The sequence below is a fragment of the Vibrio minamisatsumaniensis genome (assembly GCF_050337445.1).
In the GTDB taxonomy this organism is placed as follows: Bacteria; Pseudomonadota; Gammaproteobacteria; order Enterobacterales; family Vibrionaceae; genus Vibrio; species Vibrio artabrorum.
Map to the genome: position 1 here is coordinate 1 of NZ_JAKJSY010000031.1, position 48,585 is coordinate 48,585.

Consider the following 48,585-nt stretch of genomic DNA (forward strand, 5'->3'; position numbering starts at 1 on the left):
ATTGGATACATATCTAAGAAATGCTGTCATTGTAAACAACAACTGAGCTTCCCCTGAACTTGCGTTAGTAAATGAGTAATTTGAAGCTTTCTCATTCTTAGATAGATTAAGTGAAACGGAACTTATAATTCCTACACGTCTAAGTATTTCTAGGTTTTCAAATACACCTACAATACCTTCTGTCTTATTCGATACTTTTATTTCAATGTAATACTCATTTCTTTCTGATACTTGCATCAATGGGATGAAATTATTCATGATAGAACGGGCTTGTTCTAAAGAAAAGTCTCTGATTTTTTCAACTTGCATCCTAGATGTGTTTTGGGAGTAAAAATGAATATAGTTAATTAAATCACTTTCTTTGGCTTCTAATAAATTAAATTTATTAGGTTTTTTCAGGTTGAAAGTAATGCGAAATCGATTGGAAAGCCCTAAGAACTCCATTATTTTTTTTATTTTTGGAGAGTCGTTGTTTTCAATGCATACAAGCAAGTTATCAAGTGTCTTTCTCATTAGTGAGCTTGTCCAAGAAGCGTTGCTTGTTTCTCGTATCCCACAATATTGGTAGTGTTCATCTGAAAACTTATCATTGTCTGAAAATGGTAGTTTGTCGTTGAATGATGTTGATATTGCAACTATTTTTTCAAATGATCTTTCATTAATTAAATTGACACAGCTTGATTCTTTAGTGTTTTTCTTTTCTTTATCATACTTGTTTCTAATAGTTGAAATTATTTCGTTAAGTAGCCTTGTTTTACCTGTGCCATTTTCACCTATTACAACGGTTTTATAGTTTGATTTTTTATCTTTGAATTCTGACTTACCCAATTCAACATTCGGAAAGTTGTCACTTGAGAATGAACTTATATGGAACATTAGCGCCTCTGTTTAAGCTGATTTTTAATTTAGTTATGTTCAACATCTTCAGGGACTTCGCCAGTCTCAATCATGCTTTCAAGTTGGGTTTTGTTGAGAATCATGACTCCTTGTGCCATTGCTTTTTCTAGTTTCTTAGGGCCTGCGTTGTAGCCGTAACATAGAATATCTAAATGCTTGGTCACTTCACCTCGAACTGACATGTCGTGTTCTTTGGCTAATGTTATTAGTTCGTCTTTATCTACTTTTTTGAACCCTGTAAAACAGATATCTAATGTTTCAGGACTAGAATAGCGGGTTGAATTTTTTGACCGCTTAGTCTCAAATTCAAAACCAGATTCGGTGAGCTTTGCTTCAGCCTCTTTAAAGTAAGCCTCTGCCTCTTGCATTGAATTGTGTACTTCAAGGATATGATCAGCTCTTAAAGTTCGAGGTGAGCCATTACGTAAGCACCAACCTTGAATATGAGTAGGTTCGTCATGTTTATCTGCAGTAACTTGGGGGTGTTGCAAGTTTTGAATACTTAGTCTGTTTCTTTGGGACAGATAAGTACAAATGAATTGATTTCCCATATAACACCTAGACAATTAGTAATAATTATTTTTTTTCCATCACCAAAGCAACTCTACCCACAACCCTTACTTCATCTTCTTCGACTGTTAGAGTCGAGCCGTTAAAGCTGATTGCTAGTTTCTTACCTGGTAAACGCTGAATGTCGTTTAGAGACAGTAGGCCGTCCATATCCACTAAGTAAGTGCCGCTAACTGCTTGGCGAGATTCTTTATTAACTAGATACGTATTCTGACCATCTTTAATAGCCATCACATTTACGACGCCAAGTTCATTTAAGAGGGCTTTATCAAAAGACAACACGCCTCTGTTCTTGAGCTTTCCATCTTCGACAGCAAAACAATCTATATCAAAAATCAAAGTCTCATTTTCGAACTTGTTACGATGTGAGTTCACTTTTGAGTTTGTGAAAGGCTCACCTTCATCTAGTAATAACCAATTAAGAGATACGCCTAGCTTCAAATGAGCTCTTATCGCAATCTCATGAGGTGTGAGATCTCGCTGGCGCCACGTTGCTAGCGTTGATTTTGGGATGCCAAAGATCGCAGCAAGCTCTTGTTGTTGCTCGGTTTCTGTGACTTTCATCAGTTTTTTAAGAAAATCCTTACCACTTACATAGTCAGGAGATTCGATTTTTAGTTGATCAGATTTCATTATCGATCCATAATCGCTTTGTCGATTCGGGTGAGCGGCAACTCAATAGCCCGAAGTAATACATTCAATAACATAACAGGATATCACTATGCTCTCATATCAAGTAGTCCTAAATACGCCTTTCATGACGTATGACCAATACTCTCAGTTCTCTGGAATGCCTAAGCGTACCATCATGGATTGGGTCGCCGATGGTCGCTTACCTATTAAAACTAAAGCAAAAGGTAAAGAAACCCCTCTCATCAATATGATCGCCTTAGTCGAAATGGCGACCCGTGAAACGATGGAAAAGTTAGGGTAGGTCGCTATGCGTTTATCTTCCCTGATGCCAACCAAAGAGTATTGTCCGTTGTGGCTCAATATTCTTGGTTGGGGTTTCGTTTTCATCCCGTTTGTCTTCAATTGAGTATTGGTTATGAACGAAATTGACTCAATGTGCGAATTCCGTGGCTCTAAACAAAAAGCATTTAACGAAGCGTGCTGTGCATTTGCGAACTCGGAGAACATGACCAAGTTAGCGAAAGCCGTGGGCATGAATGCGACCATGCTGCGTAACAAGCTCAATCCAGAGCAACCACACATCCTTACCAATGTAGAACTTGTGATGATCACCAAGGCGAGTGGCAACTTCACCATTCTTAATAGCCTTTTGCTTGGCCTCGGTGTGGTGACCGCACAGATCCCCAATGATGCGAGTGAAGAAACCTTCATCAAACGCGCATTAGAAAACGCGATGCACTCTGGTGACTTGTCTCGTATGGCTTTAGAACATGCAGGAAATGATCGCCTTAGTCGCACTAACAAACACGTCATTATCCAAAAGGCACAAGCGGGTATTAGCAACCTTGTGCTTCTTATCAACGATATAGAAAGCCGCACAAAAGGCGTTTCCCCATTCTTAGCTATGAGTGTGGATTTGGTCGCCAATGGTTCGGCTATTCCCGGCTTAAGTTAGAGGAAAATAGTATGTCAGTTGCAACAGTCGAACATTCAAACCTAGATGTACCACCGCTAGAAAACCCATGCCCTGATTTGCCTTGTTGGTCTTTGAACCGTGAGCAAAAAGAACGTGGCCTTTCAGCATTACAGCGCACGCGAAGAGAACTTGGCGAGCGACAACTAAAACCACTTCGTTCAAGACGCGAAGAGTTACAAGCTCAGTTTTCCAAGAGTGATTGCCGTGCTGAACAAATGCGCCTTTCACGTGAAATCAATCGAATTGATGCCAACGCGCAGGATGTACTTTCGCGCTGGTCATAACCGAATTACACCCAAGCCAACTTAGCCACTAGGCATTTTGCCTACACCTTTTATCCCTCTTTGATTTTAAGAGGGAGGGTTTTTTATATCCAAAATTTGAGGAATTGATTATGAGTAGTATTGAAGAACATCTATTTAGTCAGTCTTTTAACCAAATTGCAGAGCGTTTTAATTCAAGCAATCAAGAGCAGCAACACCAAGTTCTTATCCAGCTCGATGCTATCGCGAAGAAGCAAGAACCTATCGCTACCCACCGCCCTCAAGAAGAAGTCTTAGCCGATATCAAAGAAGCAATGGAAAGCGATCGAGCTCGTGTGTTCTTTGGCTGTTCATTCCCAAGCTGGTACCGCAACGGTTCGATTGAACAAGTTTCACAGCTTCACCATTGGGCGAACTTAGATATGAGTAACCGCCACCTATTTCTTGAAATGCTTGGCCTCCGTGACTTAGGTCACTTTGACGATGAAGCGTTATATCAATTCGAGCAGTTCTGTTTATCGGCAGTGGGGGCGTGAGCATGAAATTACATGAAGTAAAAACCCAATCAGAGTTTTTTAACGAAGTTCGTTTAGGCCGTAAAACGGCTGAAATTCGAGTCAATGATCGTAACTATCAAGTCAACGATGTGTTGATACAGCACGAAATTGATAACGAAGGAAATAAAACGGGAGCGTCCCTGGTTCATGAAATTACGCATGTACTGCAGGGCGGTAAGTTTGGTTTAAGCAAAGAGGTGTGCGTTCTTTCTCTTTCAAACTCATCTCACTTAAACAGTGTGATTTTGATGGGGCATTTACGAGATCGTTTAGTGGAAGCTGCCGACTGCATGGAAGCGGGCATTGATGTGGTTCGAGAGGCTGGGCTCACAACCGCAGACCTAAAAAGGCAGATTCAAGACTCACGTTATTTTGCTACAGAGGCAACGACTCTACTTAAAAAGTTAGGTGAGGAGGCAGCATGAGCACTATCTCTGTTTATCAAAAAGACTTGAACCACGCGTTGCGTTCAGAAGGGTTTACCACTCGCAAGATTGAACAGTTCATGCGTGTTTTCAATATCACAGAAACTAGCCAAGGCGATGTGCTGAGCTTGGATTCTACGCGAGCACTACTTGTGAATGTGAACGGTACTGAACAAGGACTCTGCTTGGAAGATTTCATTACCGCTTGGTGGGCGTTTTGGATTGTGGTTTACAACACGGCTTCTGACCGAGATATCGCAAATCAAGCTTTAGGTGCCGTTCGTGCGCTGTTCTTTGTGTCGGCTTGTAATAAATCCACGTCTCAAACTACTCAAATGCAAATGTGGTGGCGTGATATGGCCGATGAGCACGGTTACCCAACTGTGGAGGCTTGCTGATGTTGAGTTATGTAGCAGTTGCCCTGAATAGCGGTGGTGGCGTTGTTCGCCATGACGAAACCAATGAAGTGAAGAACGTGTTGCTGGGTGAGTTTGACTCACTAGAGCCTGCGATTGATACGGCTTGCGCGCTGTTCAACTGCCAGCATGTTTTGAACGGGGTGATTATCAAAGGTAATCACACAGGTGGCCACATGATCATGGATACACAGGAGCTAACTGCGTTATGAGTGAAGCACAGAAAGTTGCGGCTGAAGCGCCTGATTACATTGAAACTCTATTAGTTGAAATGCTCGAAGGTGATCACTCAGATAATGAAGTGCTGTTAGGTACTTTGCTATCTGGTGATGACTCTATCCAGGTTCAATTGAAAATCACACGCAACCCCACAGATTTTTTGGATGAATGTTAGTGACATACTATCAACCAGTTAAACCATTAAATCGCTTTTGGTTATGCCCTTTACCTGCCATAGATGAAGGGCTTATTTGTGTTCCTGCAGGTTACGAACCCGCTAATATAGAACCTCAAAATCTTTCAGTTGTTGAGCGTAAGTTATATGAAGTAAACCCAGCAGATAGAGAATGGCTATCTGAACACTTTGCTGATCTCCCTCATTACCTAACTAAATATTTCGCAAATCGTTATATTTCTATTTTTGAGAAACAAGGCCGCCCAGCCGCGAATACTTTCATTCGTGAAAAAATGGTACCCGCGCATAGGCGTGTTCTATTGGTACTTAAACAATACAAAAAACTTCCTACTACTTCTAAGGTTGCTTTGCTGAGTGAAGCGAATGATGACACTAAGCAAAGCAACTACAAGAACCAAACTCAACAGCAACAGTACTTTGATTTTGAACGAATAGAACAAAACCGCAAACCAGTAAGAAATCGCACTTTGGCCGAGTTGGAAATTGAAGAAATCAAAGATATGGCGTTTAAAGTTGCCATGATAGTTGACGGGTTTATTCGTATTGAGAGTGATAAATACCACGCTGAAACTGCATTAGGAACAGAAATGGCGGTCGTGTTCTCTTATGAACAAGCCGCTGTATTCGTCTGTAATACCTTTGGTATTAAGCCACCTCGCAAATATAAAGAACAATCGGAGCTTTCTGCCCTGCAAGATATTTCGCGCATGATAAGCGAAAAGTGGTGGTATAACCGTTTGATTCGATGCCGAAAAATTATGCGTGAGCACCTAGCCATTGCTATGGGGCAAGTCTCGAAACACGCTTCGCCTTATGCTTCATGGGACTGTATCCGAGAATACAAAGAACAACGCCAAAAGAACTGGGAATTTATCGAAAACTCATCTTTGTTCGATGAAGAAACAGGCGAAGAAGCCAGCTTAAAAGACATGGTATTAAAAAGCGTCTCGAACCCTGCTATTCGCCGCCATGAGTTAATGGTGCGTTGCCGTGGTTGTGAAGACATTGGCAACGAGTTAGGTCTACAAGGCTTGTTTTTAACCCTGACCACACCAGCCAAATACCACAACAGTTATAAGAAAGGCGGTTTCATTGGTCACTGGAATGGCGCAAGCCCACGTGATGCCCAAGCTTACTTAAACAATGTATGGGCAAAGATTCGTGCCAAATTAGGTCGCAAAGAAATTCGTTGGTTTGGTGTTCGTGTGGCTGAACCACATCACGATGGCACACCACACTGGCATTTACTTATCTGGGCAAAGCCTGAACAGGTAGATGCGATTGAAGAAATTTTTACAGATTACGCAATCCAAGAAGACAAACACGAACTCATTAACAAAGAGGGACTGCTGGACCCATCTGCCCGTTGTGATATTCAAGCCATTGACCCAGAACTGGGCTCGGCTACGGGTTACATCGCCAAATACATTTCTAAAAACATTGATGGTTATGCCATGGATGATGATTTGGCTGATGAGACAGTCAGCATCAATCCAAAGACAGGTAAAGAAGAAGGCAAATCTACTAAAGACATGGCGAAAAACGTGAGTGCATGGAAAAGCCGTTGGAACATTCGCCAATTCCAATTCTTTGGTGGTGCTCCGGTTACGACTTACCGAGAACTGCGCCGCTTTGCCAGCCAGAACAAAAAAGCCTTTATGGAATACCTCTTCATGCAAGAGCGTGTCGACCTACTTACTATTTATTCAATGTTACAACGTGAACTCGTTGGCCCTATTAAGCCAAGCAAGCTAATCACTAATGAAGAACTTCTAAAAGTAATTGGTGATAGTTACCAAGCACGAATCAAGAGTGATGATTCAAGCATCGTTGATACGTTAATCGCCGCCGATAATGGCAATTGGCAAGGTTACATCATGGGGCAAGGTGGTCCATTTGTTAAACGTGACGACTTGCTGATCAGAAATACCTATCAAGAATTACCGTTTGCGTCACCCCACGGTGAAATCGTTAGCAAGATTGAAGGCTTTGATGCCGCAGGCATGCTCGTCAAAACTCGCACTAAGAACTGGCAGATAATGCCAACGTCTACGTTAGACGCCCAACGTGAATCGGGGGCTCTTGCTCTTTCTGGAGCCTCTGGCTCCTCTCGGAGTTCTGTCAATAACTGTACGCTACCGCAGAAAGTACAGGTCAGCGATCAGCTTAAGCGACTATTAGAACCTTACTCAGTAGGTGGCGGGTTACCGCCAAACATTGATGGTTCAGCTCTAATCGCGCTGCAACAAGGTAGTTCAATTCGAATAGATGATGAAACGAGTATAAGAATCCGCCCTGCGGAGCATCTACCATGCGGCACGGTTCGCCCTGCCCAGCTGGTTGAAGAGTACCAACCCCAGCCAGATTTAAGCTGGCTAGGTGAATTGGAGGTAAAACCGCCTGGACCACTAACCGGAGAAGATGACGACTATGAATATGAACAGCCCAATTTGTCGTTCTTTCCTGAAACCGACGAGTGGCCGTTGATATAAGGTTCAAATTGGTTATCAGAATGAGGGATGAATCTCGCTTCATAAAAACACTGTATGAATATTTATAAAAGTACTGTATATTTATACAGTCTTTTGGTTTGGAGTAGAGCTATGTCATTAAAACAACAGGACATATTTTTACAAGCGATGGAGTTCATTATAGATGCTGTAGCACTCAGCACTGAAGGTGAAAGCAGAGCTGATGTAGGTATTTATTTGATGGGTTTATTGGTTGCAGACCAAAGAGAAGAGTTGAAGCCTGAAAAATTAGCCGCAATGAAGCAGCTAATTGAGATGGCTGATGGTGGAGATAGCCCTGAGTTTAAACTTTAGAGGATTGATAGCTGCTGTTTGAGTTCTTGGCGCTGATCAGGTGCTAAGGCTTTAACCATTTCAAAAGCTAACTGAGAAGTCGTTTTAGCCGAAGGGCTAAGAGTATGGCTGAAGGTTAGGTTCATCACGAAAGAATGGCCGCATTCGGGGTCACTACAACTACAATATAAGTCGCTATAACCCGCTGAAATACGGTTTGATTTTTGTATGCGGGCTTTCTCGCCACACTCGGGGCAAACTACTCTCATATGACACCATAAACCTATCGAAATGATAAGCTTATGGTACTAAATTTCGGTGTGTTTTTATACAGTCAGTAATCATTTTTACAAACTAAACTCCCCAACCTAAAGCTTAGATTTGTCAATATTACATATGCATTAATTAGAGTATTCTCCTATGCTTTATGGGTCATTGCTAGGAGTGAAAATTATGAGGTATCTATTCATTTTAGGTTTGTTCATAAGTACTAACTTATGGGCACAATGTTTCAATTTTCAGGGGCAGCAAGTAGGGGAGTTTTACAATTACAATATAAATGATGTGGCAATTGCGACTAACAATAATATGGGAATGCCGATCATATTGTATAACCCTAACGTCTTGCAATCGATGCCAGGTCCAACTAGAACGTTCTTCAGATATCATGAATGTGCGCACCATGCTCTAGGACATACAATCAGTGGTCCTAGTATGCAAAATGAACAAAATGCTGATTGCTGGGCAATTAGAACGATGTATCAACATGGGCTCTTAAATCCCCATGTTTTATCTACTATTCAAAATAGTATTGCGCAGTTTGGTAAGGCTGATTGGACACATTTACCTGGTCCCCGAAGAGCCATCAATCTTCAAGCTTGTTTAAATTAGATTCTTTAAACGAAAAAACCGCCAAATGAGGCGGTTTTTTGTATTTATGCGCTTAGGCTAGCGGCCCGTCTGTGGCCAAGTGACTAATCCCCAGTCCGCCAATTGTTTCAGCTACTGAAGCTAGTAATGTTCTTGCTAGTTTTACTACTTTATCCATAATCCTATCCCCCTTACCAAGAGTACGGCTTGGTTCCGATGTCATTAGCAACATGTTTTTGATGAAAAAAACAATCATTAACAAAAGGATGATGGATGGGTCAAAAGTCACTTGTGCAGCTTTCGACACTGCGCCGCTGCCCGCTAGCCTAAGCACACAACATGCATATAGTAACTGTTAGTTGTTTGCTCGGTCAATATACTCACCGAAAGCACGCCTAACCCACGGAAAACGCACTCCTCCTACCCGCCTGCGACGTTTTTTATCTCATTTTTTCGCAATTTTATTTCAGTGAAATTCTGCCGCCGTAATGGGAGTCCAACAGGACGCTAGCCCTTTAGGAATAACGGGGCTCGCATTAAGTTAGTCGTGCTTAAAATGATTTACAGGGCGCCTAATAAAATTGCGAAGAGTGCAAAAAATTGCAAGGAATTGAAATTCTGATGATCAGTGTTGATCTGATTGGTTTTGTTAAGTGGTTGAAAATATAGTGTTTTTTATTTTAGGTCAGTTTTTTAATGATCGTTTGTGTTTTGTGATGATCATTTTCGATGTTGTTCAGCCCTTATGGAACAAGGGCTGAACGCAAATGACAGATAAAAACAAAATTGCAAAAAATGTCACGCTACTTAGGCCGCAACATTGTTCAAATTGAAGGTTAAATGGAGATGCTTAGGTACTTCTGGGTCGCGATTCACGGCGTCCATGAACATTTCACAAGCGGGTATCACTTCATTTTTGCAGTAAACGTAATCAAATTTAATAGGGTCACCACGCGTACCACCGTTTGGAATGATAGCAGCAAGTTCAACAGGGAAGCGATGGCCGGTGATCACCTCTTGGGCGGTGACGTTCTTAATTTTCTCGTACTCATCTTTGGTCGCAATGTCGCCAACGGGTATGAGTTGAATCCCTTTTTCATTGCCGTTTGGAATATTGATGAACATAGAACGAAAGTTACCCACACCACGGCTTGAAGCCATCTTTTGCTTTAGGTCGTCTTCATCTTCTTTACTCAAGTTCGGGTCGGTAGCGTAGAAGATAAAGCCCATGTGCAAACCGTTCTTATAGTAGCGGCGGCGGAACGTGGTTGAGTCTTGACTAAGTAACGCTGATTGAACACAACCAAGGTAATCTGGTCCACCGTAAACTTGCTGGACAGGGTCATATTGTTTGATGAATATGATGTCTTCTTTCTTGTAACTCTTCTGTGTGTCGCCACGCTCTAAGAAAGCAAAATTACCATTCTTACGTTTGCGTAAATACATAGTAGGAATAGGCCATAGCCCAATGACTTTGCCAAAGTAATTACGCAGCTTAAGCAGGGCAGTGTCACCAAATTCTAAGAAGTCATGCACAGCTGATTGCATTTGTTGCTTCTGCATTCCGCCTTGGGTGTAACGACCAGAGATCATATTGCGGCGAGCCATTAAGATTGAACCGTGATAAGCGTTGGCTCTAGTGAGTTTGTTTAACCCTGCTCTATCCAAAGGTGGTTCCCAGTAGTCACCGTCTTCGTTGTAGTAGAGCTCGTTGTAATCGTAGTTGGTGAAATCACGATCCATGATTTCCGGCTCACCAAAGCTAAACATCAAGCTTTCATCATTAGCGGATTCTTTCGTGATTATTTCTGTTGTTTGTTCAGTCATTGATTTACATCTGCCATGTTGATTTTCGTTTTTCAGAGTGATCGAGCGGTTCATTAATGCAGGCATGAGAAATAGCCCAAAATGCATCGGCATGTCCGGTTAACTCGCTGCGCTCTGCTTTGAAGGTCATGTTGTTACCGCTATTGGTGGTCGCTCGCTTGATGGCCATGAATGCCATGGCGATATCTTTGTGCTCAGCATCAAACTGAATGCGGTTGGCTTCGACCACATCTATCATCTTCATCACCAATCGGTTCTTACTCTCATTGCTGTATTGAATAGCCACGGTTTCACGTGGGTGTTTCTTGTTAATCAAGTCATAGACACCTGCGCCAATGCCTGTTGTATCAATGCCCAAATAGCTCACGTTATAACGTTCAAATACCTTTGATACTTGCTGCGCCTGATACTGAAAGTTCAACCCTCGCCAGTAGTGTTTTTCAAGAACTCTGAATTTTTCAACGGCAACAATCGGCGGTGCTACGACAACTAAACAAGCATTGTCTCGAGTTCGGCTTGGGTCGTACCCCAGCCAAACTTCACGGCGATCGAAGGGGTCTTTGTCATTGGGTTTGAAGTCTTGCCAGCGGCTAATGTCTACCATGGCTTTTTCAAGGGCTGAGAACTTGAAGACGGAGCTGGCGCCATCAACGAAAATGCACATAAACAGGTTATCGAAATCGTCTTTGCTGTATTCGTCACGCAGTTCATCAATATCAAAAAGCTCACAACCACCTGCAGCTGCATCTTCAATCGTGACTACGTAACGCCACTGCTTATCCGGGCAAAGTCGACCGCCGTTTCGATATTCGTCAAAGGTAGGAAACTCAATATTGGCGCGAGTATCACGGCCCCTACGCCATTGGTCACCGGTCCAAAATGTATAAGCCTGGTGCGTTTTAGCTGAAGGGGTCGAGAAGTAGGTTTTACGCCAGTTCTTATGGGTCGCCATTGCCGAAGCGAGCTTGTTGAGTTCATCGAATTTCGGGATCCAGAAATACTCATCCACATAAACGTGGCCATGATAACTTTGCGCGGTTTTTGAGTTGGTCGATAGGAAACGCAGTTCTGCACCGTTAGAGAGAATGATAGGGTTGCCCGTCAATTCAACACCTAAGAACTCTTCACCAATCGCAATAATGTAGCTTCTGAATACTTCAGCTTGAGCGCGAGACGCGGATAAGAATATCTGGTTATCGCCGGTCAAAATCGCATCTTCTAATGCTTCACCACTGAAGTAATAGGTGGCGCCAATCTGACGGGACTTAAGAATATTACGAGTACGTTGGTGCAGGTTGTTACGCATCGTGTGCTGATATTCAAAGAGTGATTCATGCCAGGTCGCGAAGTTCTCTTTGGTCAGCTCTGCAATGTTGTTCTTCTTTTTACTCTTCTTTTGCTGCTTGTCGTCAGACTTATTAGAACGCGATCTTTTACCGTTAGTTTTAGCTACAGGTTCAGTTTCGTTAGATGAGTGTTTCTCTCCAACTGGCTGAACTTGAGCATGGAATTTTTTAAGTTGTACGTGGTGCTTGATGAGCCTATCAAGCATATCGAGCTGGCCTTTGGTCGGGTTTTCCAGCTCAAGCAGGGTTTCAATTCTACGCGCTATCGATTCATCAATCGTTTGCTCGCGCAACATATCACGCCATCCAAATTTGTCAGCCCAGTGATAAATGATTCTGGTGCTGTTCAAACCTAGTTCGGAAGCGATTTCATTGGGCGTCCAAGCCTTTAAATAAAGGGAACGGGCCGCGTGTCGTGTTTCAGGAGAATATGCCATGAACCAATCATACGCTGAGGTAACAGCCTAAATTGCATAGCAAAATTCGGATGGGTTCGGATACGTCCTGTATCCGAATTGCTCGGAATTGAAGTGGCTGAAACAGGTAAATCAAAGGCGTATTGTGAAGACCTGAAGCACCTAACTGACAAATTAATACTAGGTAAAAAACTCAAATGGCAAAAACCAGTGATTGGAAAATTGTAGCAACAGAAGGGCCGACGGTTGATGGTCGTAAGATCACCCGAGAATGGCTTATGCAGATTGCAGAAAATTATGCCTTGAGTGAATACACCGCTTTGATTTGGCCTGAACACAAACGCTTTGCTGGTTACGGAAGTAACTGGGGCAAAGTGCTTGCGGTTAAAGCTGAAGAAGTGGATGGGAAAATGCGCTTGTTTGCCAAGCTTGAACCTAATCAATATCTACTTGAAGCAAATAAGCTTGGGCAGAAGCTGTTTACCTCCATAGAACCAAATCCAGACTATAAAGGGCAAGGAAAGTGCTACCTCATGGGATTAGCCGTGACCGATTCCCCTGCGTCGTCTGGTGTTTCATTACTTCAGTTTTCGCGACAAGAAGGTCAAACCACAGAGCTGAGTTGCAGCCAACTGGAAGAAATCAGCCTTGATGAGTGTTACTCAAAAACAGACCGATTCTTTGCCTTGTGTAATGCCTTTTTCAATTCTGGTGATGAACAACCAGAGCCACAACCTGATCCTGAACCAGAGGAAGAAGAAGTGACGGAAGAACAACTCAAAGCTGCACTGAAAGAGCAGTTCGGAATTATGAAAGGTGAGCTAAAGGATGAACTCAAGCAAGAGTTTAACCTGCAGACGCAAACACCTAACGAACCCGAAGCCACACCTGAAGGTGAAGTTCAAACGTTCTCTTTAGAACAATTTTCTAGTGAATTAGAGAAGCAGCTTGCTCCTGTTGCCGAGCAAGTACAAAACCTTGAAACCCAGTTCGCAGAGCTAAAGCAAGAAAAGCCGGGCCAAAAGCCAGGTGAAGAAGGCAATGGCGGCGAATCAACTGTGGAGGTCGTATAAATGCTCAATGCCGTATCGACTCAATTTTTAGATGAATATTGCCAGGCCGTAGCAAAAGCGGGCGGTGTTGTAGATGCGTCTAAGCAATTCAACATCACGCCTGTGATGGAAACGAAGCTTCGCCAAGCCATTGTTGAATCTGACTCTTTCTTAAACCGTATTTCGAATATCTCGGTTGACCAAATTAAAGGTCAAGTGATCGATGTGGGTGACAGTGGTTTACTGACAGGTCGAGTTAAAGACGGTCGATTCATGGGCTCTCTTGACCAAAGCGGCAATACCTACGAGCTAACCGAAACGGACTCAGGCGCTCATATCAACTGGATTACGATGACTATTTGGGCGAACTCGGGTGGCAAAGGTCAGTGGATGAAGCTGATGAATAACGCTATCACGCGTAATTTTGCCTTAGATAAGCTGCGTATTGGTTTCCACGGTACTTCGATTGCGGGTGAGAGTACTGATCCCAAAGCTAACCCTATGGGGCAAGACGTAAATAAGGGGTGGTTACAGCTAGCGAAAGAAAAGGCCCCAGCTCAAGTCCTTCCTGCTGCCAAGCTTGATTCAACAGGTGTAACTGTAGGAGCGTATAAAAACCTCGATTCGCTAGTGAATGATTTAATCAATACAACTATTCATGAGGTTCACCAAGGTGACCCTGATTTAGTCGTACTGATTGGCCGCAACTTAGTGGCTGCAGAGCAGCATCGCTTATTGGAATCAGCGGAAGTACCGACTGAGCATAAAGCAGCTCAAAGCTTAGCGAAGACCGTTGCAGGTAAAACGGTGTATACACCGCCATTTTTCCCACCAAATATGATTTGGGTAACGAACTTAACCAACCTGCAGATCCTGACTCAAAAGGGTACGCAGTGGCGTAAGTCTCGCAATGAAGAAGATCGTAAGCGCTTCGAAACGTCATATCTTCGCCAAGAAGGTTATGCCGTGGGCAACTACAACAAGTTTGCAGCTATCGAAGACGTAACTGTTGTTGAACCAGTACCAGCGTAAGGGTGAATCATGGCAAGTCCATTAGCTAAGTTACGCCAAGAAGCATTGGCAAAACAGCAAAAGAAATCGGCACCTGAGACACAGTTTGTCGCTAACCCAAACAGTTTACACCTGCTTTTAGCTGAACTCGAAAGTGATTTGAAGGTGCTTAAAACCTTCAATCGAACGGATGAAAAGGTCAACCACAAACGTGAAGTCTTGGTCCCTAAATACCGTGAAGCGATTGAAGCTTACCTCGCTGGTGACGAGCAGTTCGATAACCCGCTATTCACTCAAATGGTAATTTGGCTCTTCGATATCGAGGATCTAGAAACAGCGATTGAGTGGTGTGACATTGCTATCGAACGTGGGTTAGATACTCCTGAGCGATTCAAGCGAGACTTTGCCACATTCTGCGCTGATGAAGTGTTGGCTTGGTCAGAGCGTATGGCGGGTAAAGGCCAATCAATTGAACCGTATTTCTCCTTGGTGTTTGAGAAAGTTACCAACGAGTGGAGCATCAACGAAAAGCCCACGGCGAAATGGTTGAAGTTCGCAGGTTTGTATCTACTTCGTAACGATGAAGGTAAGCCTCATGCGGCTTCTGTCGGTGATATTGAAACGCTTCAGAAAGCTCGTACACACCTTGAAGATGCGCATGAGCAATACAGTGCCATTGGTGTTGGAACCATGATCGATAACATAGACCAACGTATTCGAGCATTAGAGAGTGGCGACAACCTCTAATTAACAACTCCTAAGCCGTCGCGCCTCGGCTGACGAGGAAGAACAAGTGATTTATTACCCTGTTTATTCCGTCGACTCAGTGGCTAGAGGCGCATCTATTTAAAAGGGATTAAGCATGTTTACGGGTTCTTCAGATACGCATTATCAAGATACTGAAATCACTAATGATGGTTTCTGGCCCAACTTAAACGTCGGTGATTTTGAAAAGCGTAGGGGAATACCAGCAGCGCAAGATCCTGATCGCATCACGATTGCTTTAGTGAATGCAATGGCAGAAGTGAACAGAGCTCTCGCAAAATTAAAGACACAGTATCTAGAGCAAGGTTATGGGAGTGCAGGTGATGTACCAGTAATCCCCATTGTAAATGGGAGAAACCGCTTAGTGATTCAATATGAATCTGCGGTTAATTCGAGGGCTAAAGCTGATCTACTTCCAGATATTGCAACGGTTCATACCAAAGATAAAGGTGACCACCTCGCTGATAGATCAACAGACACACGTGACGACCTAATGGCAGAAAGCCAACGAGTGATTAGAAATATGGTTGGTGTTTCTCGTTCATCGGTTGCTTTGTTGTGAAAGGAACGGCGATGAGTACTCAGTATCAAGCAGGTTACAAGCTGCGTGACCTTAATACATTTTTAATCAGCGTTGTGGGCGACAAGATAGCCAAGCGCATGGAATGTGAAATGGGCAAGGTGGAATTGAAACTGGAAACCAAGCACATGGGCCATGGTTTTGACCTGCTTTATCAGCGTTATGTTGCCGATTTCTACTTCGATAAGTTCCCTTTCAAAGAATACGACCCTGCAGTGTTGTTTGCGAATGTTGGGGCTTGGTTGATGGATAACGATTCCGACCGTTTTCGCATTGAAGACCTAGACGACCCAGACGTAGATGTAGTGCTGGAAGATGATAACAACGCTGAAGTGCTGATTTCTGTGATTTTTGAAGAGCCGGTCAAAGTGACAGCAGACCCAAACGGGCCAATCCATTGGAATGGCCAACGCTGGAAGATTGAAGAGTACGAGATTTGGCATGCGGAAAGGCTATCAAATGTAGTTATCAAAAATGCTTGAGATACGGGCCGATAAACGCAGTTATCTGCGAGTAAAAGAGCAATTCGAGCTGTTAAAGCTTGATAAAAAAGCCAGAGCAAGAGTGTTGAAAGAGCTTGGTAAATACATCACCAAGACGACCAAAAAGAACATTCGAGCACAGCGTGACCCAGACGGTAAACCGTGGCCAAAGCGGAAAAAAGGTAGGCGCAAGATGCTTAGAGGCTTCACCAAGAAGTTAAAGCATTTTCAAAAAGACAATAACCGAGTTTTGGTTGTTGGGTGGCCCTCAAGAAGAGGCACCGTAGCGCTGGCTCATCACACCGGTGAAGCAGAGAAAAGCGGTTTGCAGCAGAGGTTCAAGCAAGCCAAGAAAGCGAAAGAACCTAAGAAAACCGACCCGGCAACGAGAGAGCAAGCCAAAGAGCTCCGTGATTTAGATTATAGGCTACCGACACAAGGACGGCAGAAACGAGGCAGAAAGCCCACGTTAAAGTTTATTACTCAAAACATGACGGTAGCAGAAGTCGCCAAATTGATTAGCGACTTGGAAAACAAACAGCCTGCTCGTAAGTGGGCAGTCGATAGAAAAGAACGCCGATTGATCGGAATAAGCCCTAAACGGGCAGCAATGATTATTAAGCGCGAACTTAAACGAAACAGGAGCAACTAAATATGGCATGGCCTACCGTCACTATTAACATTCTGAACATGATGCGCGGCCCGATTCCGGGCGTTGAATTTCACTTTCTGTTTGTTGTGTACGGCACAGTCTCAGGAACAGAGCGCAACCTAATTATGGTGGACAACACCACCGATTTTGAAAAAAGCACATTCGATAACATAGACGATGTGCACATGCTCACGCTAAAAGCGGCTCAGTTGAACGGGAAACAGAACTGGACTGCAGGTGTGATCGTCTTAGGTCAAGCAGACAGTTGGCAAGACGCTGTTTTAAAAGCCAATGAAACATCAAGCTTTGAAGCCGTTGTGCTTGATAAGCCTGATACAGGCACATCGACTCTTGAAGCTGCCGTCGCTTTACGTACCAAACTGAAAAATACGCTCGGGCGTGAAGTATTCATGATCTGCTCTTTGCCAGGTATCAATGATGATGAGACTAATGGGGAAACATGGGCAGGATGGCTGGCAGCGACAGTCGCAATACCAAAGACCATTTCAAATGAATACATCACCGTTGTCCCTCAAGTTCACAAAGCCAACTCAACAGTCGGCATTTACGCTGGCCGATTAGCAAATCAAGAAGTATCGATTGCTGATTCCCCTGCTCGAGTAAAAACTGGCAGCGTATTGGGCAGCACGGAATTAAAAACAGATAAAGACGGCAAGCCGTTGGAGCTGGCAACCCTTAAAGCACTGGAAGCTGATCGAATTTCGGTTCCAATGTGGTATCCAGATTATCCGGGGCAGTATTGGACAACGGGCCGCACATTAGATGCCCCGGGCGGTGACTTTCAAGATATTCGTCATATCCGTGTTGCGATGAAAGCGGCGCGTAAAGTTCGTGTGCGTGGTATTGCTCGAATCGCTGATCGTGAGTTCAATTCAACGCCGGGCAGTGAAGCAAACGCAAAACTCTATTTTACCCAAGATCTGCGCGAAATGGCGGTAGTAACGAAAATCGGTGATTACGAGTTCCCCGGTGAAATCAAACCGCCAAAAGATGAAGACATCACCATCACTTGGATTAACAGTGAAGAAGTGGAAATTCTGCTCGCTGTTACGCCTTATGAATGCCCAGTAAAAATTACCATGGGCATCATGCTCAACAAACGACTAGGAGAGTAATCAATGCATGCTCGTTATTCAGGTCGAAGCTTCGACATAAATGTGCTGGGTGTTCTGGTTCATGTGGAATCGGCAACAGCAACCATCAATGATGAATCAGCCGTTGATAAATCGCGTGGGGTACCAACGGGCTTTACTCATGGTGCAGTTGGCTGTGATGTGGAATATGAGTTTGACTTGAACAACTTCCGCAAACTGCAACAAAAAGCACGTGAAGCTGGTAGCTGGCGTGGAATCAAACCTCACGATTGCATGTTCTATGCAAATACAGGTGACGATGAAGACAAAGTTGAGTTGTTCGGTGTCAAGCTTCAAATCTCTGATCTACTCAGTGTCGACCCAAACAGCAGTGATAAGACTAAACGCAAACTGAAAGGGTTTGTGACAAGCCCGCTCTTTGTCCGTATTAACGGTATTTCATACCTGAGTTCAGACGACACACGCGGCCTAGTTTAAGCCTAACCAGAGAGGTAACGAATGCCGGATTTTATCGACCATGCCAGTAGTAATGAAGCCAAATTCACCGAAATGGCGATTGCTAGCCAACTTAAACGGTCAGTGCTGGCAGCAAAACAAGAAAGCGCGAAAGAGTGCTACGAGTGTGGCGATGAAATCCCAGAAGCGCGTCGAGTTGCTATAGCGGGGTGTCGTTACTGTGCATCTTGCCAAGCCGAGCGGGAGTGACGGAATGAAAGACTGGTACGACAAAATAACCAGCGGAATTGCTTATATCGTGTCATTGACAGGTATGACTATTAGCAAACTGACATTTGAACAGTGGTACTTCATATTATCACTTGTCATTGGTATTGCGGCTCTAGGGCTGAATTACTGGCACAAACGCGCGATGCAGCGTATTGCAAGCGAAAAAGGGGTGGCACTAAGTGAAACTGACTAAACGAATTATTTGCTCTGTCGCTGCTGTGATCGGTTTGGTGACAGGTGGTGTGACACTGAACAGTTCAGAACTCCCAACTGGCACCGTGACGATTTCAGGTGTGCAAGTTGGCGAGCTAAGAACTAGCCCTATTGGTTTGGAAATTATCGGTGATGCTGAGGGGTGCAGACAAGACCCGTACACATGCCCAGCAGGGCTCGTAACTAATGGCATTGGTAACACTCACGGCATAAATGACCAAGTGGTGTCGTTGGAGCAAATTGCTACCGACTGGGTGAAGAACTTGCAGCAGGCTGAACAATGTATCAGTCGTGCAGAGGCAGATTCTGGCAAGCAGATGTCACAAGGTCAGTTCGATGCATTCACTTCTTTTAGCTTTAACACTGGCTGTACTCGATTTATGCGAAATCGTGATGGTAGTGAAACGCAGATTTATCGCTTTATTAAGCAGGGTGACTTTACGAAAGCCTGTCATGAGTTGCCACGGTGGGTTTATGGCGGTGGTGTGACGTTGAAAGGTTTAATTGACCGCAGGAATAAAGAATATGATCGCTGCCTTTCCATTCAAAAGCATCAAATGGATTAAGTGGCTAGTTATTGCTGCAGTGGGGGTTGCCATGGTGTCGATGTGGTTAATGTTGAAAGCGAGTAAGTCAGAGCAGGCCGCTTTGAGGGCTCGTTTAGATAATGCGTTATCAATCAATCAAGTTAGCCAAGCAACCATTGAAACACTCACTCAAGAAAACAGTGATGCAAATCAGTTACTGGTTGATAGAGCAAAGCTGCACAGCACGATAGAGGAACAGCTCAATGAAGACATTGAAATGCTTCGAGGTGAATTGGCCGATGATGAGTGTTATCAAAAGCCTTGGCCTAGTGATGTTGTTAACCGGTTGCGCGAACCGTACTGAGTTGGTTGCAACTCAAGTTGTTGTCAAGTTCCCCCCTGCTGGGCTGATTGTCCCGTGTCATAAACCCGACATCAAAGGCACTAGCCCGTTAATAACCGCGAGTGAAGATGTACCCAAATTAAAAGCGGCCCTGAGTAAATGCGCACAGCAAGCCGAAGATTATTTGCAATGGCGTGCCAAGCACGAAGCTAAGCACACAAAAGACGAAGAGAGAATAAAATGACTAAACCTGTTTTCACATCAAAACCTGTAGTTGTGGCCATCGGTGGTACTGATTTCGAATTCACACCAACGGTGCAAGATGCGAACAACCATACCAATGACATGATGCCAAATAACAAAGTGGCTCCTGCGTACACGTATTTGACTCGCACTGTTAAACAAGAACAGAAAGATGCGCTGATCGAGTTACTTGATAGCGTGCCCGGTCTAACCATTGAGCTGTTTGCAACGGTGAGTAATGCCTCTAAAGGTGGCATTGAAATCTCACTAAAAAAATAACTGACAGGGCAAAGCGGATTGAAGATAACCCACTTGAACAAGCCTTTGCCCTGCGTCGTCATTTTCTACCCAATGAACCCGACGACGAACAAAGTTTAAGCCGCGCTATCTGGCTCGATAAAAACCAGTTTGAACGCAGCGAGCGAGCAGTAATGAGCGCAATTAGTCGATTGTTTAGTAATTAGTTGAAATCAAGAGCGGGTAGCATTACGCAATGAGTATGGAAAAGCTATTAATGCATGTGGCACTGGTTGACCAAGTCACCAAGCCACTGCAAGGCATTACCAAACAAGTGCAATCTTCCATGGATGCAGGCAAGCAAGGCATGCAGAACATGGCGACAGGTGGTGCAGGTTTGGTGGCGACTGGCTTTGCTATTCAAAACGCGTTGATGCCTGCCATTGAAATGGACAGAAAACTAGGCGAAGTGAAATCTCTGGGTGTTACTGATGATGCGTTAAAACAGTTGCAAGCAACGGCTCTAGATTTTGCTGCTGAGTACGGGAAATCAGCAACTGAGTTTGTTGATGCTTCCTATGATATTCAATCCGCTATTGCGGGGCTAAGCGGTGATGAGCTTTCCCAGTTTACTAAAGCTTCGGGTGTGCTTGCTGCTGCGACTAAAGCCGACACGGCCACTATTACCAGTTACATGGGCACCATGTACGGGATATTTAAGAACCAAGCCACGGAAATGGGTAGGGGTGAGTGGGTTGAACAGGTAGCAGGTATGACGGCAAGTGCCGTTCAAATGTTCAAGACCACGGGTAGTGAAATGAGTAGCGCCTTTACTCGTGTGGGTGCTAACGCCACATCGGCTGGTATTGCGATGTCTGAACAAATGGCGGTCTTAGGGACATTGCAAGCCACAATGAGCGGAAGTGAAGCAGGTACCAAGTATAAAGCGTTCCTAGCTGGTGTTGCTAATGCTCAAGACAAGCTCAATTTGTCTTTTACAGACAGCCAAGGGCAAATGCTGCCTATGCTGGATATTCTCGATAAGTTGAAAGGTAAATACGGTGACACACTCAGTGTAGCCGAAGCTGCCGATTTGAAAAAAGCATTTGGCTCAGAGGAAGCCGTAAGCATGATCAAGTTGCTTATGGCTAATACTGATGGTTTAGCAGGAAGCATAGAAACACTTGGTCAAATACAGGGCATGTCAAAAGCTGAACAGATGGCAAGTGCAATGACTGACCAATGGGAACGGCTCGAAGCCTCATGGTTTGCCGTTCGTGCTGCTGTTTTTGGTGCCATTCTTCCGTCTATCAATGCCATTGTGGGTTCAATGGCTAATGGCTTGGTTTATATCACTGGCTGGACGGATGAATTTCCGTGGCTAGCTGAAATTCTGGGTTATGTCGCCATTGCGGGTTTATCCCTTGGTGGCGTGGTCGCAACACTCTCGCTTGCTATGGGTATTGGTCAAATGATGTCTGCAGGTTGGGCCGTCACCATGACGGGCTTAAACGGCATCATGAAACTGCTACGCATTACCACAATGGCAAGCACCGCCGCCGCTTGGTTATTTAATGCCGCTTTATGGGCGAACCCAATCACTTGGGTAGTGGCTGGTATTGCACTGCTCATTGGTGGTGTAGCCGCTGCAATCTATTGGTGGGACGACTTAACCGCAGCATTCAAAGATACGGCTTGGTTTGATGTGATTGCCGGATCTATTGAGGGCATTGTTGACCTGCTGAACATGATCCCCGGTGTGGATATTGAACTGGGTAGCAAGGTTAACACACCAGAAGTGAGTGCAGCCGTTCAAGCAGAGCGCAACGCACCTACCTCTATTCAGCCAATGGCGTTCGACGCACCAGAAATGCCAACGGGTAACGGTGGCAGCATTGCCGAATACAAACAGCCGGGAGCAGTGCCAACACTACCGCCAAGCATGGTTCAAAACGTAACGACGACCCATAAACCGCAAGGCGGCAACATGAACTCATACGGTGACGTTTACATCACGGCACCAAATGGAATTACACCAGACCAGTTAGCCGAATGGGATGAACTCAATGCCGGATAGCCATTTATCAGAACGAAAAAAATACATCGACATCAAAGTGATTGACGGCGGTTGGGATATGGATGCAGGTCAACAGCCTGCCGAATGCAGCGATTTATACAGCATCGCCCAAGATATTAAGCACGCAATTATGGAATCGGGTTTGGCCCGTCAATTAGTTGCTGAACGTAACCCAGCATTGCGCGCTGACGTGCTAGTGCAGATTGAACAGTTAGCCGAACGTGATGTGAGAGTCGTTCCAGGTACTGCCACCGCAACCGAGTTAGAAGCGGGTGATATCACATTAACCGCAACGGCGTACAAATATGGTGATCTAGAACTTTCGACTGGGGAGAACGGCGCATGAGCAAACGACCAAGCATAGATTTTATTAAGATTTTAAGCGAATCGGGTGTGCCGGTTATCGAAGATGAATTCGAAGCCAAGTTAAAACAAGAAGTGGTTGGGGCTGGTAGTAAAGTATCCAATGACTCTGAAATGTCACCGTTTTGGCGATGGGTTCGTGCGGCTGTTGTTACGCCGTGTGTGTGGCTAATAAGAACGCTACTAGCAGAACACATCATGCCCAATATGTTTGTAGCGACTGCCGAGCGTTGGGCTTTAGTGCTGAAAGCTTGGGAACATAACATCGAACCGAAAGACGCAGAGAAGACAAAAGGCAATATTACATTAACCAAGGCGAACGCAGCTGATGCGGTCACGATAGAAGCGGGTAAAGTGGTTCAAACCCTGCCGATTGATAGTGTGGTGTATCAAGTGCGTGTGCTTGCTGAAACGGTCATCGGGGTTGGACTGCTAACAGGAAAATTACCGGTTGAAGCATTCGAAGCAGGTGCCGCTTTTAACTTACCTGCCGGTTACTTCAATATCATTCCAGAAGAGATTCCGGGCATTGTCGATGCGGTTAACGAAGCGGACTGGATAACCCAATTGGGCGCAGACGCTGAAAGCGATGAAGAACTGGCACTGCGTATTCAGAATGCTTTCACCAGTTCGGGTGAGTGGCACATTGATGATGTTTACCGCTCCATTATTTCCAGTGTTGCCGGGATTCGTAGCGATAACATCTATTTCAAAAATACAGGTGACGTGACACCGGGCACGGCAGAAGCATTGATCTTGATGGAAGTTGGCGCAACACCGCAGCCCGTTCTTGACCAGTTAAATGATTACATTATGACGAAAGGGTATCACGGGCATGGTGATGTACTGACTTGCAAAGCCATTCCCGATACTGAGCACGTTGTGATCGCCGATGTTGTTTTAGTCGAGAATTTGGACGATTCAACCAAAGCGAACGAGTTGCTTGAAATCGAAGGCCGCATCAGGGCAGCATTTCGTGAAACGGCCGCTTATCCAGAAATGACCCGCGCAAAACCAAAAAGCCGCTTCAGTCTTTCTCTGCTTGGTACTGAAATTCACACCCATATGGCGCTCGTCGAATCGGTAAAGTTCACCGTAGGCGGAAATATTCAAGAGGACATTATCAGCGACTTAGAGCAGCCACGTTTGAAAACGCTAACGGTAAGGTCGTAAGCCATGTCTGAACATCAAAACTACAATCAACAGCAACATGCACCGGAGTTACCGGAAACGGTTATTCCATGGTGGCAAGATGGCAGCACCACATCGGAAGATATCAAAGAGCCGCACTTTCTATCAAAAGGCGTATTCGCATTCTTCAAAATAGTTTGGGGTTGGTTGCTGTTCCCACTTCGCCAAATGGATGCACTAACATGCAGTGAAAATGCATTAGAGCTAATGGCTTGGGATAGAGACATCAAACGCTTTGATAGTGAGCCACTTGAGCTATTTCGTAAGCGAGTGAAATACGCTGCGGTGAACGCAAAAGACGCTGGCAGTGTTGCAGGGTTTAAGCGAATTTTCGAAAGGTTAGGCATTGGTATCGTGGCGTTTAAAGAGCGTGAATATGCAGTGCAGTGGGACGTTTGCACCATCGAACTAACAGACGGTGATATTTCAAAGAACACAAAGTTAGTTCAAACACTGATTGAACAGTATGGACGGACGTGTCGCCGCTACCGTTTTCAAGTGACGTTCCAGGAAACCTTAACCGTTGCCAGTGGTGAGTTCTCACACAATTTCAACCTGTTTATAGCAGAGACTAAGCAAGCCGTTGAAATGAACGTGAAACCGCAGGCCGTTGAACATCAACAACAAGTATTCATTGCCAGCATCTAGTTGGTAAACATTTTTATAGCAAGTTAAAGCTAACAGGGGAGGTACCCAATGAGCCAAACGGCAATCCCGCTCGAATTTGGGCGTTACTTGCAAAATCAGATCAGTCTTGGTCATGGGCCAGACATGAATGAAATGATTTTTGCGCACATTCCGGGGCTAGACCCAAGCCAACCAATTGACCGAAATAATGGTTTGCCTAATGTTTCACTATGGGTTCATCAACAAGATATCGACCAAGTGGGCAAGCTTGGTGATAACGCATTAGTCTATTCAGTTGTGATTCCTAGCAGCGTTGCAGAGTTTACCTTTAACGCGATTTATCTGCGTGACAAGAATGTGCCGAATTCTTGCGGGATGGTGGTGTATAAAGCGGAAGAGACCAAAGAAAACGGGATGGCGAGTACTAAGTCATTAGTGCAAGCCTATGACGGAGCCGCGCAAATTGCTGGAATTACCGTTGATGCTTCAACTTGGCAGATTGACTATCAAGCCCGTTTGAAAGGCATCGAAGAAGACCACCGTTTGGCTTGTTTAGATAGCTACGGTCACACGGCCTTTGTTGATGGCTTCGACGTTACCCAACAAGCGGATACGAACAAATACCAAGTGACACCGGGTGTTGTTTATGTCGGCGGTTTACGTGGTGTGTTAACGGGCGAAGTGCTGCAAACTATCACCACTAAACCCAACGGTTTATATGTAGATGTCGTTCGCCAAGGTACCGCGCTGTCAGTATGGGAAAACAAAGTTACGATTGCAGTTTCTGAAACCGAGCTAACCGATTATGTCGACGGCAACGGTGATAATCACTATGTCGCAAAGCTGGCCGGAATTAATGCTGATGGTTCGGTGATTGATTGGAGGGTTAAAGGTGGTTTGGCATTAGCAGAACTACAAAGCAATGCTGCAACAGACGGAGATATAGACTCTAAGTCGAGTTCACATAAGCATGTCAAACTTCCTCAGCTATGGAGAGCTTTTGAGCAAAGAAATGTAGTACATGAAGTGACTCGAAATGAAAATGTACTGCTTCCCGCTGGGAGTCCGGTGCAACTTACTTGGAACAGTGTTAAGCATAATCCCTCCAATATTTTCGAACCCGGTTCAAATCTATTTAGAGCTAAAAAAGAAGGGTGGTATGACGTAAGGGGCTTGATTCACTATACGCCAGTATCAGGTTCTCCTACGGTTTATATTCACGCTTTAGTCAATGGAGTTTTGGACGGAAACTCAAGGTCTGGAGCGGGTGGAGCTGGAAGTGGATTAAATGCCATTGGTGTCAGTGCCAAAGTGTACTTGATGGTTGGAGACACGTTAGGTTTATATCTGTTTACGACGGCTCAAATAAACCAGAACACGTTTGATGATGATGATCATAATTTCTTCCAGTTAATCTACAAAGGGAAATAGTGCATGATTTGTTTACAAACAGCGTTGATACATATGTTTCCAGAAGCGAATCTGCCTGATGTTTATGGCAATGGCGGTGACTGGAAAATAGCTAGTAATGGCAAAGAAGCGGAAATTATCGAATGGAATCGAGATGACCAGAAACCATCATATATAGAGTTAGAAAAAGCGTACAAAGAAGCAGTTACTAAATCTATAGAGTTACAAAGAATACAAATTGAACGAGAATGGCGGGATGTTAACTTGTCAAAAGTACTTTCTCGAATTGACCAATACGAAAAAGACCAAAACTATCCAGAGAACTTGAGAACTTCTCCAATACAGTCACATGATGATTTTTTGTTACTGCTGAATGATCGTAAAGTATTGAGTGATTATCCAAGCGCCATAGATTTTCCTTTCGGAGAAAGGCCGTTATTGTCGGGACTAACTGAATGAGTTGGAAGCAATCCCCACTTAGTTGGCCTAGCAGCTCACAATCAATTCAAACCAGTGCCGAGCAAGTAACAGATCAAATCGGCACAACGATGAATGATGCAGTTAGCCGCTTAACTAACCTTGAAAGTGACGCCAGTTATGGGCATCATTCTTTAAGTGAAGATGCAAGTGCGTTGCTTGGGTTACGTGGTGATCTTGAATCTTTGTTGAGAACAGGCACTGTACTAACCGCCACCCCTTATCAGTTTCAAGTGGGTACCAAGATGGATTCGGGTTGTTACCTGAACCCACAGGCAGCAGTCAAAGTGTTAGCTGGTAAGTTGCGTGATCATGCTGATAAGTATCGACCAAATGGCAATCTTCATTGTATTGCGCTTATGGTGACCGCTTCACAATTAGCACAGTTCGCTAATCAGTTGGCGGATCTTGTTTCCGTGTTTCCTTTATCAGATTGGTGTCAGGTGGCTAGGCAAACTCAAGCATTAGTGACCAATGAAACCGATAAGCTTCGCCAATCTGCTGCAATCGTCCAACCTCGCTTTAAACCCATAGCGAAACTCAATGCCAATCCATTACATGACGCTTTGCATTGGCAGGGGGCACAAATCGCCACGCTAGAATCATTAGCTGATGATGCAAGCAACGTGATCGGTAAGTTGCAGGCACTGGCAGCAAAACGAGCCAGTAAGCTGAGCGATGTCAAAGCCCAGATAAATGCACTTAAAAACCTAACAGGCAGTGTTTACGCTTTTTCTGTTACTGGGAGTGCTGAAAGTATTGCAACACAGATTAGCCAAGCGGTTACGCCAAACAATCATCAATTCACCGTGGCGAGTTTATTGCTGAGCCATGAACCCATGACATTTTTTGAAGAACTGCTTTGTTAGATAAAGCTTTGGTAGGAGGCAAGTTATGTTAGCTCTCGATGGTGTGCCGGTTAAATTAGACTCGATGAAAGTTGAAATGTCGATGGAGTTAAAAGACCAAGACATGAGCGGTCAATCATCGGGTACCGATACGGCAGAGCAAGGCGATAAAGGCAAGAAACTGACCTTTAGTGGTCGTGTCCCTTTCACACGCGTAGAAACGCTCACTCAATTGTATTCGCTTGCTTCGGACAAAGACGAATCCAATACACGCCGGGTTTATCGGATTGGTAATGATATTGCGTTGGCACTTAAGATTCGCAACGTGAAATTCACTGGCCGTATCAATGCGAGAGAGCATGAAACCTTACAAGCTTGGAATGTTTCTTTTGAACTGCGAGAGCACAACAGTGTAGCAGAGCAAAAAGAGCAACGTGCCAAAGAGCAAACCAAACCAGAACAACGAGAAAATACACGACTAAAACAGGCACTAAATAACGCAGAGGAAGCGACACAATGAAGCTAGAAAAACGCCTGTTTATCAGTGGTGAAGAAGTCAAACTGGTTAGTAACATGGTGAGCCTAAAGCTATCACTAGGCAGTGTTGCAATCTTCGAAGTTGAAACCAAGGAAAAGCCAGAGCAGTTTGCGTCTGTACGTTTTGATATTGGTTACGAGAATAAAACCGCCCCTTGGTTTGAGGGGTATATTGACAAAGTGCAACCTGCAGCAAATGGCTACCATAAGATTACGGTTAAAGAATTGGCTGGCATTTTGTCTAAACGTTGGGCGGTTAGCCTAGAGCACCCAACCGCAGAGCAGGTGATCGGCGTTCTTTCAGATTTGACAGGTCTTGAGTTCAATTTGCCTGATGCTGATTACATCACAACCACGATTCCAAACTTTGTTTGCCAAGGAACTGGCTACCAGTGTTTAGAGCAAATCGCCAAGGCGTTTTCTATTCCTGATTGTGTTTGGTTCCAACATACTGATCAGGTGGTTTACTTCGGTTCGTATCAAGATAGCCACTTCAACGACAAACCTATGCCTATACCGGAAGAGTTCACCAGTCGCCAAAGTGGTAACAGTGTCACCTTTGTTCCGTTCCCTATGCTAAGGCCGGGCAGAGTCATGAACGACAAGCGAGTTAATCGAGTTGATTTGATTCAAGACGAAATGACCGCTTATTGGAAGACTGAACAATCAGAAGTGCCGCCAAAGAAACGTGAAACGCTGCAGAACTTCCCAGAGTTGGCAGCAGGTTTTCATTTGCCTAAGTTTGGCCGTGTTGAGGCAGTAAGAGACACAGCGACAGCCGGGCAGGTTGCTGACCCATTCCGCCCGAGGTTTGCGGTAGATGTTCAGGTGCTTGATGAAAACTTAAACCCTGACATTAATGTGCCTGTCTATCGTTCGATTCCATTGCCTGTTCATATGAGTGGGCATGAATCTGGATTGCTGTCTTACCCTCTAGAGGGAACATTAGTTGAAATCGCTTTCGCTTATGGTCGCAATGACAGACCTATCATTCGTGGTGTTTATGGCCGTGAATATGCGTTGCCGTCAATAGAGCCAGGGGAACAACTGCAGCAGCAACGTGAAGAGGTAAGCAATCGAATTGATGCAGCAGGAAACACCACCCAGCAAACCGACCAAGCGCAAAACCAAAAAGCATTCGAAAAGCTAGACCAAGCAGAACGCTATCGTGGTGAATTTGGTAAGCACCATATTTTAGTTGATGAGCACAGCATTGAAGAAGTGATCGGCAAAAAGCTTATTGAAGCACTAGGCGCGATTAACCTAATAGCAGGTGATGACATCGTTCTCGGCAGCTTGGGCAACATGCAAACCGCGACTGCAGGCGAATTGGTGGAGACTATCGGCAAAGTTCGCCGAAGTATTGCTGCAGAACACCAATGGCTACAAGCGCCCAAAACATGGATTGGCTCAAAAGAAGAGAACGTGCTGATTTTGCTGTCTGAACTTATGCAGGTAGTGAAAGAACTAGCTGATACGCTAGCAACTCATACACATAGTGGTGTAATGGCTGGCCCTGCAACAACCAAAGCACCAGTTCAGGTGAGCGCTATTACAGGGCATAGTTCGGATAGCTCAAAACTGAAGGGACGAGTGGATTCGATAAGTCATGCCGAGTAAGTTCTGCTAAGCACTTCGATAGTTTTGAGGGAAACTATCGGCAATAAAGCATAAAGTCTTTGTATAGTTAAGTTTATTTATATGTTTTATTTAGTTCACTAAGTAACGCGATTGGTTGATTTTTTACAATATCGTCAACCCATTCGGAGTTCATTTTTACAACTTCTGAAGCTTCAATGTATTTTTCAGGGAAATCAATGATGTCTTGCAGTGATTCTTTTAAATCGCGCACGATAATTTTACCATTATGGGATTCGGCCTGTGTAATTGCTATATCAGGAATGCTACCCCAAGATTTATACATGGCAAGAATATCCATTATGTCTTTATATGGTTCTTGTAACTTCCTATCTGAGTTTGATAGCAATTTTGTATAGAAGCATGACCTTTGATCTAAGTATGGTATTGGGAATTTTGTATCACACTGGATTGGTGTAAGTTCGTAGTTATCAAAACTTACGAATTCGAGTTTGATCAGAGTCTCTTGGTATTTTATAAAAACACGAACACCATAACGATTGGCCATGATCTCTCTAGCGTATTCGAATTGTTCATGGACTAAGCTACCTAGGCTGACGTTAGTAACCTGCTCTCGAACTGCACGATAAGATGCTTTATTTGGGCATAAAAAATCGATATCAATTGATTCTCTGAATTCATTGAGTTCTAAGGCAATTCGCGTTCCACCTCCAAAAGTTATTTGGTTTTCACAAAAAAAATCAGCGTTAAAGTTTTTTAACGCTGATTCAATAACTTGATGGTGCTTTATAGAGTATTGAGACATATTTAAATCGCAGGCATGAAACAACCATTACCGAATTCATTGATTAAGCGATCCAATAATTTTCTTTCATTTGGGTTAATTTTCTTTTGATCTACGAAAGCCCAACGCTTCTCATAGACGCTTAGCGCAACCTTAGGTGCTATAAATTTTATATGCATATCCCAAAGGAGCAAGTTTAGTTCATGGTATTCAGTTCTGTTTATATTGCCCATAATAAATGCTCCTTTATCGTTTATAAAATTGGTTGTTACTAACAGTATAGCTTTAATTCTTAACTTGTATGAACTTTTAAGAAGCTTCACTCTGTTAGGTTGGTGCGTAGCACCAACCTAACAGAGTGAAGCGACTAATTCAATACGGTAGCTGTCGATTTATGCCGTTATAGTACAGATTAGAGCGTTGAATGTACACATCACACTTGAAAAACACACATACCACCTCCAGTCCCCAGTAGAGCATACACACATGATAAGCTGCTTAGCAGCTTATCATGTGTGTATGCTCAGGTGTCAATAGCTATTTTCCCGATATCTGCCGATATCTGCCGATATTAAACGTTTGACAGCGATCTTTCACATCGTTAACCTGTAATGGCACTGGCAAAATCCAGTGTCGGGATTAGTACCCCGCAGTAACTTACGGCACATGGATGCCAGCGTTTTGCTGGTTTTTTTATGTGCGGCTTCGGCACACCTGAACATAGGCGTTTTACCTAAAAGACGTACTATCAGTATTATGGTGGGCTGGACGAGGGCGCTTCGGCGCGCCGTTTCGTAAGTGCGGTAGTACTAACCTTGTTCAGTTCACCACCCGAAGATTAGTACCTTTGGCTGGTGAGATAAAAATCACTTACGGAGGTCATTATGCCTAATACAACTTCCCTTACCCTGACTGTATCTGATCTTGTCTTTAATCAAGGTGAGAAAATTCGTACCACCTCCCTTAAAGTCGCAGAAGCTTTTAACAAGCAGCATCGTGACGTCATTCGTAAACTAAATAACCTAGAATGTTCAGATGAATTTAACGCGCGCAATTTTACGCACGTTGAATATCACGATAGAAAAGGCGAGTTACGCAAGGCGATAGAAATGACCAAAGATGGCTTAATTTTCTTGGTTATGGGCTTCACTGGTACGAAAGCCGCCCAAATTAAAGAAGCCTACATTAATGCATTCAACCAAATGGCTTGCCAACTCCGTAGCGCAATGCCAATACTTCCACCGTCTCAATATCAGCTGCCTGCAAGTCGATTACCAAACTTCTATGATTCTGGTTGGTTGCCTGCAAAGTACGAACGCTGCCAATCAGAAACCCATTGGACTTATCACATCAAATTCCAAATTCGACCAACTGGCGGAAAGTACTCCGCCAAATTCGAACTAGGAGTAGGTGGGAAAGGTGAAACCCAACCGTGGTTCTCATCAAGCGGTGCTGAGTTTATTGATAGCGGTTTTTACTTAGAGTATCGAGACATCGAAGAGTTGTGGGAAAACGTAAGGCTAGTATTAGAAAAGTATCGAGCGCATAGCCCGTATTGATAATAGGGCGGTCAAGCTCCCCCCGAACTTGACCTATCCAGACGCAGCAAGCAAAGGCGTTTGGGTTAGGTGTGCAAATAATGTACATTCTTACGGTTCGGTGTGTAAATGATTAATAGCTAACAAGCTGGTTTTCTACTTAGAAATGGCGACTGGATTTTAAATGTGTCGCCACTTTGTCGCCATTTTGTTCTTTGAACTTGTTTAAGTTATTGAATTTTAAGTTCTATTCTGGGTTGAAAATGTTATGTGGATTAACATTCATGAGGCCATTGCTCATAACGAGAAGACCATGGCTGAGAGCCCGAAAAAGGGCATGAGCATTGAGCGGGAAACGTTTCTGCTGCATTTGATAGCCAAAGAAATGCTTTAAACCCCCTAGTTTATGCTTGATACTCAAACTCAACCGTCAAATTAAAAAAACATAACGAATAAAACGAAATGCCCCCCAACGATTGGAGGGCATTTTTTATGAGGTAGAAGCCTTCTCTCTGTCTTAAATAAGCGATTTCTCACATAAGCGATGTTGCAAATAAGTTAGGTTCTAAATCGATTCACTTGACGCTCCAAGTGGTGAGCAACTTCAGTTAAGTCGTTCGCCGCACCTGAAATGCTGCTAACCGATTCTTGATTACTCTGTGCTATGGTATTGGCACCCTGCGCATTCTCACCCAATGACTTAGTTAGGCAATCTTGTTCATCAACCGAAGCCGCAATTTGGCTGTTGGCCTGATTCAAATCTTGAATATGTTGATTAATCACATGTAAGTTTTGAGAAGCTTGTTGCGCCTGAGTCGAAGCATCGGAAACCGTGCTGTGACTCGCTTTGATAGACTCTAATGCGTCTTTAGCACCACGTTGCAGTGAGGTGATCAGTTCATCAATCTGGCTTGCAGAATCTTGGGTGCGCTTCGCTAGAGTTCTCACTTCATCGGCTACTACGGCAAATCCACGGCCCTGCTCACCCGCACGAGCGGCTTCTATGGCTGCGTTCAATGCCAATAGGTTGGTCTGTTCAGAAACGCCTTTGATAACTTCAAGAATGGCACCAATGTTTATCGACTCTTTGTGTAGGTTGGTCACTTTCTGACTGCTGACCTGCATGCTTTCATCGGCACTGCCAATTTCGTGCAGGGTTTTGTCTACTTCTTTTAATCCCATTGCCACATTCTCAGTTGCTTGGTTTGCCACTTGAGATGCATGGTTAGCACTGGTGGCAATTTCTGAGGTGCTTGACGCGAGTTGATCAACGGCGGATGTAATATTGTTCATTTCATTGTTCAATTGTGTTGCGTTGGTCGAGCTGGTGTTGGTGACTTGATTGAGTGACTCTGACATCTCGCCAATCCGTACACTAGAGTGGTTTACTTGCCCAACGATATCTCGCAGAGACTCAATGGTGATGGCCATGTTGGTCAGCAATTCGCCAATCTCATTTTTACTCTCGATGTTCACTTCAACGTTCAGGTTACCCTGAGAAAGTTCGTTAGTGATCCGTTTAACCTGATCGATGCCTTTGGTTATCGATCGAGTCACCAAAACCGCACTCGTCATACCAATGATCAAAGCCACACCAGTCAGCAAGATGATGATTTGAATGGAGCGTTTTTTGCTGGCTTGCAGTTTTGGCGTGAGTGCTTGTTTCTGTTGTTCAAGAATACTCTGGGCATCCGCTACCGCGATGGCTAAGCTGTTGCCAATTGAGACAAGGGTTGCTTCTCTTTGGGTGTTTTCAATCATCTGTTGATGAACGAGTTCAAAGCCTTTTTCATACGCTTCGCGTTGGTTAGAAAAGTCTTTAATCAGTTCACTTTGATAAGGGGAGGATTGAAGAGACTCAATGTCACTCTCTATACCTGGTAATGCATATTCAAAGATATCTTTACCGGCTTCATAAGTTTTAAGATTGTTGTTATTTGAGTAATTTAACACGGTGATTTTGGCGAGGAGAAAATTCTCCATCAGCATGCCCGCGTACAAGCTCGCATTTGGGTCATTGTTGTTGTAAGACTCATACAATAAGCTCTGAGCGGCTTTGAGTGCGTTGGTTTCTCTTTGGACCATATCGACGTTCACGAGTTTGTCGATGAGTAACTGACTCTGTTTCATAGAGCTATAAGCCGCATCGAAGGCTTCAACACTGTCTTGCACTAACTGTAGGCTCGATAAGCTATCATTTTTGGTGGAGGTTTGGAGAAGCTGGTTCAACAGATCATCAATGGCGAGTTTACTTGCTTGATAATTCGTTTCATATTGCTTATCCAATGAGTCTATATAACGTTCAGAGGCTAAACGCATCTGAAGAAAGTGCACTTGGATGTTACCTGATAGTGTCGTTTCATGGCTAAGTTCACTGTATTGACTAAAGCCTTGCGACAAGGTTTGGATGCCTTTGTAACTCACAACGCCGGAAATGACGAAAAAGAGCAAGCAGATGGCATAACCTAGCTTAATCTTGAGTGCTATAGAAAGGTGGCGCATAACTATCCCTATATTGACCTGATTCCTTCGCTGCTGAGTATTTCATAAAATAGTATTTCAGGCAGAATTAAGTGAATGGTTTGTGTGATAAGTAACGCTTTGGTTGGGGAGGTGTTGCTTTTTTGTTCTTCGGTGAGTGCTATATTTAAGTTCGTCATTGGTAGGAGTAAGCACTTATGTTCGTACATAAGAAGTGAGTTAAACAAACCCTGAATCTAGATTGCTAACGGACAGACTCCAGCGCTGAGTTGATACAAAAACGCGAGCCGCCTGGCTTAAAGCCGAAACGTCTCGCGAGAATCGTGTGGGTTTTGTTACCGTTTATACATAGACGGGTTGTGTTAGATACACAATGCAAAAATACCGATGATCATTAAAACGATCGTGGCGTACCAGCCATATTGTGACGTTTTATCGGCTACGAAAACCTTGATATAATTGATTTCCTCATGTGCTGTTGCAATAAACTCAGCGGCGTTAATCGATAATTCACGATCAGTATCTTTGAGGTCTCGTTGTAGTTTTTTAAAAACCTCATCAATAAAGGCTTTTGTTTCCGAAGCAGATGAATTAGCACCTAAAGTTAGGCTATTCCATACTGCCATTCGCGATTCATATTCGCTTTCACTGACACAATTAAGCACGCGTAAATCATACTCTCGTTTGTTACGCTCTTTCCCTAATCGGTCAGGGCAAATATTTCTTAATACGTTCACGACAAATTTTCCAACAGGTTTATTTAGATATAGAAAAGCGCTCAAAGAGGGCTCATAAACTGGTGCGAATCGATGTTCAAAAAGTGATCTATTTAAAACTGAAATAAACGACAACATACCGGTGTCACTTACATCGGAGATTTGAAGTTTGGTTTGTCATGTCAAAGAACGGCTGCGGCTTATTCATTTTTTGTTGCTGTTTTTTCTTCACAGCGCTCAACTTGAGGTGACCAACCCTTTGGGTTCGCATAGTAGTGATGTCACTTTGGGACATCAACTAGGGTGTTTTATCCACACGACAAAGATATTTATCGGTAAGATGAGCAGAAATAAGGTAGTGCTGACGAATCCAAGACCAAGGTGTCTGGATGAAGATATCTAACGATTATGACCAACAATGGTATGATCGCGGGCTCAGCACCATAAGTGATAAAGAATAGGAAACAGAATGACCAACCTTACACAACAGCAAGAAGCTGCAATGGCGGCGTTCAAGGAGAACTTACACCTGCCAAATGGTGGTTTTCATAAACTGATTATCGAGCTAAGTAAGGAATATCAGCTGCCTTTCCAAAAAGTGCGTGGCGTTTTAAAGAAAGCTCAAAAAGATGTGGAACGACAGATACGAGAAGACTTTACCAGTGTTAACGATGTCGTACTAAGCCAAGCTCACTGGGTGAACATCATTAAGTCAAAACTCGTTGAGCTAGCGAAAGATAACCAAACGATCATGGATAAGCTGCAACAAAACCTCAAGTATCAAAAAGTGTTGTCGGCAACCGAGGGTTCAATCGCAAGCGAAGACCAACGTGACGAGTTGATTGAAGAATTGATTCAAGCTTATGAGAAAGAGGTGTTCAAACCGTTACTGGCGATGCTGCATACCACAAAGCTGTATTGGACGTTAATGCTGGTGGATGAGACATGTAAGATGAATGAGGAGAATCGTGAAAAATTCAATGATTACCCTCAACACATGCAAGCTGCAGAACACTTATATACTCTTGATCAGAAGTTAAGGTCGATGCCGTTAACTTATTAGTCCATGAATGCACTGATAATGACTCATTGGTGATTCAGAGTTCGATATAAGTTGGTTTCAATAGAAGTACGATAACCTAGCTAGCGTTAGCCGCGTGTGAAATGCAAAAAGGGCTAGGTTTCTGAACGGTTTTACTTCTACTCTATTTTGTTCTGCTAGAGCGAATTGAGGGTGACATCTTTTACATCTTTGGGACTAGGCGGTGTTGCTTTCTGTCGCCTTTGGAAAATGCTATAGGAGTGTGAAATGTCCTAGGGTGTTTCCGTTGCCTGAAACGATAGTTCCGATGCTTTCTCGTTCATTAAATTCAAAGTCGATGAGATAACTGTGGTGGTGTAGCTTGGGCAATATGTGGCGGTGAAGTATATCGCTATTGAGCTGTCGAATCTCGGTGACCCATGAAACTTCTTCTCGGTATAAGTCTATTTTGATTTTGAGCATTTATTACCTTTTAGTTTATTAACGGTTTTTTCGCGTGATAGTTGGTACCAATGGGTTTGTCGTGTTGTTCTGCGTGACATAATTGTGCCTTGTGTTTATTACATTTGTATTTAAGTTGTCGATCTATTTTTAATTTGCTCAAAAGAAAGCAAAGGATGAATAGAACGGTAGTAGGATCGAATTTAAAGCTATTGAATGACTATCTAGGTGAAAGCTGACGCAGAGAGGGTGTAACGAGGGAATCGAGAACTGTCTGTGTGGAACTTGGACTTACTTTAGCATTAACAGCTCTTTAAACAAGAGCCAATTGGAGGATGATACGCGTATTTTTTGAAATGGCAAGTCCATTTTAAATTAATATGAGATTTGGCCTAGCTGTTTACGTTTTGTTTGATTAACTCAATGACCGCATCGTACCTGTGTGGCAGTTTTTGATTTCTTTTCTGAACCAAATACAAGGTCTCCTCAACTTCAACCTTGGGCGGCACAACGTGCAGTTTGTCTCTTTCTGGAAAGTGTTCAACCGCACTAGCCGGTAACACGGTAAAGCCCAACCCTTTTGATACTGGCAGTAAGATCTGGTGAAGTTGATTGATGTAGCCAGACTTTGGTATCTCATTAACGTTGATACTCGCAAGATCCTTATCCCCACATAAGTCAAAATATAAAGACAGATAGTGAGCCGAATCTGGGTGTGCAATGAGGCCAATGTCGTTTAACACCGTTGGTGTTATCTCTAGATCTGCAAGATTGTGGGGAACGATAAGGTGCAGACTCTCTTGGCCTATGACTTGGCTTTGGTAGTAGCTGTCGTTAGGTGAGTGCCTCACAATGCCGATATCGGTATTGCCTTGGAGTAAGTCATTCAATATCTTTTGGTTTGGCGCCGCTTCGAGGTGAATGCTTAATTCTCGATGTTGCTGTTGCAGTTGCAGAAGCTTCGGATAAAGTCGTAAAGATAAAGAGCCAGAACAGGAGAGGTTACATTGGCCTGCATAAGGGTTATCAAAACTTAGAGACTCAAATAAGTCTTCTTGGTTTTTCGCTAACTGAAGTGCATAACGATAGACAATCCGACCTTGTTCAGTCAATTCAAAACTCTTTTTTTCCCGAGATAACAGGTCACAGTTGCAAGCTTGCTCAAGTTTTTTGATGTGTTGGCTCACACCCGGTTGTGTCATGTACAGCTTGTCTGCAGTTTGAGTGAAATGACCAACTTCAACCAGAGTCTTAAACGTATTGAGCCAAAGTGGGTTAATCATACTCATCTCTCACCTGAAAATAACAAAAAATTATTATTATATTAAGTAATGATAATTTCAACGTGTATTACCTAAGATCTGATGCACTGTAGCGCTCATTGTATACACGTTCTTCATTTAGCCCGTCACTGCCCCGTTCGAGCTTTACGGTTGAGACTCTTCATCGTCCAAATTGTCAGCGTAGCCTTTCGGTGGTGGTGTCCAACCACGCTCAGAATGACTATGCTTATCTGAACGGTCTTTTTTCATATCTTCTTTCATTGCTTCTTCAAGATTAATGAAGATTTGTCGATAATTGTTGTCGTAGCGCGGGTTCTCTTGAGCTTCAGACCAAGCTTGGTAAAGTTTTTCAGACTTGCGGCTTTCAACACGTTGATACGTTGATTTTTGTTGTTCGACGAAGAAGGGGTGGTGACCTAAAGAACGTAAGGCTTCAGCCCCCATCTCAAGCGCTGAGTGATACGTTTCTGATTCTACAAAGTCAGCCCCTGCTTCTTTTAATCGGTAACTATGACCGCGGTCGAATGCACGTGCTAAGATTTTTACTTTAGGGTAGGTATGTTTGACGTATTTAACCAATTCAACGCTTGAATCTGGGTTATCGATGGCAATGACAAGCATCGCCGCTTCTTCGATTCCAGCGGTATGCAATAGGTCATGACGAGTGGCGTCACCAAAGTAAGACTTAATATTGATGGAACGCAGCAAGTCAACTTGGTTTGCTTGATGATCCAGAACCACCGTATTGACGTCATTCGAGACCAAAAGGCGGTTAACGATTTGACCGAATCGACCAATGCCAGCAATAATGACCGTGCCTTTTTCGTCGATGGTATCTTCTTCGCGGTCGTTCGATTTTTGTTGGTAACGAGGCAATATCACTTTATCAAATAGAATGAATAACCCTGGTGTTAGGAACATTGAAAGCGCGACAACTAGCGACAGGGTCTGGACGATATCAGCAGGTAATACGTGGTTTTGAGCGGAGAAACTCAATAACACAAAACCAAACTCACCGGCTTGTGCCAAGCTCAATGTAAACAGCCAACGATCGCTGTTCTTGATCTTGAATATTAATGCCAGCGTAAACAGCACCAGTGCTTTAAGTATCATCACGCCCAATGTCAAAGCAAGAATGAGTGCAAAGTCGTTAAACAGTATCCCAAAGTTGATACCCGCACCCACGGTAATAAAGAACAGCCCAAGTAATAAGCCTTTGAACGGATCAATGTTGGACTCCAGCTCATGTCGGAATTCACTGTTAGCCAGTACAACACCGGCTAGGAAAGTGCCTAATGCTGGCGATAAGCCGACTAGGCTCATTAGTGCTGCAATACCAATAACCAACATCAGTGCTGTTGCTGTAAAGATTTCACGCAGGCCAGAACTGGCAACGAAACGGAATAGTGGTCGACTTAGATAATGCCCACCAACAACGACAATCGCGATAGAGGCGGTGATGACTAGGCCGTATGCCCAACTTGGTAAGCCTGCAACCAAACTTAAGTCATCATGATGTGCTGCGGCTTGAGCTGAGCTCTCTGCTAAAGTCACCAGTTCAGGGAGAGCCAGTAACGGAATGAAGGCGAGCATTGGAATCACGGCGATATCTTGGAACAGCAAGACCGAGAACGCATTTTTGCCACCTTCTGTCTTAGAGAGCCCTTTTTCGTTAAAAGTTTGCAGAACGATCGCGGTAGATGAAAGAGCGAAGATCAAGCCAATAGTAAGAGCGATCGTCCAAGGTTGTCCAAAAACTAATGCGATCCCCATTACCACTGCCGCTGTTGCACCAACTTGAAGGCCACCCAGTCCAACTAAGCGGTTTCTCATCGCCCACAGCATTTTAGGCTCAAGCTCAAGCCCGACTAAAAATAGCATCATGACTACGCCAAATTCAGCGAAATGTTGAATCGTTGTGGTTTCGTCACCAACCAAGCCGATGATTGGACCAATCACGACGCCGGCTATGAGGTAACCAAGCACCGAGCCAAGGCCAAGCCTTTTGGCGATCGGTACAGCGATGACCGCCGCAAGTAAATAGATAAATGCTTGTAGAAAATATCCTGTCATTGTTTCATCTCAGTCATTAATTGTTCTACATAGTGGTTTAATTTTTCTGCTTTAGTGGCTTTTTTGATGTTGATTCTGTCTGCAACTAACGCTTGTAAAAGCGTCTTATAGTTATCGACATGTTGTTGAATACGTTTTTCTTCTAATGCCGTCCGAGAGCCAAAAAGCGCAAAAGGAGCAAGGTAATTCATTCCACATAAGGACGCGGTTTGCTCTAAAGGGTGAAGCAGTTCTCGAACAGTGAAGTGGTTATAACCATCGCTTTGGTAAGCTTCTTTTTTACCGCCTGCTGTGATGCAACACAGTAAGCTCTTACCTTGCAGTTTGTTTCCATCAACACCGTAGGCAAAGCCATATTCTAGAACGAGATCTTGCCACTCTTTAAGAATCGCCGGCGTCGAATACCAATACAGAGGGAACTGAAAAATGATGATGTCATGATCCAACAGACGTCTCTGTTCACGGTCAATGTTGATTTTAAAGGTTGGATATTCAGCGTAGAGATCGACACAGGTGACTCCATCAATGCGCTGAGCTTGTTCAAATAAGGGTTTGTTTGCTTCAGAACGGTGCTGAGTTGGGTGGGCGAATAGCACCAAAACTCGATTTTTCGACATACAGCCCTCTTTGTTTATTCTCGAACAATGCGTATTGGGATTATCGATATACAATAATAGAAGAATGGTTAAAGAACAACGAATTAGCCCATACTAATTTATGGAGTCAATACGATTTTTGGTGATCCGTTATCTAAAGCACTCGCCAATTTGTGCATAGCTGACACACACTGTCTATGACTGAGTAAAACTAATTGTTCGCGAATAATAAAAGCGAATTAGTGTATTTTATGGCACCGTTGGGGACGAACATAAATAATGCAATCACCCGACATAGAACGACAATGAATAGAGGAAAAACTATGAGCATGGACTTGCGTCAACAATGTAATTTGTTGCTTTCTGGTCACTTAGAACCCTCTCCAGCACAAACATTCTCTCAGATGGCAGAATGGTGTGAGAAGCACAATATAAGCCATGATAGTTATGGTGATGGAGAGTTTATAGAAAGCTTTGAAGCCAAAGTTGCCGATTTGCTCGGCTATGAAGCTGCCGTGTTTGTCATTACAGGTACAATGAACCAGGCAACCGCCCTACAGATCGCGTGCCAAGAAAAAAGAAATCCAGTAGTGGCGATGCATGAGTCGAGTCATATCATGCGTCATGAACGCCAAGGGTATCAGCTTCAAAATCGATTCAACGTGTTGCCCGTCGGAAATGCATTTCGAACTTGGAATGTCGATGACTTAAAAGCATGGCCCGATGAAATTGCAGCGGCTTTATATGAATTGCCGATGCGAGAAATTGGCGGGCAATTACCTGAGTGGGAAGAGCTAGAAACGATTAAGCATTACTGCAAAGCGCAATCCATTCATCTGCATATGGATGGTGCGCGCTTGTGGGAGTGCGCTGCGTATTATCAAAAGCCATACCGTGAGATAGCTAACGGTTTCGATACTGCTTATGTATCGCTGTATAAAGGTCTCAATGGCCTTGGTGGTTCGTTACTGTTAGGCGATAAAGCCTTTGTGGCAAAAGCATCGGCGTGGATGAAGCGTCAAGGTGGCAATGTCTATCATCGAACGCCTTATGTGGTGTCAGCGGCCATGCAATTTGATGAGCGATTAGGCCTGATGCCTGCGCTATATGAACGCACCAAACAGGTTTATCAAATATTACAAGATTACCCTCAGTTCACGGTTAACCCGCAACAACCGCAGGCTAACATGCTTCACCTTTATCTACCGGTGAGCTACGAAGACGGCATTATTGTGAGGGATAACATCGCCAAGAAGCATAAAATTTGGATCGGGAACCCAGCGATCAGCGAATGGCCAAACCAATGTAAGATTGAATGGTATGTTGGTGATAACTTACTGAATTTGCCTGATCATGAGCTGATCGACATTCTTGATTTGATTAACGAAGAGCTGATTTGATTACAGAATAGTTAACTGCAGAAAAGCGGATCTAATGGCAATGGATACAGGAAATAGGTCCGGTATCCACTTTAGACCAATATATGTAACAGGCTCTGTTACATATATTGGTTGATGTAGACGTCAACTAAAAACATGAATACCGGTACCGTACTGATAAGGCCGAAGAAGACGATTGGCACCCAGTTTTTCATTGTCTTTTTAGGTTGCTCGGTGTTGTTCATAAATTCGGCCTTAAATAAGTGATTGTGTCTGTTTAGCTTTGTGGTGTTAAAAACCTAATTGTATGGTATCAAATAAATGGGTTGAGCCCTATGCAGATATAGAGAACCGTGGCGTGTATCAATCACATAAAGTGTAAGTGATTCATAAACGGTTCATAAAGGTTCAACAATAATGGACCTTTATGAACAAGCATTGCTTTATTCGGCATATCAAATAAACAGCACTCAATGAGTTGGAGAATACAGAATGAAAACAATCGGAAACATCATTTGGTTTCTGTTCGGTGGCGTATTTATGGGACTGGCGTGGTGGTTTTTCGGATTGATCGCATTCCTAACCATCGTGGGTATCCCATGGGGGCGAGCGTGTTTTGTTATGGGTAGCTTCTCATTCTTCCCATTTGGTCAGGAAGCGATTTCGCGTGACGAGCTGACCAATGAAATGGATATCGGCACAGGCCCGCTGGGTATGATTGGTAATGTTATTTGGTTCTTTTTGGCGGGGATCTGGCTTGCGATTGGTCATATCATGTCAGCCGTGGCGTGTTTCATTACTATCATCGGTATTCCGTTTGCGATTCAACATCTTAAATTAGCGCTTATCTCGTTGGCGCCAATCGGTAAAACGGTTGTCGACAAACGTGAAGCAGAAGCAGCACGAGTAAGAAATTACAAAGGCTAAGATGACACTCTCAGCTTAGATTAAACTGAAAAAACACATCGTATGATGTGCTTTTTTGTGTTCCTATCTTATGATGCTCATTTTAGAAAGCGAACTAAACGTTGTTGAGTGACATCGTTGAGCTACACATTATTGAACAGGACTTCAAGCCGAAAGGTGATGTTGGCTTCTTCAGTATGTTTTTTATTCGGTTCTCGTTCCCATTGATAACGAGGAATGAGCTCGTAGAACAGCCACTCTTTCCAGACGTTTTGTCGGTAGGTCACCGAAACCTGAGCGTATTCGTAATGATTATAAGGCTTATCCGTTGCATTGATCGTGGCGCTATATTGAAGCGCTTGGTCTTGAGCAAGATAATGATATAAGGTGAATCCCGTACCATAGATCCAGCCATCAAGATCGTCATTGTACCCGGCAAAACTTGACCAACGAACTAAGAAATCATCACTGAGTGATAGGTCAAAGTCGATATCGGTGATTTCTCCAGTCTCTTGTTTCTCTTGATATATGCGTTGGGTAAGCCTGAATACCGCATCGGTTGTGAGAGGGTAGGTAAAACGATAGCGAGCTTCGATGCGTGGACGCAATGTCACCTTAATATTGAAGCTGCTGTAGCCTTTAGCATAGGCGTCGTAACGCAGGCCAAGCGCACTCTCTAGTTCTTTTGAATCTTGTGGAAAGAAATCCAAGAACTCTTCATCGCTGACAGATTCGTAGATTAACTTGAGCCGTTTGCTGACAAAAGGAAGATGCAAACGTGCATTGAGCTTGGTGGAATAGTCAATCTCACCACCTTCCGAATACGTAAAATCGTTATACCAACGCACAGACGTTCCTGCTCTGGCATCTTCAGTAATGCGTTCATCCACAAAGAAGCTATCAAACCACAATGCGGGCTGGCAAAACTTACGGTTTAGGAAGTGGTAGGCTTTTTCGATAGGGGCGTCTTCTAACGCTTGGCTGTGACACGCATTTTTTTCCTCTGCCTGAACGGAGTATGAAAGGAGTGACGTTAATAATGAGTAGTTCGCTATCCTAAGACTCAATGGAACCTGTTTGTCATTTTATATATCAATAGGTTAACTATAATCAAGCAATTGCAATAATGCGACTTTTTTAGTGATTAGTGATTAGTGATTAGTGATTAGTGACGAGGGAAAGGTTTGGAAAGGATCGGACCGCGAAAAAAACGGACTCAGAAAGTGAGCCCGTTTGTATTTAGGTTGATTTGTTTCTAGAACAGCCTTTAACCAAGAGAGGCTAATAGAGCCCCGTCTCTAGATTACATTGCCGCTTCGAAAATCGCTGAAATTTCTTCGTGTGTCGCTTGTTTAGGGTTAGTGAATCCACACGCATCTTTCAGTGCGTTATCAGACAGCGTTGGGATGTCTTCTAGTTTAGCACCAAGCTGTGCAATGCCTGTTGGGATGTTGACATCGTTTGCAAGTTGAACAATCGCGTTGATCGCTGCTTCTGCGCCTTGATCTGCTGTCATGCCTTCCACATTCACCCCCATAGCTTTTGCTACATCACGTAGACGCTCTGGGCAAACTTGTGCGTTGTAACGTTGAACGTGTGGAAGCAAAATGGCGTTACATACACCGTGTGGGAGGTCGTAGAAACCGCCTAGTTGGTGTGCCATTGCGTGAACGTAACCCAGTGACGCGTTGTTGAACGCCATACCCGCCATGAACTGTGCGTAAGCCATTTGCTCACGAGCTTCAATGTCTTCTCCGTGCGCTACCGCAGTTCTTAGGTGCGCTTGTACAAGCTCGATGGCTTTAATTGCCACAGCGTCTGTAATTGGCGTTGCTGCGATAGAAACGTAAGCTTCGATTGCATGCGTTAATGCGTCCATACCTGTAGCGGCTGTTAATGATGCCGGTTTAGCCAGCATTAACTCAGGATCGTTGACAGAGATAAGCGGTGTTGTGTGCTTATCAACAATTGCCATCTTGATGTGGCGAGCTTCGTCAGTGATGATGCAGAAACGTGTCATTTCCGATGCGGTGCCTGCTGTGGTGTTGATAGCAATCAAAGGCATCATTGGTTTCTCAGACTGATCGACGCCTTCGTAATCAGCAATCTTTCCGCCGTTAGAAGCAACCAGAGCAATGCCCTTCGCACAGTCATGTGGAGAACCGCCACCAAGAGAAACAACAAAATCACAATCGTTGTCGGTCAGCAATTCAAGGCCATCGTTCACATTAGTGATGGTTGGGTTTGGTTGGGTACCGTCGAAGACAACGGCGTCTACGCCTCGCTGACTAAGAAGATCTTGTACCTGCTTAACTACGCCAATTTGATTCAGGATCTTATCGGTAACGATCAAACCTTTTTTGAATCCTTGAGATTGGATGCTATCAGCCGCATCTTTCAGACAGCCAGTGCCCATGAAGTTGATTGTAGGGATGTAAAATGCAGTAGACATTGGAGAGCTCCGTTAGTAATGATTTTTTATTTGCTACATGGTGTCGATATTCAAGGGGTTGACTATTGATCTAGAACAACTTTGATTCTGAACGGATACTTTGTCGCGAGTCGTTGTGATAAGGCTTATATAGCAATCGTTTCCCTAGTTTTTAGTGTATTTTTGTCATCAATAGATAATGATAAATAGACTCAATCAGAAGAATAATGGTGAACGATAACAATGAAAAATAAGCTTATTTACTGACAACGTGTTCAATGTCAGCTTGTGATGCATTTTTCTCTGAGTCCTCACTGCATTCAATTTGTGGTTCTTCATTATCAAGCGTGTCCTCTGGTTCATCGTCATAGTATTTGACAAGAAAAGGGGTAAGCATGACTGACGAGGGTAAAAAGTGCTTCATAGTACCTCCCGGTACCTAAGTGTATTTCTTGTATGGTATTGGTTTAATATGTGGCAACATTTGCGATATATCATGACTTGCGACTTGTTTTCTATAAATGATTAGATTTATATACAAGCTCACAAAATTGAGGGTAAAGTGATGCCACGGCCTTTTAGGCCGCGATAAAAACAACGAAAAAAATAGTGTAGGCGCGGCTCAACAGTGCGAATAATAGGACATAAAATGAAGTACGATTGGATATTCTTTGATGCAGATGAAACCTTGTTCCATTTTGATGCTTATCAGGGAATGAAGTTGATGTTTTCTCGTTTTGGTGTGGACTTCAGCGAACAGGACTATTCAGCTTATCAGAAGGTGAACTTACCACTTTGGGTTGATTATCAAGATGGTCGTATTACCGCAGACCAACTGAAGCACACGCGCTTTGAAAATTGGGCTGAAAAGTTAGAGACAACGACGACGGCTTTAAACAGTGCATTTTTAATGGCGATGGCGGATATCTGTTCTTTATTACCGGGGGCACAAGAGTTGATGGAGTCTTTAAAAGGCAAAGTGAACATGGGCATCATCACGAACGGTTTTACAGAGCTGCAGTCAATCCGGTTAGAGCGCACAGGAATGACCGATTACTTTGATCATGTGATCATTTCTGAAGAGGTTGGGGTCGCTAAGCCTGATGCCCAGATTTTTGAATATGCGCATAAGCTGGTTGGATTGCCATCGAAACAAAGAATATTGATGGTCGGGGACAACCCACATTCCGATATTTTAGGCGGACTCGATTTTGGCATCGAAACTTGCTGGTTAAACAGTCAAGAAAAGGCAACGCCAGAGGGGATCACTCCTCACTATCAAGTAAAGTCTTTGGCTGACTTGCAAGCGTTGCTACTGGCTTAGTTAATAGTTAATAGTTAATAGTTAATAGTTAATAGTTAAGTGTCACTAGCGAATACGTAATAGCAAACGGTTGATTTGGCCCGTTTGCTATTGATGGCCGAGTACGAAAATGTACTCGGCCAATTATTTTTAACTTGGTTTAACCATAGAGTGATCATCAAAACAGATAAAGGAAAAGGCGTGCTGAAATCTCATCGTTATAGCTGCTACGGTATTATCGCCATCTTACTCTGGAGCTGCTTGATTGCTCTGTCTCGTAGTGTCTCAGAACAGCTAGGTCCAATTGGTGGGGCTGCCAGCCTTTACACGGTGAGTTCGTTGTTGTTGGTTTGTGTTATGGGGCTACCTAAGCTTTCACGCTTTTCTAAGTCTTACTTGCTGATTGGCGGCGCCTTGTTCGTTTGTTATGAGATTTTCCTGGCTCTGGCTTTGGGAATGGCGAACAGCCGACATCAAGCCATAGAGATGGCAGTAATCAACTATCTATGGCCGGCACTGACGGTGTTGTTTGCGGTGTTGCTGAGCGACAAGAAGATTAACTGGTTGGTTTATCCAAGTATCTTTTTGGCATTCTTTGGTGTGGCTTGGAGCATCAGTGGTGATCAAGGTCTATCTGTTGATCAAATTGCTGCCAACATTGCGACGAACCCTAAAACCTATTCGATGGCGTTTTTGGGTGCGATTATTTGGGCTGTTTACTGTAACTACACCCAGCGCGTTGCTAAAGGGCAGAATGCGATTGTGCTTTTCTTTATCGCTACGGCGATCACTCTGTGGATTAAATACGCATTGAGTGATGAAACCGGCATGGTGATGACAACGAGTGCGGCGATTGACTTAGCGTTGGCTGGGGCCTGTATGGGAGCTGGTTATGCACTTTGGAACACGGCGATTCTTGGTGGCAACATGGTGTTTTTGGCAACCATGTCGTATTTCACACCAATCTTTTCGACTGTGCTCTCTTCTTTAATTTTGGGTTTAACATTGAACATCGCTTTTTGGCAGGGCGTATGTATGGTAACGGTTGGCTCGCTGGCTTGCTGGTGGGTAACAAGAGAAAAGCCGACAGCAAAGGTGTCGGCTTCTGAAGAGGTGTTATCTCAAACTTAATCTGGTTTTAGGTTACGCTTATTTTAGAGCGCCAGTTCAGACGTAAAGCTAGCTTGCGACATTAAGATTCAATTGAAGATCATACGGCATCTTCGATAGGCGTCGCTTAAGTTGGCGGCGCGTACGTTCAATATCATCGACCGCAATCGCATCTTGGTCGTTGGTATGAATATCAATGTTGATTCTTAGCTCAGGGCCTACCTTAGTTACCCCCATTAACTCCAAATCTTGATCCGCTTCTTTGTCTACGGCGATAACGTTCTTATCTACCGCATCACAAATATCTTTGGTCGCCGACATCATCAGCAATTCGCGCATTGCTTCACGTAACATGTCGACAGGCACTTTGATGAAGTAGAAAGACATTAACAACATCATCATTGGATCAGCATACACCGCGTATTCAGCAAACGGAGAGTAAGTCACCACCCAAGCCACAACAAAACCTGCTGTTACCGCCACACTTAATAGGGTGTCCATCTGCCACTGTTTAGATTCAGCTTGAATCAAACCAGAAGAAATACGTTTACTTTTATTGGTGATGTACCACCAAGCGTAACCACACCCCAATACGTTGAAAAGGCCAAATAGAGTCGCGACCGAAGCATCCACTTCACGGCCACCCGTCATCAAAGCGCCAATGGCTGAGTAAAGCGAGTAACCGACTACAAGCAAAATCACAACGGCTTTAATGGCAATAACAATCGGTTCAATGATTGCTCGACCAAACGGGAATGCCGTATCTGAAGGGCGGTTAATGTACTTAGAGGCTGCGAGTGACAATAAAGTTAACAGTAAGCTGATAAGAGAGTAAACACCGTCAAATACAATGACCAGAGAGCCAACGAGCAGACCCAATACCAATCCGCCAATGGCGAAGCCTGATGCTAAAAGGGCTGAGAATAATAATACTCGGTTTTCGTTTTGGCTTTTCCTGTCACACATAAAATTTTCCAGATGTTTTTGATAACTTCATTGTTCTAATATTGAA

58 protein-coding genes and 2 pseudogenes are annotated in these 48,585 nt (G+C 43.9%); 41 read left to right on the forward strand and 19 right to left on the reverse strand.

From position 1 onward, the window contains the following. The 3 genes from L4B77_RS08635 to L4B77_RS08645 all read right to left on the reverse strand — a co-directional run. The coding region (locus L4B77_RS08635) for an ATP-binding protein (RefSeq protein WP_489686496.1) at window positions 1-876 on the reverse strand (876 nt) is incomplete at its 3' end. Between the two features lie 29 nt (window positions 877-905). Next, a complete protein-coding gene (locus L4B77_RS08640) occupies window positions 906-1,448 on the reverse strand; it encodes a BRCT domain-containing protein (protein WP_429749806.1) in 543 nt (180 codons plus the stop codon). A 25-nt stretch (window positions 1,449-1,473) separates the two neighbouring features. After that, window positions 1,474-2,100 (reverse strand): phage repressor protein CI, encoded by a 627-nt coding sequence (locus L4B77_RS08645; protein WP_429749808.1) that lies wholly within the window; start codon window positions 2,098-2,100, stop codon window positions 1,474-1,476. Between the two features lie 88 nt (window positions 2,101-2,188). Between L4B77_RS08645 and L4B77_RS08650 the strand changes: the two genes are divergently transcribed. From L4B77_RS08650 to L4B77_RS08695, 10 genes are all read left to right on the forward strand, one after another. Next, complete coding sequence (locus L4B77_RS08650) at window positions 2,189-2,401, forward strand: hypothetical protein (protein WP_063522797.1); 213 nt, start codon at window positions 2,189-2,191, stop codon at window positions 2,399-2,401. A 114-nt stretch (window positions 2,402-2,515) separates the two neighbouring features. Continuing rightward, the gene (locus L4B77_RS08655; RefSeq protein WP_429749811.1) at window positions 2,516-3,055 is read left to right on the forward strand and encodes a phage regulatory CII family protein; all 540 of its coding nucleotides are present in this window, start codon (window positions 2,516-2,518) and stop codon (window positions 3,053-3,055) included. A gap of 11 nt (window positions 3,056-3,066) precedes the next feature. Further along, the gene (locus tag L4B77_RS08660; RefSeq protein WP_086051197.1) at window positions 3,067-3,360 is read left to right on the forward strand and encodes a hypothetical protein; all 294 of its coding nucleotides are present in this window, start codon (window positions 3,067-3,069) and stop codon (window positions 3,358-3,360) included. 110 nt (window positions 3,361-3,470) lie between these two features. Further along, entirely contained in the window at window positions 3,471-3,875 is a 405-nt protein-coding gene (locus tag L4B77_RS08665) for a hypothetical protein (RefSeq protein WP_429749813.1), read from the forward strand. A 2-nt stretch (window positions 3,876-3,877) separates the two neighbouring features. Beyond that, on the forward strand, window positions 3,878-4,321 hold the full coding sequence (locus L4B77_RS08670; protein ID WP_429749815.1) for a DUF3850 domain-containing protein: 444 nt from the start codon (window positions 3,878-3,880) through the stop codon (window positions 4,319-4,321). Next, a complete protein-coding gene (locus tag L4B77_RS08675) occupies window positions 4,318-4,719 on the forward strand; it encodes a hypothetical protein (protein WP_016788132.1) in 402 nt (133 codons plus the stop codon). Before L4B77_RS08670 ends, L4B77_RS08675 begins: the two co-directional genes overlap by 4 nt. Further along, a complete protein-coding gene (locus L4B77_RS08680) occupies window positions 4,719-4,949 on the forward strand; it encodes a hypothetical protein (RefSeq protein WP_429749818.1) in 231 nt (76 codons plus the stop codon). Before L4B77_RS08675 ends, L4B77_RS08680 begins: the two co-directional genes overlap by 1 nt. After that, window positions 4,946-5,131, forward strand: coding sequence for a hypothetical protein (locus tag L4B77_RS08685; RefSeq protein ID WP_372225601.1), 186 nt, complete (start codon window positions 4,946-4,948; stop codon window positions 5,129-5,131). Before L4B77_RS08680 ends, L4B77_RS08685 begins: the two co-directional genes overlap by 4 nt. Next, window positions 5,125-7,644 carry a replication endonuclease gene (locus L4B77_RS08690; protein ID WP_429749820.1) on the forward strand — a complete coding sequence of 840 codons (2,520 nt, stop codon included), beginning with the start codon at window positions 5,125-5,127 and terminating at the stop codon, window positions 7,642-7,644. Before L4B77_RS08685 ends, L4B77_RS08690 begins: the two co-directional genes overlap by 7 nt. Before the next feature lie 111 nt (window positions 7,645-7,755). Further along, on the forward strand, window positions 7,756-7,977 hold the full coding sequence (locus L4B77_RS08695) for a hypothetical protein (RefSeq protein ID WP_016789666.1): 222 nt from the start codon (window positions 7,756-7,758) through the stop codon (window positions 7,975-7,977). On the opposite strand, the gene L4B77_RS08700 is transcribed toward L4B77_RS08695, so the two are convergent. The 3 genes from L4B77_RS08700 to L4B77_RS08710 all read right to left on the reverse strand — a co-directional run bounded on the left by L4B77_RS08700 (window position 7,974) and on the right by L4B77_RS08710 (window position 12,436). Next, window positions 7,974-8,225: an Ogr/Delta-like zinc finger protein gene (locus L4B77_RS08700; RefSeq protein WP_016788138.1), complete on the reverse strand. Its 252-nt coding sequence runs from the start codon at window positions 8,223-8,225 to the stop codon at window positions 7,974-7,976. The genes L4B77_RS08695 and L4B77_RS08700 overlap by 4 nt on opposite strands. Window positions 8,226-9,633: 1,408 nt before the next feature. Further along, complete coding sequence (locus L4B77_RS08705; RefSeq protein ID WP_429749823.1) at window positions 9,634-10,653, reverse strand: phage portal protein; 1,020 nt, start codon at window positions 10,651-10,653, stop codon at window positions 9,634-9,636. 4 nt (window positions 10,654-10,657) lie between these two features. Further along, window positions 10,658-12,436, reverse strand: coding sequence for a terminase large subunit domain-containing protein (locus L4B77_RS08710; protein ID WP_429749825.1), 1,779 nt, complete (start codon window positions 12,434-12,436; stop codon window positions 10,658-10,660). A gap of 176 nt (window positions 12,437-12,612) precedes the next feature. On the opposite strand from L4B77_RS08710, the gene L4B77_RS08715 reads away from it, so the two are divergent. From L4B77_RS08715 to L4B77_RS08830, 24 genes and pseudogenes are all read left to right on the forward strand, one after another. Continuing rightward, complete coding sequence (locus L4B77_RS08715; protein ID WP_429749827.1) at window positions 12,613-13,488, forward strand: GPO family capsid scaffolding protein; 876 nt, start codon at window positions 12,613-12,615, stop codon at window positions 13,486-13,488. Then, window positions 13,489-14,499: a phage major capsid protein, P2 family gene (locus tag L4B77_RS08720; RefSeq protein ID WP_086051187.1), complete on the forward strand. Its 1,011-nt coding sequence runs from the start codon at window positions 13,489-13,491 to the stop codon at window positions 14,497-14,499. A gap of 9 nt (window positions 14,500-14,508) precedes the next feature. After that, a complete protein-coding gene (gene gpM / locus L4B77_RS08725) occupies window positions 14,509-15,225 on the forward strand; it encodes a phage terminase small subunit (RefSeq protein WP_429749830.1) in 717 nt (238 codons plus the stop codon). Window positions 15,226-15,340: 115 nt separating this feature from the next. After that, window positions 15,341-15,805: a head completion/stabilization protein gene (locus tag L4B77_RS08730; RefSeq protein ID WP_429749832.1), complete on the forward strand. Its 465-nt coding sequence runs from the start codon at window positions 15,341-15,343 to the stop codon at window positions 15,803-15,805. Window positions 15,806-15,816: 11 nt separating this feature from the next. Beyond that, a complete protein-coding gene (locus L4B77_RS08735; RefSeq protein ID WP_429749834.1) occupies window positions 15,817-16,305 on the forward strand; it encodes a phage tail protein in 489 nt (162 codons plus the stop codon). Further along, window positions 16,298-16,957 (forward strand): phage virion morphogenesis protein, encoded by a 660-nt coding sequence (locus L4B77_RS08740; RefSeq protein ID WP_429749836.1) that lies wholly within the window; start codon window positions 16,298-16,300, stop codon window positions 16,955-16,957. The genes L4B77_RS08735 and L4B77_RS08740 overlap by 8 nt, the downstream gene beginning before the upstream one ends. Window positions 16,958-16,959: 2 nt before the next feature. Next, entirely contained in the window at window positions 16,960-18,093 is a 1,134-nt protein-coding gene (locus L4B77_RS08745; protein ID WP_429749838.1) for a DUF2586 domain-containing protein, read from the forward strand. Between the two features lie 3 nt (window positions 18,094-18,096). Then, a complete protein-coding gene (locus tag L4B77_RS08750) occupies window positions 18,097-18,549 on the forward strand; it encodes a phage protein (RefSeq protein ID WP_429749840.1) in 453 nt (150 codons plus the stop codon). Between the two features lie 21 nt (window positions 18,550-18,570). Further along, window positions 18,571-18,777 carry a TraR/DksA C4-type zinc finger protein gene (locus tag L4B77_RS08755; RefSeq protein ID WP_429749842.1) on the forward strand — a complete coding sequence of 69 codons (207 nt, stop codon included), beginning with the start codon at window positions 18,571-18,573 and terminating at the stop codon, window positions 18,775-18,777. 4 nt (window positions 18,778-18,781) lie between these two features. Further along, a complete protein-coding gene (locus L4B77_RS08760; RefSeq protein ID WP_372066147.1) occupies window positions 18,782-18,991 on the forward strand; it encodes an HP1 family phage holin in 210 nt (69 codons plus the stop codon). Continuing rightward, complete coding sequence (locus tag L4B77_RS08765) at window positions 18,978-19,577, forward strand: lysozyme (protein ID WP_429749845.1); 600 nt, start codon at window positions 18,978-18,980, stop codon at window positions 19,575-19,577. Before L4B77_RS08760 ends, L4B77_RS08765 begins: the two co-directional genes overlap by 14 nt. After that, window positions 19,537-19,902: a DUF2570 family protein gene (locus L4B77_RS08770; protein WP_372066141.1), complete on the forward strand. Its 366-nt coding sequence runs from the start codon at window positions 19,537-19,539 to the stop codon at window positions 19,900-19,902. The genes L4B77_RS08765 and L4B77_RS08770 overlap by 41 nt, the downstream gene beginning before the upstream one ends. Then, window positions 19,871-20,125 carry an Rz1-like lysis system protein LysC gene (gene lysC, locus L4B77_RS08775; RefSeq protein ID WP_429749847.1) on the forward strand — a complete coding sequence of 85 codons (255 nt, stop codon included), beginning with the start codon at window positions 19,871-19,873 and terminating at the stop codon, window positions 20,123-20,125. The genes L4B77_RS08770 and lysC overlap by 32 nt, the downstream gene beginning before the upstream one ends. Beyond that, window positions 20,122-20,403 (forward strand): putative phage tail assembly chaperone, encoded by a 282-nt coding sequence (locus L4B77_RS08780; protein ID WP_429749849.1) that lies wholly within the window; start codon window positions 20,122-20,124, stop codon window positions 20,401-20,403. The genes lysC and L4B77_RS08780 overlap by 4 nt, the downstream gene beginning before the upstream one ends. A 50-nt stretch (window positions 20,404-20,453) precedes the next feature. Next, window positions 20,454-20,588, forward strand: coding sequence for a DUF6890 family protein (locus L4B77_RS08785; RefSeq protein WP_371692180.1), 135 nt, complete (start codon window positions 20,454-20,456; stop codon window positions 20,586-20,588). A gap of 29 nt (window positions 20,589-20,617) precedes the next feature. Beyond that, the gene (locus L4B77_RS08790; RefSeq protein WP_429749851.1) at window positions 20,618-22,438 is read left to right on the forward strand and encodes a phage tail tape measure protein; all 1,821 of its coding nucleotides are present in this window, start codon (window positions 20,618-20,620) and stop codon (window positions 22,436-22,438) included. Continuing rightward, window positions 22,419-22,784, forward strand: coding sequence for a DUF2590 family protein (locus tag L4B77_RS08795; protein WP_429749853.1), 366 nt, complete (start codon window positions 22,419-22,421; stop codon window positions 22,782-22,784). Before L4B77_RS08790 ends, L4B77_RS08795 begins: the two co-directional genes overlap by 20 nt. Then, the gene (locus L4B77_RS08800) at window positions 22,781-23,974 is read left to right on the forward strand and encodes a baseplate J/gp47 family protein (protein WP_429749855.1); all 1,194 of its coding nucleotides are present in this window, start codon (window positions 22,781-22,783) and stop codon (window positions 23,972-23,974) included. The genes L4B77_RS08795 and L4B77_RS08800 overlap by 4 nt, the downstream gene beginning before the upstream one ends. Before the next feature lie 3 nt (window positions 23,975-23,977). Next, the gene (locus L4B77_RS08805) at window positions 23,978-24,640 is read left to right on the forward strand and encodes a phage tail protein (RefSeq protein ID WP_429749857.1); all 663 of its coding nucleotides are present in this window, start codon (window positions 23,978-23,980) and stop codon (window positions 24,638-24,640) included. 48 nt (window positions 24,641-24,688) lie between these two features. Beyond that, window positions 24,689-25,531 (forward strand): annotated as a pseudogene (locus L4B77_RS08810) (phage tail-collar fiber domain-containing protein); the annotation flags it as partial. A gap of 522 nt (window positions 25,532-26,053) precedes the next feature. Further along, on the forward strand, window positions 26,054-26,488 hold the full coding sequence (locus L4B77_RS08815) for an XkdW family protein (protein WP_429749859.1): 435 nt from the start codon (window positions 26,054-26,056) through the stop codon (window positions 26,486-26,488). Continuing rightward, window positions 26,485-27,375: a hypothetical protein gene (locus L4B77_RS08820; RefSeq protein ID WP_429749861.1), complete on the forward strand. Its 891-nt coding sequence runs from the start codon at window positions 26,485-26,487 to the stop codon at window positions 27,373-27,375. The genes L4B77_RS08815 and L4B77_RS08820 overlap by 4 nt, the downstream gene beginning before the upstream one ends. A 25-nt stretch (window positions 27,376-27,400) precedes the next feature. Next, window positions 27,401-27,874, forward strand: coding sequence for a baseplate complex protein (locus L4B77_RS08825; protein ID WP_429749863.1), 474 nt, complete (start codon window positions 27,401-27,403; stop codon window positions 27,872-27,874). Beyond that, window positions 27,871-29,511 (forward strand): hypothetical protein, encoded by a 1,641-nt coding sequence (locus tag L4B77_RS08830; RefSeq protein ID WP_429749865.1) that lies wholly within the window; start codon window positions 27,871-27,873, stop codon window positions 29,509-29,511. The genes L4B77_RS08825 and L4B77_RS08830 overlap by 4 nt, the downstream gene beginning before the upstream one ends. 73 nt (window positions 29,512-29,584) lie before the next feature. On the opposite strand, the gene L4B77_RS08835 is transcribed toward L4B77_RS08830, so the two are convergent. Together L4B77_RS08835 and L4B77_RS08840 are read right to left on the reverse strand one after the other, a co-directional pair. After that, entirely contained in the window at window positions 29,585-30,295 is a 711-nt protein-coding gene (locus L4B77_RS08835) for a nucleotidyl transferase AbiEii/AbiGii toxin family protein (RefSeq protein WP_057622141.1), read from the reverse strand. A gap of 2 nt (window positions 30,296-30,297) precedes the next feature. Further along, complete coding sequence (locus L4B77_RS08840; protein ID WP_057622140.1) at window positions 30,298-30,507, reverse strand: hypothetical protein; 210 nt, start codon at window positions 30,505-30,507, stop codon at window positions 30,298-30,300. A 651-nt stretch (window positions 30,508-31,158) separates the two neighbouring features. On the opposite strand from L4B77_RS08840, the gene L4B77_RS08845 reads away from it, so the two are divergent. Together L4B77_RS08845 and L4B77_RS08850 are read left to right on the forward strand one after the other, a co-directional pair. After that, window positions 31,159-31,833, forward strand: coding sequence for a Rha family transcriptional regulator (locus tag L4B77_RS08845; protein ID WP_429749868.1), 675 nt, complete (start codon window positions 31,159-31,161; stop codon window positions 31,831-31,833). 247 nt (window positions 31,834-32,080) lie between these two features. Beyond that, window positions 32,081-32,206: pseudogene (locus tag L4B77_RS08850) on the forward strand (DNA mismatch repair protein MutT); the annotation flags it as partial. 164 nt (window positions 32,207-32,370) lie between these two features. Here the strand turns inward: L4B77_RS08850 and L4B77_RS08855 are convergent. Further along, window positions 32,371-34,314, reverse strand: a complete 1,944-nt coding sequence (locus tag L4B77_RS08855; RefSeq protein WP_372066621.1) for a methyl-accepting chemotaxis protein — start codon at window positions 34,312-34,314, stop codon at window positions 32,371-32,373. Between the two features lie 341 nt (window positions 34,315-34,655). Next, a complete protein-coding gene (locus tag L4B77_RS08860; protein ID WP_261840761.1) occupies window positions 34,656-35,030 on the reverse strand; it encodes a thiamine-phosphate diphosphorylase in 375 nt (124 codons plus the stop codon). A gap of 448 nt (window positions 35,031-35,478) precedes the next feature. Here L4B77_RS08860 and L4B77_RS08865 point away from each other — a divergent pair, with 448 nt between their 5' ends. Continuing rightward, window positions 35,479-36,072: a hypothetical protein gene (locus L4B77_RS08865; RefSeq protein WP_429749871.1), complete on the forward strand. Its 594-nt coding sequence runs from the start codon at window positions 35,479-35,481 to the stop codon at window positions 36,070-36,072. 231 nt (window positions 36,073-36,303) lie between these two features. On the opposite strand, the gene L4B77_RS08870 is transcribed toward L4B77_RS08865, so the two are convergent. The 4 genes from L4B77_RS08870 to L4B77_RS08885 all read right to left on the reverse strand — a co-directional run bounded on the left by L4B77_RS08870 (window position 36,304) and on the right by L4B77_RS08885 (window position 40,465). Next, window positions 36,304-36,513, reverse strand: coding sequence for a hypothetical protein (locus L4B77_RS08870; RefSeq protein WP_261840218.1), 210 nt, complete (start codon window positions 36,511-36,513; stop codon window positions 36,304-36,306). A gap of 371 nt (window positions 36,514-36,884) precedes the next feature. Beyond that, window positions 36,885-37,775, reverse strand: a complete 891-nt coding sequence (locus tag L4B77_RS08875; RefSeq protein WP_261840217.1) for a LysR family transcriptional regulator — start codon at window positions 37,773-37,775, stop codon at window positions 36,885-36,887. A gap of 144 nt (window positions 37,776-37,919) precedes the next feature. Further along, entirely contained in the window at window positions 37,920-39,848 is a 1,929-nt protein-coding gene (locus L4B77_RS08880; protein WP_261840216.1) for a monovalent cation:proton antiporter-2 (CPA2) family protein, read from the reverse strand. Next, window positions 39,845-40,465 carry an NAD(P)H-dependent oxidoreductase gene (locus L4B77_RS08885; RefSeq protein ID WP_261840215.1) on the reverse strand — a complete coding sequence of 207 codons (621 nt, stop codon included), beginning with the start codon at window positions 40,463-40,465 and terminating at the stop codon, window positions 39,845-39,847. The genes L4B77_RS08880 and L4B77_RS08885 overlap by 4 nt, the downstream gene beginning before the upstream one ends. Before the next feature lie 302 nt (window positions 40,466-40,767). On the opposite strand from L4B77_RS08885, the gene L4B77_RS08890 reads away from it, so the two are divergent. After that, window positions 40,768-41,844: a threonine aldolase family protein gene (locus L4B77_RS08890; protein WP_372040936.1), complete on the forward strand. Its 1,077-nt coding sequence runs from the start codon at window positions 40,768-40,770 to the stop codon at window positions 41,842-41,844. Between the two features lie 98 nt (window positions 41,845-41,942). Here L4B77_RS08890 and L4B77_RS08895 read toward each other — a convergent pair whose 3' ends face one another. Beyond that, entirely contained in the window at window positions 41,943-42,068 is a 126-nt protein-coding gene (locus tag L4B77_RS08895) for a hypothetical protein (RefSeq protein ID WP_261840214.1), read from the reverse strand. Between the two features lie 247 nt (window positions 42,069-42,315). On the opposite strand from L4B77_RS08895, the gene L4B77_RS08900 reads away from it, so the two are divergent. Continuing rightward, on the forward strand, window positions 42,316-42,750 hold the full coding sequence (locus L4B77_RS08900) for a YccF domain-containing protein (RefSeq protein ID WP_261840213.1): 435 nt from the start codon (window positions 42,316-42,318) through the stop codon (window positions 42,748-42,750). A gap of 122 nt (window positions 42,751-42,872) precedes the next feature. Here the strand turns inward: L4B77_RS08900 and L4B77_RS08905 are convergent, their stop codons facing one another. The 3 genes from L4B77_RS08905 to L4B77_RS08915 form a co-directional block, all read right to left on the reverse strand. Then, the gene (locus L4B77_RS08905; RefSeq protein ID WP_429749875.1) at window positions 42,873-43,796 is read right to left on the reverse strand and encodes a hypothetical protein; all 924 of its coding nucleotides are present in this window, start codon (window positions 43,794-43,796) and stop codon (window positions 42,873-42,875) included. A gap of 236 nt (window positions 43,797-44,032) precedes the next feature. Then, window positions 44,033-45,181, reverse strand: a complete 1,149-nt coding sequence (gene yiaY, locus L4B77_RS08910; protein ID WP_429749877.1) for an L-threonine dehydrogenase — start codon at window positions 45,179-45,181, stop codon at window positions 44,033-44,035. A gap of 235 nt (window positions 45,182-45,416) precedes the next feature. Continuing rightward, on the reverse strand, window positions 45,417-45,584 hold the full coding sequence (locus tag L4B77_RS08915) for a hypothetical protein (RefSeq protein WP_372066635.1): 168 nt from the start codon (window positions 45,582-45,584) through the stop codon (window positions 45,417-45,419). Window positions 45,585-45,809: 225 nt separating this feature from the next. On the opposite strand from L4B77_RS08915, the gene yjjG reads away from it, so the two are divergent. Next, entirely contained in the window at window positions 45,810-46,484 is a 675-nt protein-coding gene (gene yjjG, locus L4B77_RS08920) for a pyrimidine 5'-nucleotidase (RefSeq protein WP_429749879.1), read from the forward strand. A gap of 180 nt (window positions 46,485-46,664) precedes the next feature. After that, window positions 46,665-47,594: an aromatic amino acid DMT transporter YddG gene (gene yddG / locus L4B77_RS08925; protein ID WP_372040939.1), complete on the forward strand. Its 930-nt coding sequence runs from the start codon at window positions 46,665-46,667 to the stop codon at window positions 47,592-47,594. A gap of 48 nt (window positions 47,595-47,642) precedes the next feature. Here yddG and L4B77_RS08930 read toward each other — a convergent pair whose 3' ends face one another. Next, complete coding sequence (locus L4B77_RS08930) at window positions 47,643-48,539, reverse strand: cation diffusion facilitator family transporter (protein ID WP_429749882.1); 897 nt, start codon at window positions 48,537-48,539, stop codon at window positions 47,643-47,645. Between the last annotated feature and the right edge of the window lie 46 nt (window positions 48,540-48,585).

Excerpts from the sequence above, each read along its gene's own strand:
- L4B77_RS08640 (WP_429749806.1), bottom strand. The coding sequence starts at position 1,448 with ATGGGAAATCAATTCATTTGTACTTATCTGTCCCAAAGAAACAGACTA.
- L4B77_RS08645 (WP_429749808.1), bottom strand. The coding sequence starts at position 2,100 with ATGAAATCTGATCAACTAAAAATCGAATCTCCTGACTATGTAAGTGGT.
- L4B77_RS08650 (WP_063522797.1), top strand. The coding sequence starts at position 2,189 with ATGCTCTCATATCAAGTAGTCCTAAATACGCCTTTCATGACGTATGAC.
- L4B77_RS08655 (WP_429749811.1), top strand. The coding sequence starts at position 2,516 with ATGAACGAAATTGACTCAATGTGCGAATTCCGTGGCTCTAAACAAAAA.
- L4B77_RS08660 (WP_086051197.1), top strand. The coding sequence starts at position 3,067 with ATGTCAGTTGCAACAGTCGAACATTCAAACCTAGATGTACCACCGCTA.
- L4B77_RS08665 (WP_429749813.1), top strand. The coding sequence starts at position 3,471 with ATGAGTAGTATTGAAGAACATCTATTTAGTCAGTCTTTTAACCAAATT.
- L4B77_RS08670 (WP_429749815.1), top strand. The coding sequence starts at position 3,878 with ATGAAATTACATGAAGTAAAAACCCAATCAGAGTTTTTTAACGAAGTT.
- L4B77_RS08675 (WP_016788132.1), top strand. The coding sequence starts at position 4,318 with ATGAGCACTATCTCTGTTTATCAAAAAGACTTGAACCACGCGTTGCGT.
- L4B77_RS08680 (WP_429749818.1), top strand. The coding sequence starts at position 4,719 with ATGTTGAGTTATGTAGCAGTTGCCCTGAATAGCGGTGGTGGCGTTGTT.
- L4B77_RS08685 (WP_372225601.1), top strand. The coding sequence starts at position 4,946 with ATGAGTGAAGCACAGAAAGTTGCGGCTGAAGCGCCTGATTACATTGAA.
- L4B77_RS08690 (WP_429749820.1), top strand. The coding sequence starts at position 5,125 with ATGTTAGTGACATACTATCAACCAGTTAAACCATTAAATCGCTTTTGG.
- L4B77_RS08695 (WP_016789666.1), top strand. The coding sequence starts at position 7,756 with ATGTCATTAAAACAACAGGACATATTTTTACAAGCGATGGAGTTCATT.
- L4B77_RS08700 (WP_016788138.1), bottom strand. The coding sequence starts at position 8,225 with ATGAGAGTAGTTTGCCCCGAGTGTGGCGAGAAAGCCCGCATACAAAAA.
- L4B77_RS08705 (WP_429749823.1), bottom strand. The coding sequence starts at position 10,653 with ATGACTGAACAAACAACAGAAATAATCACGAAAGAATCCGCTAATGAT.
- L4B77_RS08710 (WP_429749825.1), bottom strand. The coding sequence starts at position 12,436 with ATGGCATATTCTCCTGAAACACGACACGCGGCCCGTTCCCTTTATTTA.
- L4B77_RS08715 (WP_429749827.1), top strand. The coding sequence starts at position 12,613 with ATGGCAAAAACCAGTGATTGGAAAATTGTAGCAACAGAAGGGCCGACG.
- L4B77_RS08720 (WP_086051187.1), top strand. The coding sequence starts at position 13,489 with ATGCTCAATGCCGTATCGACTCAATTTTTAGATGAATATTGCCAGGCC.
- gpM (WP_429749830.1), top strand. The coding sequence starts at position 14,509 with ATGGCAAGTCCATTAGCTAAGTTACGCCAAGAAGCATTGGCAAAACAG.
- L4B77_RS08730 (WP_429749832.1), top strand. The coding sequence starts at position 15,341 with ATGTTTACGGGTTCTTCAGATACGCATTATCAAGATACTGAAATCACT.
- L4B77_RS08735 (WP_429749834.1), top strand. The coding sequence starts at position 15,817 with ATGAGTACTCAGTATCAAGCAGGTTACAAGCTGCGTGACCTTAATACA.
- L4B77_RS08740 (WP_429749836.1), top strand. The coding sequence starts at position 16,298 with ATGCTTGAGATACGGGCCGATAAACGCAGTTATCTGCGAGTAAAAGAG.
- L4B77_RS08745 (WP_429749838.1), top strand. The coding sequence starts at position 16,960 with ATGGCATGGCCTACCGTCACTATTAACATTCTGAACATGATGCGCGGC.
- L4B77_RS08750 (WP_429749840.1), top strand. The coding sequence starts at position 18,097 with ATGCATGCTCGTTATTCAGGTCGAAGCTTCGACATAAATGTGCTGGGT.
- L4B77_RS08755 (WP_429749842.1), top strand. The coding sequence starts at position 18,571 with ATGCCGGATTTTATCGACCATGCCAGTAGTAATGAAGCCAAATTCACC.
- L4B77_RS08760 (WP_372066147.1), top strand. The coding sequence starts at position 18,782 with ATGAAAGACTGGTACGACAAAATAACCAGCGGAATTGCTTATATCGTG.
- L4B77_RS08770 (WP_372066141.1), top strand. The coding sequence starts at position 19,537 with ATGATCGCTGCCTTTCCATTCAAAAGCATCAAATGGATTAAGTGGCTA.
- lysC (WP_429749847.1), top strand. The coding sequence starts at position 19,871 with ATGTTGTTAACCGGTTGCGCGAACCGTACTGAGTTGGTTGCAACTCAA.
- L4B77_RS08780 (WP_429749849.1), top strand. The coding sequence starts at position 20,122 with ATGACTAAACCTGTTTTCACATCAAAACCTGTAGTTGTGGCCATCGGT.
- L4B77_RS08790 (WP_429749851.1), top strand. The coding sequence starts at position 20,618 with ATGAGTATGGAAAAGCTATTAATGCATGTGGCACTGGTTGACCAAGTC.
- L4B77_RS08795 (WP_429749853.1), top strand. The coding sequence starts at position 22,419 with ATGAACTCAATGCCGGATAGCCATTTATCAGAACGAAAAAAATACATC.
- L4B77_RS08800 (WP_429749855.1), top strand. The coding sequence starts at position 22,781 with ATGAGCAAACGACCAAGCATAGATTTTATTAAGATTTTAAGCGAATCG.
- L4B77_RS08805 (WP_429749857.1), top strand. The coding sequence starts at position 23,978 with ATGTCTGAACATCAAAACTACAATCAACAGCAACATGCACCGGAGTTA.
- L4B77_RS08815 (WP_429749859.1), top strand. The coding sequence starts at position 26,054 with ATGATTTGTTTACAAACAGCGTTGATACATATGTTTCCAGAAGCGAAT.
- L4B77_RS08820 (WP_429749861.1), top strand. The coding sequence starts at position 26,485 with ATGAGTTGGAAGCAATCCCCACTTAGTTGGCCTAGCAGCTCACAATCA.
- L4B77_RS08825 (WP_429749863.1), top strand. The coding sequence starts at position 27,401 with ATGTTAGCTCTCGATGGTGTGCCGGTTAAATTAGACTCGATGAAAGTT.
- L4B77_RS08830 (WP_429749865.1), top strand. The coding sequence starts at position 27,871 with ATGAAGCTAGAAAAACGCCTGTTTATCAGTGGTGAAGAAGTCAAACTG.
- L4B77_RS08835 (WP_057622141.1), bottom strand. The coding sequence starts at position 30,295 with ATGTCTCAATACTCTATAAAGCACCATCAAGTTATTGAATCAGCGTTA.
- L4B77_RS08840 (WP_057622140.1), bottom strand. The coding sequence starts at position 30,507 with ATGGGCAATATAAACAGAACTGAATACCATGAACTAAACTTGCTCCTT.
- L4B77_RS08845 (WP_429749868.1), top strand. The coding sequence starts at position 31,159 with ATGCCTAATACAACTTCCCTTACCCTGACTGTATCTGATCTTGTCTTT.
- L4B77_RS08855 (WP_372066621.1), bottom strand. The coding sequence starts at position 34,314 with ATGCGCCACCTTTCTATAGCACTCAAGATTAAGCTAGGTTATGCCATC.
- L4B77_RS08865 (WP_429749871.1), top strand. The coding sequence starts at position 35,479 with ATGACCAACCTTACACAACAGCAAGAAGCTGCAATGGCGGCGTTCAAG.
- L4B77_RS08870 (WP_261840218.1), bottom strand. The coding sequence starts at position 36,513 with ATGCTCAAAATCAAAATAGACTTATACCGAGAAGAAGTTTCATGGGTC.
- L4B77_RS08875 (WP_261840217.1), bottom strand. The coding sequence starts at position 37,775 with ATGATTAACCCACTTTGGCTCAATACGTTTAAGACTCTGGTTGAAGTT.
- L4B77_RS08880 (WP_261840216.1), bottom strand. The coding sequence starts at position 39,848 with ATGACAGGATATTTTCTACAAGCATTTATCTATTTACTTGCGGCGGTC.
- L4B77_RS08885 (WP_261840215.1), bottom strand. The coding sequence starts at position 40,465 with ATGTCGAAAAATCGAGTTTTGGTGCTATTCGCCCACCCAACTCAGCAC.
- L4B77_RS08890 (WP_372040936.1), top strand. The coding sequence starts at position 40,768 with ATGAGCATGGACTTGCGTCAACAATGTAATTTGTTGCTTTCTGGTCAC.
- L4B77_RS08895 (WP_261840214.1), bottom strand. The coding sequence starts at position 42,068 with ATGAACAACACCGAGCAACCTAAAAAGACAATGAAAAACTGGGTGCCA.
- L4B77_RS08900 (WP_261840213.1), top strand. The coding sequence starts at position 42,316 with ATGAAAACAATCGGAAACATCATTTGGTTTCTGTTCGGTGGCGTATTT.
- yiaY (WP_429749877.1), bottom strand. The coding sequence starts at position 45,181 with ATGTCTACTGCATTTTACATCCCTACAATCAACTTCATGGGCACTGGC.
- L4B77_RS08915 (WP_372066635.1), bottom strand. The coding sequence starts at position 45,584 with ATGAAGCACTTTTTACCCTCGTCAGTCATGCTTACCCCTTTTCTTGTC.
- yjjG (WP_429749879.1), top strand. The coding sequence starts at position 45,810 with ATGAAGTACGATTGGATATTCTTTGATGCAGATGAAACCTTGTTCCAT.
- L4B77_RS08930 (WP_429749882.1), bottom strand. The coding sequence starts at position 48,539 with ATGTGTGACAGGAAAAGCCAAAACGAAAACCGAGTATTATTATTCTCA.